Origin of the sequence: Apibacter mensalis (genome assembly GCF_001418685.1) — a bacterium.
In the GTDB taxonomy this organism is placed as follows: Bacteria; Bacteroidota; Bacteroidia; order Flavobacteriales; family Weeksellaceae; genus Apibacter; species Apibacter mensalis.
The window spans coordinates 1-57,671 of sequence record NZ_LIVM01000005.1 but is presented as its reverse complement, the minus strand read 5'-3'; the positions used below and the strand labels follow the sequence as shown (position 1 = coordinate 57,671).

The following is a 57,671-nucleotide window of genomic DNA, read 5'->3' as shown; positions in this document are numbered from 1 at the left end:
AATTCTATAATAACTAAAGCAGTAAATAATGGGGTTGCCAATTTAATACCATTTTTTATGGTAAAAAATTTACTTCCGTCCAATTCATCAGATACCTTAAAAAATCGTTTTACAAAACGTGCCCCGAAACTTTCATTAAGATTTTTTTTATTGGAGTTATCCTCATCTTGGGATGTCCATGAATGAATTCCTGCGTATATAAGAAAGAATCCGAAAATAGTTAAAATAATATTAGGTCTGAAAAACAGCATTTGAGTATAATTCGCATGTTCTGTGTTTTGCTGGTCTAATATAAAATGAAAATTACCGATTGAAAAAGGAGGGAGATAGGTCTTATTAATCATTTCTACGCCAAGGAAGATAAAAATAGCACGAAAAGCCAGTGCTCCTATAATACCCCAAAATAAAATTTTATGTTGATATTCTTTAGGAATTTTAAAAAAGCTGAATACCATGATAAATACAAAAAGATTGTCAACGGATAATGCTTTTTCTATCCAATAGGCAGATTGAAATTGAGAAAATTTTTCTAAGGCAAATTTCTGCCCGTCAGCCCCTTTAAAAACAAAATAAATTATACCACTAAAAATCATGGCTAATGATATCCATACCGCAGACCATATAGCAGCTTCTTTATTAGAAACAGCATGAGATTGTTTATTGAGAATTCCTAGATCAAGAAGTAGCATAATAATAATCGAAACCGCGAATATGGTAATTAATCCTGGATGATTAAGCATATTGTCCTGCATGTACAGCTATTTAAAATTATTAATCCCAAAGGTACTTATTTTTAAATACAAGGGCAAAAAGTAAAAAACAATTTATATCCACTTAAATCATATAATGTTCTTTATTGATATAAAGGATAAAATATTAAATTGTATAATATTAATTTAGTATTTGTAATTTTACAAAAAAATGAGAGTATCAGACATACATACAATAGAATTAGATGGCATTGATAAAATCATTTTAAAAGCTTTAATGGAGAACTCAAAAATTCCTGTTACAAATATAGCCAAACAGGTAGGAGTTTCCTCTACAGCGATCCATCAAAGAATTAAAAAACTGGAAAAGGCAAAACTCATAGAAGATCCGGTTACACCATTAAATTATAAATTATTGGGATACAAAACTACCGCCTATGTCGGAATTTTTCTTGAAAAATCTGCACAATACAAAGAAGCCATAAAAAGTATGATGAAAATTCCTGAAATTATTGAAGCACATTTTACAACGGGAAATTATGCTATTTTTATCAAAATATTGTGTAAAGATAATGATCATCTTATGTCAGTATTAAGAAATGAGATACAAAATATAAAGGGAATTGAAAGGACTGAAACGATTATTTCTTTAGAACAAAGCATTTCACGACAAATTATACCTTAAAAGTACACTTAAAATTATAAGATAAATGGACATTAGAGAATATTTAGATTCAACTTACCTTAAATTATCATCTCAAAGCGGATTGACTGAAGAGCAAACCTTGGAAGAAGTTAAGAAGCTAACTGAACAAGCAATTGAAAATCATTTTTATTTAGTTATGATTCGTCCTGAATACATCAAAAAAGTGAAAGAAATGATTCTAAAAGTTGATTCTGAAGTAAAAGTGGGGACCGTAATTGGATTTCATGAGGGGAGTTATACAATAAATGAAAAAGTAGCAGAGGCGCAAAAAGCTATTGAGAATGGGGTGGATGAGTTGGATTATGTAATTAATTATGAGGCTTTTAAAATGGGAGATATTGATTTAATTAAAAATGAGTTTATAACAGGAACCTCATTAGGATTAAAAGCATCCAAAGTGGTAAAATGGATTATAGAAGTTGCAGCATTAACCGATGAACAAATTAAATCTATTTGTTCATATTTTTCCACCTGGGCTCAAGAAAACTTTGAAAAGAACGATTTTGGTAAAATTTTTGTAAAATCTTCTACCGGTTTTTACAAGGCAGAAGAAGGTAAGCCCAATGGAGCAACTTTCCATGCGATGGAAATTATGCTTAAATATTCTCAACCCCTTCCGGTAAAAGCTGCAGGAGGAGTTAGAACTTATGATGAAGCGGTGAAAATGATTAAAATGGGAGTGAAAAGAATAGGAACTTCCTCAGCAAAAGCCTTATCTGAAAAAGGTAATACTAATGATTCATACTAATGAAAAATTTAATAAATATAGCACTAAAAGCCGCTATAGAAGCTTCTAAAGAAGTACATAAAATATATGAAGAAGGCTTTTCAGTTTCCATAAAAAAAGATCAATCACCTGTAACCACGGGTGATCTTACGTCGAATGAAATTATTACTACTTATTTAAAACAAACTTCTATTCCCATTTTAAGTGAAGAAACGGAACATGAATCTGAAAAGGTTATGGCAGGTTGGAAAAGATATTGGTGTGTAGATCCAATTGACGGAACTAAAGAATATGTGAATAAAACAGGAGAATATTGTATATCTATTGGTTTGCTGACGCAGGAAACTTCCTTACTTGGAGTTTTGGCTGCTCCCTCCATGGAGTTGTTTTATTTTGCAGCTGAAGGTTTGGGAAGCTATAAATGGAATGAAAAATATGAGAATTTATATGCTTTATTGGATGAAAAAAATCTTAGTGAAAAAATATTGAAAAATTCAATCCAATTACCAATAAAGTCAGACTTAAAAAAATATACTATTTTAACAAGTCGTTCCCACTATAGTCCTGTTGATGATGACTATATCAACAAAATAAAATTACAGCATTCTGATATGGTTGCTTTTCAGATGGGCAGTGCCATTAAAATTGGTCTAGTGGCAGAAGGAAAAGCAAATGAATATGCTCGATTAAGTCCTATTAATTTTTGGGACATTGCAGGCGGACATGCCATTGCGAAATACGCCGGATTGCAAATCATCGACTATAAAACTAAAGCACCAATTACTTATAAAAATTTTTCATCATTAAAAATTTCTGGATACATCGTTAAAAATATTTAATGTATTTTTACCTATGATAAACGTACTTTTATGAGAAATATATTTTTGATGGGGTTAACCTTTATTTTCTTATGTTATTCTTGTGAAAAAGAATACAAGGTAATTGATGGGACATCTAAGGAAACCTTTACTCAAAGTGTAAAATCGATATCATCCAAATTGACTATTCTTCAACAAGATAAAATCCAAGAAGCGGTTAAACTGATTTATAAGTTTAAAACAGAAGGCTCAGATGAAGATAAGAGATGGGAACAGTTATATACACTACTTAATGGAAAAAATGCTGAACAAATTTTCGATATGGCTGAAGAGATAGCTAAGAAAAATAAAATCCCTTGGACCAGCATTTCCATGAATTCTGTGGATCCATCTGTTTTCGATAAAGACTTAAAGCCTTTAACAGAAGCTGAGCAAAAACTCAAACAAATTGAAAAAGCAACTCGTATCAATCTTCGTTATGCACCTATTAACAAAGATGATAAAATAAACGATGGGTTTTATTTATATCCCGAATTAATAGATGATTCAGGAGCAGCAGTTTCTTATACTGATTTACCACTCAATTTATCTATATCATTTATAAATAATGGAAACATAGTATATGTAATTCAAAGAGAAGTTAATTCTTCGCAAGTGGGTAATCCTTCTTTGATGAAAGGTATTAAGATTTATTATTCTCTATTTGATAATAAAAAGTTATTTAATTCATCCCTTGATGTTGAAATTAAAATCAAAGCAGAAGATAAATACCTGTATGGTAAGCTCTCAGGTATTCCTATTGATTTATCTAAAACAAGAGATGCATCTACCCCTATAGAGGATGAAATTAATAAGCAGGTTGCATTGGATAATGTTAAAAAATTTATACGATTTATTGGTAATAAACAATATTCAGAAGCTTATAACTTAACACAGAATCCTAAATGGATTTCTTTAGATCAATTTTCTTCCACCACTAATGGATTTGGGACTATTGATGCCACTAATTTAATAAACGCTCAATCAGGAGAAAAAAATGAAAATAGGCAAATGGTTAATGTACAATATCAGATAAAAGATATTAATGGTAAAGTAAAAACTTTAACTCAAAATTTTATTTTAAAAAAAGTTAAAGATAATTGGTTGATAACAAATACAGTAACTAAAGAAATAAAAGAAGATACTTGGAAATAAAGTTTTCAGGTAAAATTAAAAATTAATTGCATGAAAGAATTAAGTTTAAGTCAAGAAATAGATTTACATATTGATAGAGTTCAAGATTTTCCTAAAGAAGGTATTCAGTATAAAGATATTTCTCCATTATTTTTAAATTCAGAATTATGTACTAAAATAGTAAGAACATTTGCTGATTTAAGTAGAGGAAAAATTGATGCCGTTTGTGGTATTGAGAGTAGAGGATATTTATTTGGTGTACAAATTGCCAGAGAGCTGGGTCTCCCATTTATATTGGTGCGTAAAGCAGGAAAATTGCCCCCACCGGTAATTTCCCAAGAATATAATTTGGAGTATGGTAATGCAATAATTGAAGTAAAGAAAGGATATATTAAGCAGGGACAAAGAATTCTTATCCATGATGATGTTTTAGCAACAGGAGGTACAGCTTCTGCATGTGCTAAATTAGTGCAAAATTGTGGTGCTGAAGTATCACAATTTAGTTTTATACTTGGACTTTCCTTTTTAGGAGGTATAGATGAATTAAAAAAGTATACACAAGATATACATTTGTTGTTAGAGTATTAATTAATTAAAATAACGCTCTGTTTAACAAAAAACAGAGCGTTATATATATGAAAATTTAACTAAGCATCAATTTACATCCCAAATTAATTTGGTTTTCATATTATCAGGTCCTCCTAAATTTTTAACAGCTTCATTATAATTTTTTGTATTTTGAGTTGAAAGATGAGAAGGATAAGGAATACGAGTTGGTAAATCGTACATATCATTAACTAATGGTTCAAAAGTATAAGTAGTTCCTGCAGGATTTTTATTATATGCAGGAAGAGTATGCGAGTGTTTAGGTAATAACAAAGTTTTAGGAAATCCGGTTCTTCTATATTCAGCCCAAGCTTCATGTGGTTGCATATAGAGTGCAATATATTTCTGGGTAAGTACGTTTTCTTCGTTTGCTGATGGCAATTTATTTAAAAAGTCTGCTTGATCTTGGGTTGATACCCCCCATTTATCAAGGGATGCTATTACACCATTTTGGTAATGAACATCATCCCAATTATTTAATTCTGATAATATAAATTCAACTTCCGCATATTCCATAAGTACTTCCCCTCTATCAACATGTAAGACATCGTAACTAGGAAAAGAAATAGTGCCGGAAGTAAACACCTCTGATGCCATTCCACTTGTAATACCGTAAGGCATTCCCTCATAGTCATTTAAATTAGTAGAAGATTTATAAGTATTATTTTTAACATCATCTATACTTGCTATTTTAGGAGAAGAGAATTTATAAAGTCTGGGATCTACGGGGAAATTGCCTATTTTACCTTTTAATAAGTCAATAAAGGTATTAGTAACTGCAAAGTCCGTTCTATTTTTAACGAAATAAGCTCTCCACATTGGGTTAGCATCTGATGTGGTCGATCCATAGGCGAATATAGCGTTATCATCATTGGATGTAAATACTCCCTTTGAAATCGCATCATTGGCATCGGTTAATGCTTCAGGTAAAACATTTTTTAAACGATTAGCTAATCTTAGACGTAAAGAATTGGCAAATTTTTTCCATTTTACTGCGTTTCCTTCATACATATGATCCCCTGTAGTAACTTTTTCTGAAGGATCAAGTTGCTCTGAAGCTTCTCTTAATTCTTTTAAAATATCTTTATATATATTTATTTGAGAGGCAAATTTAGGAGTTTTATACTTTTCAACCTGTAGTGCTTGAAAATCAGGATTAGATTGCCCACCATAAGACCAATAGGGAACATTTCCATAGGTATCTGTTAGTTGCATAAATAAATAGCTTAACATAATCCTTGCAATAGCAATCTGGTTGTTTATAGCTCCAAATTGTACGTTGGTTAACGGATCAGCTTCTACCAATTCTATGGAAGTTTTAAGATTTTCAGCAGCGCGATAATAATCTTTCCATAAGTTTTGATTGGCTCCGTCTCTATATTGATATCGATCTTCTTCCGTATAGTTTACCTGACACCAATACTGTATCCATGGAAGAACCATTCTTCCGGATCCCCATTCATCTCTGGTATTATCAATTAAATATCGGCTACCAAATCTAAAAGTGGTGTAACCTGGTACCTTTTCCGAATTATTGGGGTTTGTATTGATATTTTCAAAATCATTGTCGCAAGATATAGCGGCAGATAGAAAAAATAGAGAAGCTATATAGATGGTTATTTTTTTCATATTGAATATTTTAATTAGAATTTAACTTGCACATTAATTCCAAAAGATCTAGTTGTAGGCATGGATCCTCCTTCAATTCCTGAGGCATTTCCACTACCATAATTAGCTACTTCCGGATCCATGGATTTCCAGTCTAATCCCCATACAAATAAATTCCTGGCAAATGCTGAAAAGGTAATGGAATTAATATAATCACCTAAATATTGAGTAGGAAGAGAATAAGCTAGCGATAATTCACGCAATTTGATATAATCTGCGTCAAAAACATTTTGGGCAGTAGGACCACTAAAAAAATGCTTAGAATAATCCGATGCTGAGACCCTAATATCATTAGGATTTCCATCTTCTTTAACACCATCTACAATAATACCATTTTCTCTAATTCCATTGGCCGCAGTTTCAGGTAATATTCCGGAGCTCATTCCCCACATATGAGTAGTTGAAAAATACTTACCACCTTTTTGCCAATCAACTTGAAATCCTAAACTCCAATTCTGATAAGATAAAGTATTTCTAAAACTCATATTAAAATCGGGAAGTATCGATCCTAATGGTACGTTTTTATCTGTTTTTAAGTATAAACCATCACTCCCCACTACTTTTTTTCCATCCTTATAAACAAAATCTGTCCCGTAAATTTGTCCGTATCTGTATCCCGGAAGAGCAACCACAAAAGCATTAAAAGGTGCTTTTGCTATGGTGAGTGAACTTAAATCCTCACTCAAAGATTTGATTTCGTTATCAGATTTTGAAAAATTATAATTAAAATCCCATCTAAAACTTTCTTTTTTAATTGGAACTATGTTCAATGATACTTCAATACCTTTATTTACCAATTTTCCAGCGTTCATAATTGCATAGTTGAAACCTGCTGAACCGTCTAAAGGTACTTTGGTTATTAAATCTTTAGTCGTGGTCTGGTATAAGGAAATATCACCATTAAATCTGCTTTGGAACATTTGAAATTCTAATCCCAATTCATAAGATTCCAATTTTTCAGGTTTCAATTTGTCTGTTTTTGCTACAGTTGTCAACCAAAACCAAGGATCTTTTATAAATAAGCTACCGTAATCTGGATCCTGATCCTCATCTATATTGTAAAATGTATTGATGATTTGATAAGGATCTGTATCATTCCTTACTTCAGAATATCCACCTCTAATTTTTAAAAATTCCAACCAATTGCTGGTAAGATATCTTGTAACTACAAAACTGGTTGCAACAGAAGGATAGAAAAAGGAATTATTTTTAGAAGGTAAAGAAGAAGACCAGTCATTTCTACCAGTTGTTTCTAAGAATACAAAATTGTCATATCCTAAACTGAATGAATAAAACAAACTATTTACTCTTTTTTTCTCTTTCTTATTCATAACTAAAGAAGGTTCTAATGAATTATTAAGATTATACCAATCTCTTATAATTAATCCTCCTTTGGTTTTTCCATTCATAAGTCTATATCTATAATCTCTTCGGTTAGTTCCGGCAAAAGAATTAAGTGAGAAGTTACCGATATTTTTGTCATAATGCAAGGTTGCTTCATAATTTACATCCGTGTATTTTCTTTCCGAAATTTTAAATTCAGAAAGTGAATGAGATCCTACCGCTATCCTATTTTCTGTATGAGAATTGTAAGTATCAAGCATTACTTTTCCGTTTACATACATATTTTTTGTAATGTTATAAATTAATCCGGCAGTACCATATAAGCGGTCTCTATTGTCTTGGTTAGTATTTTTGTTTACAGTCCAGTAGGGGTTGTCTGAATATGCAGGTTTTGAATCATTCCATGCTTCCCTGTTCCATGTTCTTTGGGTGCCATCGATTAATTCATATTTTTGAAGGTCTTTGTAATCTAATGAAGTTTGTCCAAAATGAAACATTTTTTGTATAATACTATTATTTCCATATCCGACTGTAGGTCTATTAAATCCTTTTGTCGAAGTATAAGCTGCAGAAGCGTTTATTTTTAAATCTTCAGATAATTTGGAATTCAGATTCATGGATAATGAATTTTTGGTTAAGTCTGAATTTGGAGTTATTCCTGATGATTTGGTGTTATTATATCCTAATCTTATATTAGTATTTTCAACACTTCTGCTAAATGATATGCCGTTATTGTATGTTACGCCGGTCTTAAAATATTTTTTGTAATCATTTTTAGGATAAATCCACGGCTTTGCAACTAAGTAATCGTTTGAAAATTCAGGATCAAATGCATTCCAATGTAAAACTTTCACATTAGGATCGTACTTTGGACCCCAAGATTCATCGGTTCTATAATCAACTACCAGATAATCAATGCCATTTATATTTTTAGTTGCAAACGTATTGCTTCCACCTCCACCATATAATTTTTGTTGATGAGGCATTTTATACACTCTGTCAAATGTTACCCCTGAATTAAAAACAATCTCAGTTTTACCTCTCTTTGCTTTTTTGGTAGTAATCATAATTGCTCCATTCATAGCTCTAGATCCATATAGAGCTGCAGCTGTGGCTCCTTTAAGTACGGATATATTTGCTATATCGTCGGGATTTATGTCGCCAAAAGAATCTCCATAATCAATTCCACCGGCACCTCGTTCAGTATTTTTTGAATTAATGTTTTGATCGATTAAGGGTATACCGTCTACAACTATAAGAGGCTTATTAGATTGAGAAAGCGATCTCATCCCTCTCAGTCTTATTTGTGTTGAGCCCCCCATGGTCCCACTGTTGTTTATGATTTGTAGTCCCGAAACTTTTCCAGAAAGTGAGTTGATAGGATTACTTTCTCTGGTTAAGGAAAGATCATCACCATTCACTGACTGGGTCGCATAACCCAATGACTTTTTTTCTCTTGTTATTCCTAAAGCAGTCACAACAACTCCTTCAATTACTGTTTCTTTTTTTTCTGCAGCCTCTTTGTTTTCTGGATTTAAGGGCTGAAGAACAACATCATAGAAACTTTGATCTTCAACGACAAAACTCGCTGTTTCATCATCAAATGATAAAATTTCAATTGTTTGACCAGGCTCTGCATCAATTGAAAAATTTCCTGAGTTGTCAGTATAAGTTTTTTTGGTAGTTCCTTGTATTGTAACAGAAACATCAGCTTGCGGCTGACCGTCACTCCCAAGAACTTTCCCGCTAATCGTTTTCATCTGAGCCCAGGCAAAAGCAGAACCCAAGAAGATAAACGAAAATCCTAAGAAAATCCGTTTTACTCTCATATCTAATACATTAATTTATCATATCAAATATATAATTTATTTTTTAATTATCTCAAAATAATTGTTAAATAATTACATACTTGACAAATTAACTCATGTATTTAGTTTTCTATACTATAAAAGTATATCCCTTTTATGATGTTAATTATTAGTGTATAAGCAAAGAAGCCGAGGTTTACCTCGGCTTCTTTGCTTATATTAAATAATCTGTTGACTTAAGCAATTTAAGCTTGACCTTTAGGGCTAAAATTTAAATGGTAAGTATCATCTTTAACAGTACCAAACTGTTGTTCGAACTTTTGAATATTATCAGTTAAAGCTGTTAATAAGCGTTTAGCATGTTCGGGTGTTAATATGATTCTTGATTTAACTTTAGCTTTAGGTACACCCGGCATAATTTGTATAAAATCTACTACGAACTCAGTCGGAGAATGATTTATTAATGCCAAATTTGAAAAAACACCGGAAGCTACTTCATCCGTCAATTCAATATTTAAGTCTTGTTGATTCTGATTTTGATTTTCCATTTCAAATTAGTTTTGTTTAAATTTTTTCGGTTATGATCTCGTCAAATTCTTTATTAGAACCTACAACAACATTTTGATATTCTGTTAAACCTGTACCTGCAGGAATTCTATGTCCTACAATTACATTTTCTTTCAATCCATTAAGGTAATCAATTTTACCTGCAACAGCGGCTTCATTTAAAACTTTAGTTGTTTCTTGGAAGGAGGCTGCAGAGATAAATGATTTAGTTTGTAATGATGCTCTTGTAATACCTTGAAGTACAGGACTAGCAGTAGCCGGAAGAGCTTCTCGTGCTTCTACTAATTTCTTATCTTCACGTTTTAATTTAGAATTTTCATCGCGAAGTTCTCTTGAAGAAATAATTTGTCCCGCTTTTAATTCCAAACTGTCTCCAGGTTCTGTAATAACTTTCATTCCGAAAATACGATCATTTTCTTCAATAAAATCAATTTTATGTTCTAAATTTCCTTCCAAGAATTTGGTATCTCCGGCATCAACAATTTCTACTTTGGTCATCATTTGACGAACAATAATTTCAAAATGCTTATCATCAATTTTTACCCCTTGCAATCGGTATACCTCTTGAATTTCATTCACCAAATATTCCTGTACGGCAGTAGGTCCTTTGATATTGAGAATATCATTAGGAGTTATTGCACCGTCAGATAAGGCATCTCCTGCATGTACGAAGTCATTTTCCTGTACAAGAATCTGATTAGATAATTTAACCAAATATCTTTTAATTTCACCGCTTTTAGACTCTATAACTATTTCCCGATTACCTCTTTTTATTTTACCATAACTTACTACCCCATCAATTTCAGATACTACTGCCGGATTGGAAGGATTTCGCGCCTCAAACAACTCGGTCACACGAGGTAATCCACCGGTGATATCTCCGGCTTTAGCTGATCTTCTTGGAATCTTCACTAATATTCTACCTGCCTTAATTTTTTCACCGTCATTAACGATAAGATGCGCTCCTACCGGTAAATTTATTGATTTTAATTCGTTCCCTTTAGTATCTAAAATCTTTAAGGTAGGAATAAGTTTTTTATTTCTTGATTCTGAAATAACTTTTTCTTCAAACCCTGTTTGCTCATCTATTTCCAATTGATAGGTAGATCCTTGCTCAATCTGTTCGTATTCAATCTTACCTGCTGTTTCTGAAAGTATAATTGCATTATATGGATCCCATTTACAAATGGTGTCTCCTTTCTTAACCTGGTCACCGGATTCAACTAATAATGTGGAACCATAAGGTATATTGGTAAGCATTTGAATATTTCCTTCAGCATTTAATAATTTAAATTCTGTAGAACGGGAAACAACAATTAAAACTTTATTTCCGTTTTCGTCTTCACTTTCAACAGTTCTAATATCATCAAATTCAACTTTACCATCTCTTTTAGCAACAATGCTGCTTACTTCTGCTACGTTACCTGCGGTACCCCCCACATGGAAGGTTCTTAATGTGAGTTGAGTACCCGGTTCACCAATTGATTGAGCTGCAATTACTCCAACTGCTTCTCCTTTGTTTATTAGTTTATTAGTTGAAAGGTTTACACCATAACATTGGGCACAGATACCTTTTTTAGATTCACAAGTTAAAGGCGAACGAACTTCAACAGATTCAATTCCGGATTGTTGAATTAATTTTGCTATTTCAGAAGTTATCAATTGATCAGCTTCTATCAATAGCTCATCCGTATCAGGGTGATATATATCGTGAAGAGATACACGTCCTAATATTCTTTCGGATAGCGGTTCTACAATTTCATCATTCTTTTTTAATGGAGAAATTTCAATACCTCTTAATGTTCCACAATCTTGCTCATTTATAATAACATCTTGCGCAACATCCACTAGACGACGGGTTAAGTATCCGGCATCTGCAGTTTTTAATGCGGTGTCTGCCAATCCTTTACGAGCTCCGTGGGTTGATATAAAGTACTCTAGAATGGAAAGTCCTTCACGGAAATTAGAGATAATAGGGTTTTCAATAATTTCTCCTCCGGATGATCCTGCTTTTTGAGGTTTTGCCATTAATCCTCTCATTCCTGCCAGCTGTCGAATCTGTTCTTTCGATCCTCGTGCACCGGAATCAAGCATCATATATACAGAGTTAAAACCACCTTTGTCAGTTTTCATCCTTTGCATGATTAAATCTGTTAATCGAGCATTGGTATTAGTCCATACATCAATTACTTGGTTATATCTTTCATTATTGGTAATTAATCCCATATTATAGTTTGCCCTGATTCCATCTACTTGCTCATTAGCTTCCTGAATCATAATTTTCTTTTCTTCAGGAGTTTTAATATCACCTAAGCTAAATGATAGTCCACCTTTAAATGCAGTAGCATATCCTAAAGTTTTCATATCATCTAAAAACTTAGCCGTAGTAGGGAAATCGGTTCGTTGTAATATAGTACCAATAATGTTACGTAATGATTTTTTAGTTAATACTTCATTAATGAAACCTACTTTTTTCGGTACGATTTTATTAAACAACACACGTCCTACTGTGGTTTCAATCATTTTTTCAACTAATTCATCGCTTTCAACAACTGTTGCTTTTACTTTGATAATAGCATTTAAATCAATTGCTTTTTCATTATAAGCGATGTCTACCTCCTCAGATGAATAGAAAATAGAGCCATGACCTTTCACCTTAATTTCATCTGTAGGTGTTAGTGGTTTAGTCATATAATATAATCCTAGCACCATATCTTGTGAAGGTACCTGAATTGGGGAGCCGTTAGCCGGATTTAAGATATTTTGTGAAGCCAACATTAATAATTGTGCTTCCAGTATAGCTTCAGGACCTAAAGGTAAGTGTACTGCCATTTGGTCTCCGTCAAAGTCCGCATTAAATGCTGTACAAACCAAAGGGTGGAGGCGAATAGCTTTACCTTCAATCATTCTAGGTTGGAAAGCTTGAATACCTAAACGGTGTAGGGTAGGGGCGCGATTCAATAATACCGGATGTCCTTTCATGACATTCTCCAGAATATCGTAAACTACCGGTTCTTTTCTTTCAATAATTCTTTTTGCAGATTTTACAGTTTTTACAATACCTCTTTCAATGAGTTTTCGAATGATAAAAGGTTTATAAAGCTCTGCAGCCATATCTTTAGGAAGCCCGCATTCATGAAGTTGAAGGGAAGGTCCTACAACAATTACCGAACGAGCGGAATAATCTACCCGTTTACCTAATAAGTTTTGACGGAAACGTCCTTGTTTTCCTTTTAATGAATCTGACAGCGATTTTAGGGGTCTGTTAGATTCAGATTTAACCGCAGATGATTTTCTGGTATTATCAAATAAAGAATCTACGGCTTCTTGAAGCATACGTTTTTCATTACGTAAAATTACTTCAGGAGCTTTGATTTCAATTAATCTTTTTAAGCGATTGTTTCTAATAATAACCCTACGATATAAATCATTTAGATCAGAAGTAGCAAAACGTCCACCATCTAAGGGAACTAACGGACGTAAGTCCGGAGGTATTACAGGTATTACTCTCATGATCATCCATTCAGGTCTATTGATACGACCATTGGAATTTGCATCTCTGAAAGATTCAACTACTTGTAATCTTTTTAACGCTTCTGTTCTTCTTTGTTTGGAGGATTCAGTGTTAGCTTTATGTCTTAATTCATAAGACAAAGCATCCAAATCTATTCTTTTTAATAGCTCTTCCAAACATTCTGCTCCCATTTTGGCAACAAATTTATTCGGGTCTGAATCATCTAAATATTGATTTTCAATCGGAAGTGTTTCTAATATATCTAAATACTCCTCTTCCGTTAAAAACTCAAGATGTTCCAATTCTTCACCATTTAATTTTTTAGCTATTCCTGCTTGAATAACTACAAAACGTTCGTTATAGATAATCATATCCAATTTTTTGGATGGAATACCTAATAAATATCCTATTTTATTTGGTAAAGAACGGAAATACCAGATATGTGCCACAGGCACTACTAAATTAATATGTCCGATTCTTTCACGTCTAACTTTTTTTTCCGTTACTTCAACTCCACATCGATCACAAACAATTCCTTTGTAACGTATTCTTTTATATTTCCCGCAAGCACATTCATAATCCTTTACTGGGCCAAAAATTCTTTCACAAAACAAACCGTCACGTTCAGGTTTATGAGTCCGATAATTTATTGTTTCAGGTTTTAAAACCTCTCCTCTGGATTGTTGTAATATACTTTCCGGAGAAGCTAATCCGATTATAATTTTACTAAATTTGCTAGTTCTAAGTTTAACTGCCATTATTTTGTATTCAATTAAATTGAAAAAAATTTAAATTTATTAAGATTAAATAAAAAATTACTAATCTTCTAATCTCACATCTAACCCTAAACCTTGTAGTTCATGTAAGAATACATTGAATGATTCAGGTATACCCGGTTCAGGCATTGGTTCACCTTTAACAATAGATTCATAGGCTTTAGCTCTACCTATTACATCATCAGATTTAATTGTTATAATTTCTCTTAGAATGTTTGATGCTCCGAAAGCTTCTAAAGCCCAAACCTCCATTTCTCCGAATCTTTGACCTCCAAACTGTGCTTTACCTCCTAACGGTTGTTGAGTAATTAATGAATACGGTCCGATAGAACGCGCGTGCATTTTGTCATCAACCATATGTCCTAGTTTCAGCATATAGATAACTCCTACAGTAGCTTTTTGCTCAAAACGTTCACCAGTACCGCCATCATATAAATATGTAGTACCCCATTGAGGTACTCCGGCTTCTTTAGTAAGCTCATCTATTTGTTCGGAAGTGGCTCCATCGAAGATAGGAGTTGCAAATTTTTTACCTAATTTTTTACCGCACCAGCCTAAGATAGTTTCATAAATCTGACCTATATTCATACGAGATGGTACTCCTAATGGGTTAAGAACGATATCTACCGGTGTTCCATCTTCTAAAAATGGCATATCTTCATCACGTACTATTCTTGCAACGATACCTTTATTACCGTGACGACCTGCCATTTTATCTCCAACATTTAATTTACGTTTTTTAGCTATATAAACTTTTGCTAATTTTACAATACCGGCCGGTAATTCATCTCCAACAGAAATAGTATGTCTTTCTCTATTTAGTGAACCTAATAAATCGTTATGTTTTATTTTATAATTGTGAAGCAGTTCTTTAATAGAATTGTTTTTATTTTCATCTAAAGTCCAATTTTCTCCGGCTAAATTAAAATAGTCATCAATGCTAGATAAAAGTTTCTGAGTGAATTTTACTCCTTTTGGTATTACCTCCTCATTTAAGTCATTATAAATTCCTTGCGAAGTTTTACCATTTAGAAGAACATATAATTTTTCTAATAATTGACTTTTTAAATCATTAAGTTTTACTTTAAATTCAGCTTCTAATTGTTCAATTTTTAGTTTTTCATCACCTCTTTTACGTTTGTCCTTAATATTACGTGTAAATAATTTTTTATTAATTACAACACCTTTTAATGAAGGTTCTGCTTTTAAAGAGGCATCTTTTACATCACCGGCTTTATCTCCAAATATGGCACGAAGTAATTTTTCTTCTGAAGTAGGATCTGACTCTCCTTTAGGGGTAATTTTACCTACTAAAATATCTCCTGGTTTAACTTCTGCTCCAATTCGAATCATTCCGTTTTCATCAAGGTCTTTAGTAGCTTCTTCACTAACGTTAGGAATATCCGGTGTTAGTTCTTCCATTCCTAATTTGGTATCTCTAACTTCTAATGAATATTCGTCAACGTGAATAGAAGTAAACCAATCTTCACTAACTGCTCTTTGATTAATAACAATCGCATCTTCGAAGTTATATCCTTTCCAAGGCATGAAAGCTACTAATAGGTTTCTACCTAAAGCAAGTTCTCCGTCTTCAGTTGCGTAACCCTCTGTTAAAACTTGTCCTTTAGATACTCTGTCACCGACTTTAACGATGGGCTTAAGCGTGATAGAAGTACTTTGATTGGTTTTTCTAAATTTAGTTAATTTATATGTTTTACTTGCAGAATCAAAGCTTACTAATTCTTCTTCTTCGGTTCTGTCGTATTTAATAGTAATAATATTAGCATCAACATATTCTACTATACCTTCGCCTTCCGCATTAATTAAAATACGTGAATCTTTTGCTACTTGGAATTCTAAACCGGTTCCCACAATAGGGGCTTGAGGTTTTAATAAAGGTACAGCTTGACGCATCATGTTGGAGCCCATCAATGCACGATTTGCATCATCGTGTTCTAGGAAGGGTATTAATGAAGCGGAAATACCTGTAATTTGATTAGGCGCAACATCCATTAAATCCACCTTTTCAGGTTCTACAACCGGATAATCAGCTTCTTCTCTGGCTACAATTCTTTCATCAAGAATTTTCCCTTCACTATCCATGTGGATGTTCGCTTGAGCAATAATTTTCCCTTCTTCCTCTTCAGCTGTTAAATATTGAGGTTCGGACTCTAAATCAACTTTACCATTTACAACTTTTCTATATGGGGTTTCCATAAATCCTAAGTCATTAATTCGAGCATAACAGCCTAAAGAAGATATCAAACCGATATTGGGACCTTCTGGGGTTTCGATAGGACAAATTCTACCGTAATGGGTATAATGCACATCTCGAACTTCGAATCCGGCTCTTTCTCTTGATAGACCTCCTGGACCTAATGCAGACATACGTCTTTTATGCGTAACCTCAGATAATGGGTTAGTTTGATCCATAAATTGAGATAACTGATTAGTTCCAAAAAAAGAATTGATAACAGAAGTTAAGGTTTTGGCATTGATTAAATCAATAGGTGTGAATACTTCGTTATCACGAACGTTCATCCTTTCTTTAATAGTTCGTGCCATACGAGCTAAACCCACGCCAAATTGACCGGCTAACTGTTCACCAACTGTTTTAACACGCCTGTTAGAAAGGTGATCGATATCATCAACTTCAGCTTTTGAATTGATTAATTCTATCAAGTATTTAACTATTGCGATAATATCGTCTTTTGTCAAAACTTGAATCTCTTCAGAAATATTTAAACCTAATTTTTTATTAATTCTGTAGCGACCTACTTCACCTAAAGAGTATCGGGCATCTGAAAAGAATAATTTATCTATAATACCTCTTGCTGTTTCTTCATCAGGTGGTTCAGCATTACGTAATTGACGATAGATATATTCTACAGCTTCTTTTTCGGAATTGGTAGAATCTTTTTGTAAGGTATTATGAATAATAGAAAATTCATTACTGTTTTCTTTATGAACTAAAATAGTTTTAATTCCTGAATCAATAATTAAATCAAGATGTTCCTTTTCTAAAACAGTTTCACGGTCAAGGATAATTTCATTTCTTTCAATTGAAACTACCTCACCGGTGTCTTCGTCAACAAAGTCTTCAAACCAAGTATTTAAAACTCTTGCAGCCAACGTCCTACCTAACATTTTTTTAAGGTTGGATTTGTTAACTTTTACTTCTTCAGCAAGATCAAATATTTCTAATATATCTTTATCACTTTGATAACCGATTGCACGAAGCAAGGTTGTCATCGGAAGTTTTTTCTTTCTGTCAATGTAAGCATACATCACACCATTAATATCGGTAGCAAATTCCATCCAAGACCCTTTAAAAGGAATAATTCTGGAAGAATATAATTTAGCACCGTTGGCATGATAAGATTGTCCAAAAAATACACCAGGTGAACGATGTAATTGGGATACCATAACTCTCTCAGCACCATTTATAATAAACGAACCGCTTGGTGTCATATAAGGAATAGGCCCTAAATATACATCTTGAACTACTGTTTCAAAATCTTCATGTTCAGGGTCTGTACAATATAATTTAAGACGTGCTTTGAGTGGTACACTATAAGTTAATCCTCTTTCAATGCATTCTTCAATAGAGTATTTTGGGGGATCAACAAAATAATCTAAAAATTCTAAAACGAACTGATTCCTAGTATCAGAAATAGGAAAATTTTCAGTAAATGTTTTAAAAAGTCCTTCGTTTTTTCTTTGATCAGGACGGGTTTCTAATTGAAAAAAATCCTGGAATGATTTAACCTGTATATCCAGGAAATCAGGAAATTCAATTTGTCCTTTAGAGTGAGAGAAACTAAATCTCTTTGGGTTTTGAGTCTTTGACGCCAATGATTTACTCATATGATATATTAAAATCTTTAAAACACAAATAGGCTTAGACCTTACCAATGTTAAATTGGAGGCCTAAACCTTTATTTTTAGGTAGAATGAATTATTTCAATTCAACTTCAGCTCCAGCTTCTTCAAGCTGTTTTTTAAGACTTTCTGCTTCGTCTTTAGCTACTCCTTCTTTAATCGGAGTAGGAGCTCCATCTACAGCATCTTTAGCTTCTTTCAGACCTTTACCTGTAAGATCTTTAACTAATTTAACAACAGCTAATTTGTTAGCTCCTGCAGCTTTAAGAATAACATCGAATTCAGTTTTTTCTTCCGGAGCACCAGCATCAGCACCAGCAACAGGTGCAGCCATAGCTACAGCAGCAGCAGCAGGCTCAATACCGTATTCTTCTTTTAATATTTCAGCTAATTCATTAACTTCTTTTACTGTTAAATTTACTAGAGTTTCAGCTAATTGTTTTAAATCTGCCATTTTTAATTTTGTTTTAATTTTTGTTTAACAACTATTTAATATGAGTGTGAAATTATCCTTCTTTTTCAGATAAGGTTTTAACTAAACCAGCAATGGTATTTCCACCTGATTTAAGGGCAGAAACAACATTTTTAATTGGAGATTGAAGTAATCCAATAATTTCTCCAATAAGCTCTTCTCTAGATTTAAGATTTGCCAGTGTTTCTAATTGAGCATCTCCAACAAACACTGCAGAATCTATCCAAGCAGCTTTTAATAAAGGTTTTTCAGTTTTCTTTCTAAAATTTTGTATCAATTTAGCCGGAGCATTTCCTTTATCAGAAGTGAAAATAGTAGAGTTACCTTTTAGACTTTCAAAAACTCCTGAAAAATCTTTATCTTCTACATTTTCCATAGCTTTTCTAAGAAGGGTGTTTTTAACAACCTTCATTGAAATTTCACCTTTGAAGCAAGCTCTTCTTAGTTCTGAAGTCTGTTGTGCATTTAATCCATCAGTATCAGCTATATATAATACATTTGTACTTTCTAGTACTTCCTGTAATTCTTTAATTACCTCTGTTTTTTCTTGTTTTGTCATGATTTGGTAAAATTAAAATTAGTTAATACCTTTTGGATCAATAGCAATACCCGGACTCATAGTAGAGGATAGGTATATACTTTTCACATAAACTCCTTTTGCAGCTTGAGGTTTTAATTTTATTAAAGTAGAAATGATTTCTTGTGCATTTTCCTGAATATTTTTTGCATCAAAAGATACTTTACCTATTGCAGCATGTACAATTCCATATTTATCAACTTTAAAATCTATTTTACCCGCTTTCACTTCTGATATTGCTTTTCCTATTTCAGTAGTAACAGTTCCGGTTTTAGGATTAGGCATTAATCCGCGAGGGCCTAAAACTCTACCTAAAGGACCTAATTTACCCATTACTTGTGGTTGAGTAACGATTACATCAACGTCTGTCCAACCATCTTTAATTTTTTGAAGATAATCATCTAATCCTACGTAATCGGCACCGGCGTTTTTAGCTTCTTCTTCCTTATCTGGAGTAACTAGAGCTAAAACACGAGTTTCTTTACCAGTACCGTGAGGTAAAGATACCACTCCTCGCACCATTTGATTAGCTTTACGAGGGTCTACACCTAAACGTACCGCTATATCCACAGATGCATCAAATTTAGTATAGCTAACCTCTTTAACTAAATTGGAAGCTTCCTCTAATGTATAAAGTTTTGATTTATCTACTTTAGCAACTACTGCTTTTTGTTTTTTCGTTAAAACTGCCATGATTCCTACAATTAATTATTAAAGGGATTTTGCCCAGTTACTCTAATACCCATCGATCTTGCTGTACCTGCGACCATGCTAACTGCTGATTCTATAGTAAAGCAATTTAAATCTACCATTTTATCTTCAGCAATTTGTTGTACTTGATTCCAACTAACGGATGCTACCTTATCTCGGTTGGGTTCACCGGAACCTTTTTTCGCTTTAGATGCTGCTAAGAGCTGAACAGTTACAGGAGGAGTTTTAACTACAAAGTCAAATGATTTATCCTCATATACAGTAATGATAACCGGTAATACTTGTCCTTGCTTGTCTTGTGTTCGGGCATTAAATTGTTTACAAAACTCCATAATATTAACTCCGGCAGCACCTAAGGCAGGTCCTACAGGTGGTGAAGGATTAGCTTGACCTCCTTTCACCTGGAGTTTTACCATTTTAAAAATTTTTTTTGCCATTTTAATTTTTACTTAAAAATGTTTTATTTATATCTGTGGAAGCAGCCTATATTTTTTCAACTTGAGAGAAACTTAGTTCAATTGGTGTTTTTCTTCCAAAAATCAATACCATAACATCTAATTTTCTTTTCTCTTCATTTATTTTTTCGATGGTTCCATTAAATCCATTAAATGGTCCATCAATAACTTTTACAGTTTCACCAAATACAAAAGGAATGTTTACAGTATCTTCAGATTCTGATAATTCATCCATTTTACCAAACATTCTACTCACTTCACTTCGTCTCATTGGAAGTGGATCTCCTCCTTTAGTAGCACTTAAAAAACTAATTACACCGGGAATATTCTTTATAGTATGAGGTAATTCACCAATTAAATTAGCTTCAACCATAACATAACCGGGATAATAAACTTTTTCTTTACGAATTTTTTTTCCGTTTCTAATTTGTACTACTTTTTCCATAGGTACAACTACTTGGCCAAGATTTTTTTTAAGATGTTCATATCTTACAACCTCATTTTCAATGTACATTTTTACCTTAGATTCTTGTCCACTGATAGTTTTAAGTACATACCATTTCATTTCATCCATCACTTCCAAATTTATTAAGATTTTAATCCTATTAAAATAGAATAAATATTTTGAAGCGCTTTAGCAAAAATCCAATCTACGCCAAAGCAGAATACAGCTAAAATGATCGATGTAATTGCTACAACTGTTGTTGAGGATTGCAGATCGGACCATTTAGGCCACTCGACGTGATCTTTAAATTCTTCTATTGCGCCCTTTAAATACTTAATGAGTCCGTTCATTTATTTTTATTTTGCGCGGGCGGAAAGATTCGAACTCACGACCTTTGGTTTTGGAGACCACTGCTCTACCAGCTGAGCTACACCCGCTTAAAAAAGAAAGAACTTAAAGTTCTTTCTTTTATTATGATTAATCTAAAATCTCTGTTACCTGACCTGCTCCAACAGTTCTACCACCTTCACGGATAGCAAATCTTAAACCGTTATTAAGTGCGATTGGTTGATGCAATTCAACTGTAATAGTTAAGTTATCACCAGGCATTACCATTTCAGTTCCTTCAGGTAATGTAATTGTACCGGTTACGTCAGTAGTTCTAACGTAGAACTGAGGACGATAGTTATTATGGAATGGAGTATGACGTCCACCTTCTTCTTTAGTTAGGATATAAACTTCAGCTTTGAATTTTTTGTGAGGTGTGATTGAACCCGGTTTAGCGATAACCATACCACGACGAATATCAGTTTTTTCAATACCTCTTAATAATAATCCTACATTATCTCCAGCTTCACCTCTATCTAATATTTTTCTAAACATTTCAACTCCTGTTACAGTAGATGTTAATTTTTCATCTCCCATACCAACTATATCTACAGCTTCACCTGAGTTAATAACCCCAGCTTCAATACGTCCTGTAGCTACAGTTCCTCGACCTGTAATAGAGAAAACGTCTTCAATTGGCATTAAGAATGGCTTATCTTGATCACGAACTGGTAAATCAATCCAACTATCTACAGCTGCCATCAATTCGTCAACAGTAGCAACCCATTTAGGATCCCCATTAAGTGCACCTAAAGCAGAACCTTGAATAACAGGAGTGTTATCTCCATCATAGTCGTATGAAGATAATAATTCTCTTACTTCCATTTCAACTAGGTCTAATAATTCGGGATCATCAACCATATCCACTTTATTCATGAATACAACGATTTTAGGTACGTTTACCTGACGACATAACAAGATATGCTCTCTAGTTTGAGGCATAGGCCCATCTGTAGCAGCAACCACCAAAATAGCTCCGTCCATTTGAGCAGCACCGGTAACCATGTTTTTTACATAGTCAGCATGCCCTGGACAATCAACGTGTGCATAGTGACGATTTTCTGTTTGATATTCTACGTGTGCAGTATTGATTGTAATCCCTCTTTCTTTTTCTTCAGGAGCGGCATCAATTTGAGAGAAATCTCTTTTTTCTGCTAACCCTTTTTCTGCTAATACTTTTGTAATAGCAGCTGTTAAAGTCGTTTTTCCGTGGTCTACGTGACCGATTGTACCTATATTAAGATGTGGTTTGGTACGCTGAAAAGTTTCTTTTGCCATGATAAATATGTTTGTTTATATTTCCAAAAATGAGTGCAAATATACTCAATTTTTTTTAAATAACAATAGCTTATAAAAAATAAATACTTTTTTATAAACAACTATTGTGTAATAAAATATTTGATATGTCTTTAAGAAAGTTTAGGCTTATTTTTTTTGATCGTAAGCTTGGATAAATGAGAGCCAATGACGGGAATTGAACCCGTGACCTCGTCCTTACCAAGGAAGCGCTCTACCCCTGAGCTACATCGGCTGAAAAAAAATTGAGCGGAAGACGAGGGTCGAACTCGCGACATTCAGCTTGGAAGGCTGACGCTCTACCAACTGAGCTACTTCCGCTTATTTTTTTGATTACCTTTGTAATTCGATCCAAAGGTAGAATATTTTTTTTGAATTACAAAAAATTTTTTTTATTTTTTTTGTGGGGAGAGGAGGATTCGAACCTCCGAAGGTAAAAACCAACAGATTTACAGTCTGTCCTCGTTGGCCGCTTGAGTATCTCCCCTTCAAAACGAGCCGGTAGAGGGATTCGAACCCACGACCCCGAGATTACAAATCACGTGCTCTGGCCAACTGAGCTATACCGGCATTAATTTTTTTATTTCAAAGAAAATATTCTGTTATTTTCCTAAGATCATTATCTTTGTCTAACGGATTGCAAAGATAGATAATTTTTTAATATTTCCAAATTTTTAAATAAAAAAAAACTCTTTTTTTATCTATATTTTTTCTTTTCGTTTGATTATCATCTTTTTAACTGCTTCACAGGCCGAATCAATACTTTCTTCAAATGTAATGGATGTTTTTTTAGCTACTAACTCATCGCCGGGGACTTCCAAAACGATTTCCGTAGTTTTATTTTCTTTATTTCCAGAGTTTTCCAGTTTTAGGAATATATTCGCATTTATAATTTTGTCATAGTATTGTTCTAATTTAGACACTTTTTTGTTTAAAAAAGTCAACAGGGTGTCTTGTGCATTAAAATTTACTGCTTGTACGTTGATTTTCATTTTATTTATTTTTATGCCCAAAAGGATGGGAAAGGTTAAATACTTTTTTTAAATCTTCAATAGTGTTGTAAGTGTAAACCTGTGTTGCTGCTAAGCTGTTGTGACCCAGTAATTCTTTAATGGAATTAATTTCTGCTCCGTTGTGCAAAAGATGACTTGCAAAGGTGTGGCGAAGCATATGAGGGCTTCTTTTCTCTTTAGTTGTCACTATACTAAGATATTTATGTATCAAGTTATATATGTACTTTTCACTTAAGGTTTTACCTGTTTTATTAGTAAATAAATATTCATAAGGTATACCAAACTTGATTTTATAAGCTAGAAATTTACTTATTTGATTTGATAATTTTTGAGTAATAGGTATCAGTCTTTCCTTATTTCTCTTTCCTGTAACAATAATAGTATTTTTGTTTAAATCTATTTTAGAAGTTTTAAGTTGCAGAAGTTCCATTCTTCTAATACCTGTTTGGTAAAATATCTCAAAAATGAGATGATTCCTAATAGTTTCAAAAGAATCTGAATTTTCATTTTCTGCTTCACTGGTATGTATATAGTTTTCGATTGAATAAATTTCATCTTCTGTGTAAGGGACTAGAATTTTTTTCTTTTGTTTGAGATTTAGTAAGTATATCGTTGGATTTATTTCCAAATAACCAATTTTCAATAAAAATTTAAAAAAACTTCTTATAGATGAAATCTTCCTATTAATAGATTTTTCTGATAGTTTTTTATTGGATAGATATATGATAAAATTCCTTAGTTGTCTGGCAGTAGCTTGGTCTATATCAGAGATGCCTTCAGTTTCTAAAAGAAAGATTTGTAGATCAAGCAAATCTCTTTCATAGCTTTGTATAGTATTAGGAGAATAATGTTTTTCTAAGTTAAGGTATTCAAGAAATTTTTGTAACATATAAAAATAAAAAACCTATTTTTCAAAATTAAAAATAATTTTGAAAAATAGGCTAATATTTTATAGAAAAAGTTTCTTAAGCTTCTTCTTGACTTTGCAATCTTTGTTTATAAGCTGCTCTAATAACCTGTTGCCTCTTAGTAACAGAAGGTTTAATAAACTGTTGTCTTTTTCTTAATTCTTTTACAACACCAGTTTTATCATATTTTCTTTTATACTTTTTTAAAGCTTTATCGATAGACTCTCCATCTTTTACTGGAATAATTAACATAATAACATCTCTTTTTTGTTCTTCATTTATTTTCGAAGCGCAAATATATGAAGATAATTTGCAAACACAAATTTATTTTTAATAATTGACAGAAGATTGGCATAGGTTATTAAGAATTGTTTATTTTTCAAAATAGAGGTCTGCAGCGGTTATGTGGTAATATCTCATTTTTTATAGTAAATTTGAACGTTGAATATAAATATCTAACCAAGTATATATGAAATCTCAAGAAGATGTTTTAAAAAAGGTTGTTTCCCATGCAAAGGAATATGGGTTTGTTTTTCCTTCTAGTGAAGTTTATGATGGATTGTCAGCCATTTACGATTACGGTCAAAACGGTGTTGAATTAAAGAACAATATTAAACAATATTGGTGGAAAGCAATGGTGCAGTTGAATGAAAATATTTTGGGATTGGATTCTGCTATATTTATGCATCCTACTATTTGGAAGGCTTCCGGACATATTGATGCTTTTAACGATCCGTTAATTGATAATAAAGACAGTAAAAAGAGATTTCGTGCAGATGTACTAGTAGAAGAATTTGCAGAAAAATTTGAAGATAAAGCCAAAAAAGAAATTGAAAAGGCAAAAAAAAGATTCGGGGAGGCTTTCAATCTTGAACAATTTGAGGCTACCAATCCTAAAGTTTTAGAATGTAGAAAGCAAAAAGCGGATATTTTACAAAGACTGGCTAAATCCTTGGAAACTAATTTGGCAGATACAAAAGCTTTAATAGAAGAATTGGAAATTTCTGATCCTGAAACAGGCTCTAAAAATTGGACTGAAGTTCGCCAGTTTAATTTAATGTTTGGAACGAAATTAGGCTCAACTGCTGATTCTGCTACAGATTTATATTTAAGACCTGAAACTGCACAAGGTATCTTTGTTAACTATTTGAACGTTCAGAAAACAGGAAGAAAAAAATTACCTTTCGGAATTGCACAAATCGGAAAAGCGTTTAGAAATGAAATTGTTGCAAGACAATTCATTTTTAGGATGAGAGAATTTGAACAGATGGAAATGCAGTTTTTTGTACCTCCCGGCACAGAGCTATCTTATTTTAAAGAATGGAAGGAAAAACGATTGAATTGGCATTTGGCATTAGGATTAGGTAAAGATAATTATAGATTTCATGATCATGAAAAATTAGCCCATTATGCTAATGCTGCAACAGATATTGAATTTAAATTTCCATTTGGATTTAAAGAACTTGAAGGAATTCATTCCAGAACCAATTTTGATTTATCAGCACATGAAAAATATTCCGGTAAAAAGCTTCAATACTTTGATCCGGAGCAAAATAAAAGTTATGTGCCTTATGTAGTAGAAACTTCTATTGGATTAGATCGCATGTTTTTAGCCCTTTTATCTAAATGTTTGAAAGAGGAAACATTAGATGACGGTTCCTCAAGAGTTGTATTGAATTTACCACCGGCTTTAGCTCCTAATAAAGTAGCTATATTTCCACTGGTTAAAAAAGACGGATTGCCGGAATATGCTGAAAAGATTTTCAATGACTTAAAATTTGATTATAATATAATGTATGAAGATAAAGACGCAATAGGTAAACGATATCGCAGACAAGATGCTATTGGTACTCCTTACTGTATTACCATAGACCATGACACGCTCACCAATCATACAGTTACTATAAGAAACAGGGATACTATGAAGCAAGAAAGGATTTCGGTAGATTCCTTGCGTGAAATAATAGGAGAAAATATTGAATTAAAATCTCTTTTGAAAAAAATATAAAAGATACTCTACCTTTATAAACGGTATTTATACATATTCCTACCTTTACTATTCTCAGATATCAATTAATTTTATAAAATAGGGAGATAGGAATATTTATTTATAATTTTTAAATCTATAAATAAAAATTGGTCGACATAAATAATACGGATTTCATACATTTACAATTATGAAAGATTATACTTTTACCTATAAAATTTCAGCAGATGATTATCTCAAACATCAGCTTTTTGGTGCTTCGATGAATGATAAAGTTAAACAACAAAGGAAAAAAGGTTTGCTTTTATGGACTTCCGCTTTTTTTATTCTCGCCATAATTTTTGTTTTTTTTAGAAATTATGCATTGGCCATTTATTTTGGAGTATTCGGTATAGGGTTTATTTTTATATATCCGATTTATTCCCGTTGGATTTATAAGCGATATTATAAACGTTTCGTTTATCGAAACTTTAATAAAACCAAATTAGAAAATATTGGCCTTAGCTTTTCAACAAGTGATATAACTATTACCAACGGTGAAAATGAAGGGAAAATACCTGTTTCCAGTATTGAAATAATTTATGAAATTCCTTCCCATTTTTTTATAAAATTAGACAGGGGAAGAAATATTATTATTTCTAAATCTCAAATTGAAGCTAAAGATTTACTTTCTAAAACCTTAATTGATTTGGCAGAATCAAAATCAATTCCGTATGAAAAAATGATGAATTGGAAATGGAAATAAACCTTTTTAGACTTTTAAATAACCAAGTATTCTTATTAAAGTAAAAAGTAATATTCAAAATATAAAATGGTGTATAGGTGTGTAAGTTGAACGTATATTTTTTATTTTTGAATTCCAATCTATTAGTAAAATAAATCATGAGGAATTTCGATATCGTAATAATTGGATCCGGACCTGGAGGATATGTGGCAGCCATTCGTTGTGCACAATTAGGATTTAAAACCGCAATTGTGGAAAAATATTCCCATTTGGGAGGCACTTGTTTAAATGTGGGATGCATACCATCCAAATCTTTATTAGATGCTTCCGAACTTTATGATAAAGCGTTATACCAATTTAAAGAGTTAGGAATTGAAATTGCGGATCCAAAGGTTGATTTTAACAGAATGATTCAGAGAAAAAATGAAGTGGTAAAACAGACATGTAAAGGAATCAACTTTCTGATGGAAAAAAATAAAGTTACGGTTTTTCACGGTATGGGAACTTTTAAATCTTCTACTCAATTGGTGGTTAAAGACGGGGAAGGAGATGTGAAAACTCTTGAAGCTCAATATTTTATTATAGCTACTGGTTCCAAACCTGCAAATCTACCGTTTGCTCCTATAGATAAAGAACGTTTGATTTCATCCACAGAAGCTTTAAACCTTAAAGAAATACCTAAACATTTATTAGTTATAGGAGGAGGAGTTATTGGATTAGAATTAGGTTCTGTTTATAAAAGGTTAGGAGCAGAAGTAACGGTCATTGAATTTTCAGATAACTTAATTCCTACTATGGACGGGGGAATATCTAAAGAGTTACTGAAAGTGTTAAAAAAACAAGGTATGAAATTCTCTTTATCTACTCAAGTTACCCAGGTGGAACGAGAGGGAGATCAAGTACTTGTTCATGCAGTGGAAAATAACGGTAAGAAGATCATTTTTGAAGGAGATTATTGTCTAATCGCTGTAGGAAGAAAGTCCTATACCGAGAATCTTGGATTGGAACAGGCCGGTATTGAATTGGATGATAAAGGAAGAATACGAGTAAATGAGCACTTACAAACCAATGTTCCTAATATATATGCTATTGGGGATGTGATTCACGGACCTATGTTGGCACACAAAGCTGAAGAGGAAGGAGTTAGGGTAGCCGAACAGTTGGCTGGACAAAAAACGCATATAAATTATGACCTTATACCCGCCGTGGTTTATACTTGGCCTGAAGTGGCAGGAGTTGGAAAAACTGAAGAACAATTGATAGAGGAAAAGCACAAATATAAAACAGGACAATTTCCGATTCGTGCTTTAGGACGTGCCCGTGCCAGCGGCGATACGGATGGATTTGTGAAAATATTGGCTGATGAAGCTACCGATGAAATTTTAGGTATACATATAATAGGTGCCCGCGCAGCCGATTTAATTGCAGATGCTGTTACCCTATTGGAGTATAGAGCTTCTGCTGAAGATATAGCAAGAATGAGCCATGCACACCCTACTTATGCTGAAGCCATTAAAGAAGCCGCATTAGATGCTACCGGAAAAAGAGCAATCCATTTTTAAAAGTATATAAAAAAATATTTGGATTATATTTTTTAATGATGTATTCAATATAGAAAATTATCATACGATTGTATAATTAAAAAATCTAATTTATGTTTTTTAAAGTTGTAATTATCTGAAAAAATACCATCAACCCATTCAACAAGTTCCTGAATTTTTTCTTTCTCTCTAATTCGTATTGTTGTTTCAATATTTAAAATAAAACTATATTTTGCAAAGTTTAAGTAATCTAAGTAAGCTATTTTTCAGTCAATAACGTAAATTTTAGAATTTATATATAATTATCTTTAGAATACCTTAAATATCAAAAATTTATTTTCTTAAAGTATTCATAAGAATATATATTAATTTTTTGCTTTATCTTTTTTAGAAAAAGAATTTATAAAATTAATAGCTAATAATTAAATATATAAAACTAATATAAACATGAATCATTAAATTGATCAGATATAAGTTTAATGATTATATAATAAATATAGAAAAAATAAATAAATATTGAAATGCTAAGTACATATAAAATAATATATATATTTTTTTTATACGTCTATTTCATTTCTTTTTTATCTCTAAATTGATAATTTGTTTTTATTTATTCAATAATATTTTTCCAATAAAGCATCTTTTTCTTTCAGCATGCGTTCATATAAAGCTTCTTTTTCATTATAGAACTCAACAATTTTAGCAACAGGGTTGGATGCACAGTTGATTATATTTGTTAAAAATGAACTTTCTACTTGATCCTTAAAAGTATTGATGTAGTTATAAGTTGCCTCACCATCTATATTTTGAGTAGCTTCTACCGAAACTTTTAAGGTTATAGCAACCTTTTTTAGAACGGAGTCATCATAAAAAACTTTGGATGACGAAATGTGTATAGATATTTATAATTTGCTGAATATAGTTAAAAATCCCAGCCCACACTTAGAGATAGAATACTTAAATGAATAAGAAAAGAAATGCAATAAATGATATAGTTAGTCGTAATTAAATGAAAACCGAAATGATTTTTTAATTCATTCCGGTTGTAATCTAATTTAAGTATATGTCTATATTTTTATTTATTCTTATAAAATTTGTACACAATAGTAGATATATCGGCAATCATACGAGCATTGGTTGGATCGTCTTCCTTAGAATCTTTTATAAAAACTGCAATAGAGTATTGCTTTCCATTAGGTAAATAAACAAAACCTATATCATTATCAGCGGCTTTTAACCCTTCTGAGTTTCGAGAAGAGCTTCCCGATTTATGCCCTATTAAAACTTTTTTAGGTAAAAATGCTTTCAGCTTATCGGAGCCTGTTTCAGATTTAGCCATTGCTTGGATTAAAAAATCTTTATAATTTTTGCAAAAGATGTCTTTAGTTATAAAGATATTCAATAATTGCGCAGCCTCTAACGGAGTAGTCCAATTCAAGTATTGATTATTGAATTCTTGGCTCAGTTCCTGTTCCGTAGCCTCAATTGAAAATTTTTTACTTCCTAAGGTTCGTAAATACATATCTGTCATTTGAGTACCGTTCATATAATAATATAAAGCATCAGATGCATTGTTATCACTTTTGGATACCGTATAAGACAACAAATCGCCAATAGAAATATAAAAATTACCTTCCGGGTGCTCATTTGCTAATGGACTGTATGTATCATTTTTCATATCTGATTTTTTTAGATATAATTTGGATTCCAATGAAAGTAGATTTTTGTTCATATAGTCCAGTAAAGCGAGTGCTTGATGAAATTTAAAAACGCTTGCTGCCGGATATTCAATATCGTTATTTACAGTTAATGTATCTTTACTATCATAAATTACAGCCACTCCTACGGTGGCTTTTTTATTCTCGATTATAGAACGAATTTCTTTTTCCAACTTTTGTTTTTGTGCATGAAGTGAACAAAAAGGAATAGATAGGAAAAATAACATAAAATATTTCATCAGATAAAGTTAACTGCAAATGTAAAAATGTGTTATAAATAAAATTTATTTCTTAATTGCTTTCTTTTCCCTTTCTAATGCATTTTTTTTATATTTGTAGGTTCTTTCGAGTTCGTTTTTTTGAATTTTTATTTCATTTTTGCTTAATCGATTGTTGTTTTCGATTTTTTCTTTATCTCTTTTGTATCTTTCTTCCAACTGATCGATTTGATTATCTATATCCTTCTTCTTTTTGTCAGCAATTTCTGAATGGTGACCATAAGGGTGTTCGTGATGATTACCATAATTCATATTATCCTTCTTTTGTTGTAATGAAAGCTCTCGTTTTTTTTGTCCTTTTTCGTATTCAGACAAGTTAGGGTTTTTTCTTATCTCTTCATATTGTCTACCATATTCTTTATTCATTCCATTCCTTCCGGTTTGTGCAAAGGCAGAGGAAGATAGTATCAACACAAATGCTAGAGTTAAAAATTTGTTCATTATTATTGGTTTTATTATTAATTCACAAATAAGCATAATCTAAAAATATGCCAGATTTAACTGATTTTATTAGTTTATTTAATAGTGGTATAACTAAAATTTTATGAACAATTTAAGATAATATTACTTTATGTTTAAGATAAGAATTCTTCAATTTCTTCAATAGATAAGTTTTTTTGAGCACCTGTTTTAATATTTTTCAATGTTATTGTGTTCGTATTGATTTCATCTTCTCCATAAAAGGCTACAAAAGCTATTTCTTTTTTTTCAGCGTAGGTAAATTGTTTTTGCAATTTAGATTTTTCAGGATATAAATCACAAGCAATGTTTTTACTTCTTAATTCCTTAATGAGTTTCAATGCTTGAAGGCATTCCTTGTCTCCAAAATTGAAAAACAGAATTTGTTTTTGATGTAAAGTAGATTTGGGGAAGAGGTTGAGTTCTTCCATTACCAGATATATACGTTCTAAACCGAAAGAAATACCAACGCCCGGCATATTTTTAACACCAAATATTCCGGTGAGGTTATCATAACGTCCACCTCCTCCTATAGATCCCAAAGAAATATTTTTAGCTTTAACTTCATAAATAGTTCCGGTATAATAATCCAACCCTCTGGCTAAGGTAAGGTTGAAGATCAGTTCAGCAGATGTAAGACCTATTTCATTTACCTGGCTGTAAACAAATTCCATCTCAGAAATTCCTTCTTGTCCTATTTCAATATCTATGAGTATATCTTTTAGCTGTGAAATTTTTTCTTCGAAATTTCCTGAAAGCTCAATGAGTGGGATTAGCTTTTGAAGAGAATTCTGTCCAATGCCTTTATTAGACATCTCTTCCAGAACTTTATCTATTCCAATTTTATCCAGTTTGTCTAAAGCGACTGTAAAATCGATCAATTGATTTTCAATAGATGCATATTGAGCAATAGCAGCCAACAACTTTCTATTGTTTATGTGAATTTCAATAGGAATATTTAAATCTGCAAAAGTGGAATCATATAATAAGGTAAGACTTACTTCATGCCATAAACTGGTCGAGCCGACAATATCTGCGTCACATTGATAAAATTCACGATATCGTCCTTTTTGAGGACGATCTGCTCTCCATACGGGTTGTATTTGATAACGTTTAAAAGGTAAGGAAAGCTGCCCATGATTCATGGCTACATAACGGGCAAAAGGAACGGTAAGGTCATATCGTAAAGCCTTTTCAGAAATGGATCCGGTAATATTTTTAGATTTCCATTGAGACATATCAGGATTCTTTTTTTTAGCTTCGGCTAAAAAATCGCCACTGTTTAGTATTTTAAAAATCAGGCGGTCTCCTTCTTCTCCATATTTACCGGTTAGCGTATCTAAATTTTCAAAGGAGGGTGTTTCCAGCGGTAGAAAACAAGATTTCTCAAAGTTGGACTGTAGTTTACTGATTATGTATCTTCTCTTTTGTAATTCTTTGGAGGTAAAATCTCTCGTGCCTTTAGGAATTCCGGGTTTCATTTCTATATTTCTTATTAATTAAAACAAAGGTATAGAATTGTTTTCATTTTTAACAGGCTCATGTAGTAAGTTTTACTATCTTAACATCTGAAATTTGTAAGGAAAAAGTATAAAAAAAAGGAGCGTATTTTTATGCTCCTTTTTTTATACTTATGTATGAACTCTAAATTTTATCTGAAAGGGGCCGTAAGAGGAATTTCAGAGTCCGGTTCTTTTGTGATACGGTTTCTTAAATCTCTACGTGTAATTTCAATAATCCAGGTCCAAAAAGCATGTCCAAAGAATTCAGAGAAATGTTCTGCAAATGGTTGATCCCACGGAGCTGGTACAGTTCCCATTATAGGCATTATGATGATATGGAATAATACGTAAATAAATACACCAAAAACGGTTCCTTGCCATAGTTTTATTTTAGGATGATATTCTGCAACTACACAATATACTATTGCACAAACAATTGAAAATGTAAAATGAGTAATAAAGCTCATAATTGGACGCGGATTATCATTAAAATAGTACACGAGATGGGACAGATCGTGAGACATTCCTAGTTGTTCCAGGAGATGCTGTGGAGGATTAGTCATATCTCTTTCGGGCGTGCGGGGAGGGAATGGGACTTCCCAACCGAATTTAATAAATCCTGAAATGATCCCGGATAGTACTCCTACCAATATGGCAACATTTTTCTTAGGATGTAAAGTATTTTTCATAAACAAAATTATATAAATGATTAATTAAATGAAATAATAATACAATTTCTGATACTAATGTATGCTATTTTAAGTATATGTTTAAAAATATTTTCAAAAAAAATGCCTAAAAATTTTCATTTATTCAGTATAATGGTTGTTTTTATAATTCTATTTAAATATAGGAAAGAAGGTAAAATTGGTTTAGTCAGTTTTTTATTTGATAAGAAAAGTCAGTATCAGATAGTATTCCAATCTTAGCTTATCTATATACGGTTATTATAAATAAGCTTTACACGAGTATATTTTATAAAGAAATTGATAATATTAAATTTATTAAATTCGCAATCAAAATTTATTATATAATGCATATTCCTGATATTCCCAGTTATTTTGCCTTAAAAGCGATTCACATTATTTTTATGGTAAGCTATTTTGCGGGGATTTTTTATTTAATACGTTTATTCGTTTATTTTATTGATACCCAAGAAAAATCAGAGGTTGAAGGGCAGATTCTTAGAAAGCAATACATTTATATGATTTCACGTTTATGGGATATAATAACCGTTCCGGCAGGAATTATAATGCTTATTACCGGAATACTAATGATGATTAACACCCGAGGGGATGTTACGTTTTATATTTTAAGAGAACCATGGTTTCATATCAAACTGGGTTTTGTTGGAGCTCTAGCTCTATATCATTATTGGAGTTGGAGAAGCATTAGGAGAATAAAGGCAGGAAAATTTAACACTACATCCGTCAGACTCAGAATGATGAATGAAGTTGCTACCATTATTTTATTTGCCGTTATATTTATAGTTATTTATAAACAATATTTTATGGGAATGTGGCTAAGCTTATTGATAAGTTTTATTGTTTTAGTTATTGTGATTATGTTGGTTGTAAAATTGGTAAACAGAAAAAAGAAAAAATAAAAATAACATGTTTTCAATCTTTAAAAAAGAGCTTTGGGCATATTTTGGGACTTTAGGAGCTTACGTAGTATCGGCTTCTTTCCTATTGATCTCTTCATTATTTTTATGGTTTTTCGATAATGAATTTAATGTTTTCAATATAGGATTGGCTACTTTAAATAACTTCTTTATACTTGCCCCATGGATATTAATGTTTTTGTTACCGGCATTGACTATGAAAAGCATAGCGGAAGAACAGCAGAATGGAACCTTGATATGGCTATTTTCTCAACCATTATCTGTATCATCCATTGTCTTAGGAAAATATTGGGCAATTCTGATATTAGTTTTATTTTCTTTACTACCTACCTTTACGTATGTATATACTATTTATAGATTAAGTATACCGGAGGGAAATATAGATTTAGGAATAATTGTTAGCGGATATATCGGATTACTTTTTTTGTCCATGACTTTTGCTTCCATCGGAATTTTTTCTTCATCATTAGTAAAGAATCAAATATTAGCGTTTGTTACCGGTGTCGTTTTTTGTTTTTTTTGCTTTTATGGATTTGAAAATTTGGCGTCGTATAATCTTTTAGGAAATTGGGATTATACCTTACAAAAAATAGGATTTTTTCAACACTATACCAGCTTTACTAAAGGGATAGTAGATACAAGAGACATAGGATATTTTATCATTGTAATGGTTGTATTTATTTTATTATCAATACGGTTAATTAACAGCAAAAAGTCATGAAATTCTTTAAAAAGATAAATATAAGTTTAGTAACCCTACTTATAGGAGGGCTTTTTTTAGCTATTGGATCTATTTATAAAAGGTTAGATTTAACTTCGGATAAAAGATATACGTTAACTGAAAATACCCGTCAATTATTACAAAAAATTGATGCACCAATGGACATTGATGTTTATTTGGAAGGAGATTTTCCGGCAGATTTTAAACAACTTCAGTCCGAAACACTAAGCTTGTTGGACGAATTTAAAAGGATAAATTCAAATATTAATTATCAGTTAGTTGATCCAATTAAGGAAAAATTATCTCAAGATACTCTACAAGCTATGGGAATGTCTCCATCAGCATTGCGAGTTGAAAAAGATGGGGTATCATCTCAAATAATTTTATTCCCTTATGCTACCATAAAATATAAAGGCTTTGGACATACAGTTCCATTAATAATTTCTCAGACAGGTGTAACGGGAGATGAACAAATGGCCAAATCAATTGAAAATCTGGAATACGGTTTCATAAGTGCCGTGGATAAGTTATCTAATGAACGTTTGAAAAATGTAGGTATTTTAGTAAATCAAAAAGAATTGAATAGACTGGAAATGTTTAGCTTGGCTAACAGAATCATTCAGAATTATAATTTCGGTCCTATTTTTCCTAAAGATAGTCAAACGTTAACTTTGCAGGATTTACCCACTCTGAAAAAATACGAGGCCATACTTATTGCCAAACCAAGAAAAGCATTTACAGATGAGGAAAAAATAACTATTGACCAATATATTATGAATGGAGGGAAAACTCTATGGGCAATAGATCAAGTAAATGCCGAAATGGATACTTTACTTAAGTCAAGTAAAATATTGGCCTACCCGTACGAGCTTAATTTGACTGATTTATTATTTTCTTACGGTATAAGGATTAATTCCGGAATTATTAAAGATATTAAAAATCCGACGTATATAAATTTACAGGTAGGGGAGGTTCAAGGAAATGCTCAAAATGCAAGAGTGCCTTGGGTGTATTTTCCCATGGGATTTTCTTTAAATAATCACCCGATAACCAAAAATATTAATCCAGTTTCCTTTCAGTTCCCTACCTCCATTGATACCTTGGATACCCCCGGAATAAAAAAAACAATTCTCTATCAAAGTTCACCCTATACCGGCCTACAAGGAGTACCCTCATATATATCACTTGAAGAAGCAAAAATATCAGTAAGAGATAGCATTTACAGAAATGTATTTAACAAAGGATCTAAGATAATAGCGGTTTTGTTGGAAGGTAAATTTACCTCGGCGTATAAAGACAGAATAGAGTCTAAGGGGATTAAAAATTTTGTAAATCAATCAAAAAATAATAAAATGATTGTTATATCCGATGGGGATATAGCAAGAAATCAAGTAATTAAAGGGCAACCGTTACCTTTAGGTTTTGATTATTCTACAGGTATTACTTATGGCAATGAGGAGTTTTTGATTAATGCCTTGGATTATTTATTAGATGACCATGGTTTAATGCTTTTAAGAAACAGAACAGTTCAAATGAGAATGCTGAATAAACCCCTCATAGCTCAGGATAAATCTTATTGGCAATGGTTGAATTTGTGTGTTCCTATAATTTTGGTTAGTATAGTAGGAGGTTTATTTATATTTGTAAGAAGAAAAAAATTTAGTAGTTAAAAAGGATGGCTGTTTTATATTTACTTCCTGCCTATCTTGGTGAAACATCACCTAAAGATATATTTTCCCCGAAAGAAATCGAATTATTGAGAACAATAAAATTTTTTGTGGCTGAAAATCAAAAATCGGCAAGAAAATTTGTCAAATATTTATGTCCGGAAATACCTCAAAGCGGTTTAAGTTTTTCTATTTTAGATAAAAGAACAACGGAAGAAGAGTTGGATTATCTTTCGCAGCCGTTGAAAAAAGGGGAGGATGTTGGTTTAATTTCTGAAGCAGGATTGCCTTGCATAGCAGATCCGGGTAACATTTTAGTTTCTTGGTGTCATAGAAATGATATACGAGTGGTGCCGATAAATGGGCCTTCCTCTATCATATTGGCCTTGATTGCTAGTGGATTGAATGGCCAAAAATTTGCATTTAATGGATATTTACCCATAGATTCATCTGAGAGAAAGAAAATTATATTAAATCTTGAAAAAATAAGCAGAAATCAGGGTTCTTCGCAAATATTTATGGAAACGCCATACCGAAATCAAGCTTTATTTGATGATTTAATTAAATACCTAAATCCAAAAACATCTTTATGTATTGCTACTAACGTAACTCTTCCCAATGAATCTATAATAACTCTGTATTGTAAAGAATGGAAATCTAAAAAAACGAATTTTCATAAAGAACCCACCATTTTCATAATACAAGCCTAAATTTTATTTTACACTTTAGAGCGTTTATCTACTTAAAATTGAGGGTCAATTAAAAACGTACTATTTACACTATAAAATAATTTTATTGACAAAAGCCTTTATAGATCTATATTTCGATTACTTTTGCAACAAGAAAGTAAGAGATATCTTTAAAAAGATTTTTAATGATCTTTCAAGACATGATTACTTAAATGTAATCGCTTTCTCATTTTTTTGTGGTTTTAGTTTGAGGTCGCTTATGCGACCTTTTTTCTTTTTATAATTATATTAGTTATATAGGGTTTTGCTCTAAGGAATAGCCAATAAATTTTTTTGTCAATAAACTTGTTTTATCTTTCTTAAAAGATTTTTTTCTAAATTGGTTAATGGGCATTATTCCATTTTCATCACTAAGGATAAAAAATTCGTCAGCAAATTGAGTTTCGAAAGGAGATATGGGCTCTTCTTTATAAATGTAATTTGTTTTTTCTCGTAAAAAAACAATATAATTTTTCTTTAAAACGGATAGGGTTGCACCCTCTGTTGTTGGAGGGGTAACTATCATATTGTCTCGTATTAAAAATATATTACCTAAAACAGATCTTGCGATTCTTTTTTCATTATTTAGCAACATAACGTCTTGTAAACCATTTTCTTTCGAGTATTGTTTAGCTATACTATTAATAGGATGAAAAATTAATAATTCGGACAATAAATTAGGATAAATAAAAATTTCCTTATAAATATCAATCTCATTTTCAGTATTGACAAAGAAATTTTTATGGGATAAAAATTTTATTATAAATGAAGGGTGGTGATCTTGTAAATTTCTATATACCGTAATTTTAACTCTACCTTCTGAAATCCCCCATTCTTCGGAGAGTATTCTAATTTGGCTTTCAAATAATTCCGGAGTAAAAGATAATGGTATATCCATTCTCATTTTTCTCATGGAAGCCATCAATTGAAAATAAGCACATTCCCAATAAAGAATCTTATTTTGAAACAGCCAACAGAAACCATTTACATAATCACCGGAAAAGTAATCGTTTTCAGTGTAACTTATTAATAATTGATTTTCTTCAATGCATTTTTGATTGAAAATAACTTTCATACAAAAATAATAGTATTTCTTGTGTTACTAGCTTTTTATAAGCTTAATACCGGATATTAAACTATAATTTAAGAACCTATAATTTTTTTTAGGTCGTCAATTAAGTTCTCCCAATATAATTTTGAATGCTCCAAATCACTTTCTTCGGCAAAATCTGTAATTACAAGAGCTACGTCACTGGTTACATCATCTACATGTATGGCTAATTCCCAAAAATATTTAGTACCTTCGTCTTCTTCCCATCTGAAACGTACAAAGGTTTCCTCTTTATACCTAATTAAATTGGCTGATTCTTCTTGATCACCCCAAACAAAAGTAAATTTATCTCCTCTTTCTATAACGTCGTCTGCTAACCATTCGCTCATACCTGAAGAAGTTCCAATGTATTCAAACAAAAGAGTAGTGGAACATTTCATAGCAAACTCTAGCTGGTATTTTATTTTATTCATATTTATATTTGATTTCAAGTTGCAATATATAAATTTGTTCTATATTTTGAAAATATATTACTTTATACGAAATGTTTGATTTTACAGACTTAAAATTAAATTTTCATATTAATAATATATATTCCTTTTATAAATAAAAAAAAAACAAATTAATTTATGTCATATAAATGTAGTATTATATTTTTTTTAACATTTTTTAGGTTTTTTTAAAATTTTATATATACATTTGTCATTAAAGAAAGTTGTCTTAGTAGAAAATTAAAATTATTAGATGTATTGAATATAATTTTACTCTATTAACTAACAAATATCATAAGTAATGATAAAAAGAACTGACTGTGAATTAGTTCATTCTTATATTAATGGAAATGAAAGTGCTCTTAAAACATTGTTGGATAGACATAAGTTAAAGATATTTAATTATATTAATCGAAAGGTTAATAATCCTGAATTAGCTGAAGATTTATTTCAAGATGTTTTTATAAAAGTTATATTAACTCTTAAGGATAAAAAATATAATGAAGAAGGGAAGTTTCTACCATGGGTTTTGAGAATTTCACATAATTTAATAATCGATCATTTCAGAGTTTCGAATAAAACTAAAATAATTAATGAATCTAGTGGGCAACATGAGGATTATAATATATTTGATTTTGTGAAAGTATCTGAGCTTTCCATAGAAGATTTAATGATAAATGAACAAATTAATCTAGATCTTAAAAAGCTTATAAATGAACTTTCAGAAGACCAAAAAGAAGTTTTGGAATTACGGTTTTATAAAGGTTTAAGTTTTAAAGAAATTGCTGAAGAAACTAACGTAGGAATTAATACGGCATTAGGTAGAATGAGGTATGCAATTTTAAATTTAAGGAAATTGATTGAGACTAAAAATTTAACATTCATTTATAATAATAAAATTTAATGTAATATCGTTATCTATACTATAATAACTAGTAAAGAACAATATTCAATGTATAAAAAATCTATTAATTTGTCAAATGAAAGGAAAGGTCCTTCAGATTATACTATAAATTTAATTTTAAATTTCTCTAAAAGTATAAAAAATATTGAATTAAGAAAATATAAGCAATCAATAATTTATTGTAACTAGATTATCAAATAGAATAATAATTACATATACTACTATACATGTGAATTATATAACTATTAATCTTGAGACTTATCTTTGTTTTTTTGAAAAAGTAATTTAGCCACTACAGGTGTTGTAGTTACGATAACCATTATTAATACAATAGTTTCGATATGTCGCTTTAAATCAAAATTAAATTCATTAAGGAATATATTATAAAGGTAATGCCCGGCAAATACTAAAGAAAATGACCAAGCCGTTGATCCTAATACATTATACAATAAATATTTTCCTTTATTCATTTGTACTATTCCAGCAATTATCGGTGCAAATGTTCTAAGCATTGGTAAAAAACGAGCTAAAATGATAGCTCTTCCTCCATGTTTTTCATAAAATTCTTTTGCTTGGAATAGATATTTTTTTTTGAATAAAAATGTATCTTTTTTGTTATAAAGATAAGTTCCGCTTTTTTTTCCAAACCAATAACCTATTTCATTACCAATTATACCGGCAATTGAAATTAAGCATGATAATAAAAAAACACTTAAAAAGTCAGATTTAATATATATTATTTCTCGAATTAATTCTTTACTATATATTCCTGAAAGAAATAATAAACTATCACCAGGAAGGAAAAATCCGGCAAAGAGACCAGTTTCAGCAAAAACTATAAATAATACTAAATAAATACCGCCTAACTTTATGTAAAACTCCGGATTAACTAATTGGCCCCAACTAAAGTCATTCATATGAAAATGATAAAATTAAATATAGACATGTGCAAAGATATTAATATTTAATTAAGAAAAATACTGTAATAAAAGTTCTATACTATAATCCCTATCCGAAGAAATAATAGGTTATAAAAATTGCTGCAATTATCCCCAATAAATCTGTAAGCAGACCTGCTGATAATGAATATCTAATTCTTTTAACACCTACGCTTCCAAAATAAAGGGCGACTATGTAGAAAGTAGTATCGGCACTTCCCTGAAATATACATGTAAGTCTTCCTATAAAAGAGTCAGCACCATAGTTTTGCATAGCTTCGATCATAAGAGCCCGACTACCACTTCCACTAAGTGGCTTCATTAATGCTGTTGGTAATGCCGGTATAAAATCGGTATTGACATGTATACAAGACAAACAATAGGAAATAGAATTAATTATATAATCCATTATACCACTTGTTCTCAACAAACTTATAGCGGCTAACATAGCTACTAAATAAGGGATTATCTTTATAGATACTCCAAAACCTTCTTTTGCACCTTCGATAAAACTGTCAAATACATTAATTTTTTTTATAAATGCGCCTGTGATAAATACAACAGGAATAAGTAGTAAGAGCACATTACTGATTACGCGTGAGGCTGTGCCTCGCTCAAAATTAACATATTCTTGATTTGTTTTATTGATTAACTCAGAAGTTAATTTATTATCTTTTATGTTAATCTGCTTCTGAAAGGAGACCGGATATAATTTAATGAATTCTTTGGTTGATACATTTTCCACATTTACTGTATTAGGAGTTATATGTGATACATATTCAACTGCATATTCGGTGCGAGAATCTGTAGAATATTTAATAAAATAGGAAAGGCCAAATATAATTAGTATTGCCAATAATAACCCCAATACTATTTCATGGCTGTATAAGTTAATACGTTGTTTTATTCCTACTATTAGTATTCCAAATAAGGTAGTGCAAAATGTTCCAACAATACAAGGTATAAATATATCGGTAGGATCTTGAGCTCCATTCAGATAACGGAAAAGCATAATTGAAGTAGGGATTAAGGTTAATCCCGATGTGTGCAAAACCAAAAACATGATTTGAGCATCAGTTGCAGTATCTTTTTTAGTATTCAATGTTTGTAAACTATCCATTGCTTTTAAACCCAGTGGAGTCGCTGCATTATCCAAACCAAGAAGATTAGCACTAAAATTCATCATCATATTTCCTATTGCAGGATGACCTTTGGGAATGCAAGGAAATAATTTGGAGAAAAATGGAGAAACTATTTTAGAGAGAAAACGTATAGCACCGGCATTTTCCCCAATTTTCATTATTCCTAACCAAAATGTCATCATTCCGGCTAACGGCAATGCTATATCCATTACAGCAATCCTAGTAGTGTTAAATAACCCGTCGACCATGTGTTTAAAGACTATGGTGTCTCCTAAAAATATGAGCTTTAGTATACCCACTGAAAAAGATAATATGACAAAGGCAATCCAAATATAGTTAAGAGTCATTTAGGTCAGAAAGTTAATATAGATTTAGGTGATGAATTTAAAAAAAAAGAAAAGCTAATATTTATTAGCTTTTTCTATGATAAGTATTTTATTTAACTTCTTTATTCATTAACATATCAACACAATGTGAAATAGTATTCTTTAAATCTTTTCTGTGTGAAATAATGTCTATAAAACCTTTTTCTAAAAGGAATTCTGAAGATTGGAACCCGGGCGGTAAATCTTTTCCGATAGTTTCTTTAATTACTCTTGGCCCTGCGAATCCAATCAATGCTCCGGGTTCAGCAATTATAATATCACCGGTTGAACCATAGGAAGCTGTTATCCCTCCAAATGTAGGATCGGTTAAAACAGATATATAAGGGAGTCTGGCTTGACTTAATTGAGCTAATTTAGCTTCAACTTTTGCTAATTGCATTAAAGAAAGTCCTGCTTCTTGCATTCTTGCTCCTCCGGATTGACTTATAATTACATATGGTAATTTATGTTTAATACAATAATCTATGGCCCTTCTAATTTTTTCTCCAACGGCTGATCCTACAGATCCTCCGATAAAACTAAAATCCATACAAGAAATATAAATTTCTTTGCCATTAACTTTACCTACGGCATTTCTTATTGCTTCAGTTAAATTTGTTTTAGATTGTGCTTCTTTTAATCGATCTTTATAAGGTTTGGAATCAATAAAATTTAATGAATCTTTACTGTGGACTTTTCCATCTAATTCTTTAAATTGCCCCTTATCGAATAAGATTTCAAAATATTGGGTACTCCCAATTCTAACATGAAAATCATCTTCCGGACTTACATAATAATTTGCTCTTAGTTGATCTGTTTCTATAATTTTTCCGGATGGAGTTTTGTACCACAAGCCCTTGGGAACGTCCATTTTTTCACTAATGTCAGTATTGATGTTTTTTTTTTGTCTAGTAAACCATCTCATATATTTATATTCTGTTTTACATTTTGTGTGTAAATATAGGAAAAAATTGTACAAACTTAATTTTATGTTAAAAAATCCTTAATAAAATTAATTAATTGAGTTTATTACTACGGTGTCCTTGCATTTGGTAAATTTAACTTCTATGTCTTCGTAATGAAGTACATAATAAGGACAAGGTATCGCCTGAGCATTGCTTTTTTTGAAATTTATATTACCTTTACTAAGAACTGTATTTTTAATAAAATTGGGAGATAATTTTCTGAATTTTAAACTATGTATACTTTGATCTGAAAATTTTAATGGTTTAGTTTTTATTTCAGCTAAAACTCTATCGTTGGGTAGATATGACCAGGTAAATACCTTATTTCCAAATATAAACAATATAAATAGGAGACCAATAAAAAAACCAATAAGATAAAGCCTTAACCTTTTAGAAAATGTCATAATTAAATGATTAATAAATGAATGTCTTGATAAGTAAGGTTGTACCAAGAGGCAATTTGTCTATTGGTTATTCTACCTTTATACATATAAATCCCTTGACAAATTCCACGGTTTTTTCTAAACATAGCTTCAAACCCTCCTTGATTATTTAAATTAAGAAAATAGCTTAAAAAGAAATTACTTAAAGCCTTGGAAGCGGTTCTTGCAAATTTAGAAGTTATATTGGTAACACAATAATGAAGAACTTCATGTTTAATAAAGGCCTCATTTTTAGCATTTATTTCTGATGTTTCAAAAACACCTCCATTATCTATACTTATATCGATAATTACCGAACCTGGCTTCATTCTTTTAACAATATTTTCAGGTACAATAATTGGAGCTCTAAGTTCCCCCTTTAAGCAACCTATTGCTACATCACATCGAATTAAAGCTTTACTAAGTTCTTTCGGATCTATAGTTGAGGTGTAAAGTCGTCTTCCCAATAATTCCTGAAATCTTCTTAGTCGAGTTAATGAATTATCAAAAACTTTAACAGTAGCTCCTAAACCTAAGGCCGATCTTGCAGCGCTTTCTCCGACATTTCCTGCTCCTATAATTACTACATTAGAAGGCCTAACACCGGTAACGCCTCCTAATAAAAGTCCATTGCCACCATGAGACGATGATAGTAAATCAGCGGCTATAAGTATGCTCGAAACTCCAGCTATTTCACCTATAAGTCGAACAATGGATAATTCATTATGGCTGTCTCTAATATATTCAAAACCTAAAGCAGTGATCTTTTTTTTAGAAAGTTCTTCGAAATATTCTTTACATTGAGTTTTAATTTGAATAGCAGAAATCACATAAGAATAAGGTAGTAATTGTTTTATCTGATTTAGATGTAAAGGTTCAACTTTTAAAATAATGGGTTGTGATAGAACTTCTTTGGGATCGTATGAAATTTTTGCACCTGCTTCTGAATATAATGTGTCGGGATAATGTGCTCCCAAACCTGCTCCGCTTTCCATTATTATTTCAATACCATTAGAAGTAAGAACCGATACGGCATCCGGTGTGAGAGGAATCCTGCTTTCAATCAAATGATCTTCTTTAGGAATACCAATACTAGATTTTCCTCCTTTTTTTATCACTTCAATTCTTTCCTCCAGGGGAATAAGCTCTTCTTCAGAAAAAGGTGTGTAAATACCCATTTTATTTAAATGTTATGTGCCTATTTTGATTTATCAAATTTAATAAAATTTTATGATGTTCGGGTAATTCATTTATACATATATCCGGCCATTCTATAAAACAATAATTTCCTGAATCTATATATTCATAAAAGCCAATATTTATTAATTCCTCAATACACTTAATTCGGTATAAGTCAAAATGAAAAATTCTTCCTGATGGTGAAAGATACTCATTTACCAGTGAAAATGTTGGGCTTGTAACAGTATCTGTACAATCCAGTGTTTTACATAAATATTTTACCAATGTTGTTTTTCCGGAACCTAGATTTCCATTAAGTATAAAAATTTTATATTTTGAATTTGAAATTATTTTTTTTGCAACATAATCTAAGTCAAAAAATGTATTAATAACAAAATCCATAAAATTTATTTTAAAAAAGATTATAAAAATAGTGACTGCAAAAATAAGTAAATAAATATTTTTATATTTGTTATTTAGAATTCTTCAAAAAAAGAAGTATGAAGCTAAGTTATAAATCACTTTCCCTATTTATTGGAATAGGGTATTTTATAATAGGAATTTTAATTATTGTATATAAAAAGTTTTTTATTGAATTAGAACTCGAATACTCCTGGATTTTAGGAACATTATTTATTTTATACGGATCATTTAGAGCGTATAGGTCGGCAATATATATTAGAAATAATGAATAATAGATTATTATTTAGCCCCATATTATTTTTAGCTTTTCTATTTATATGTATTTCGTGCCAAGAAGATATAATAAAGAAAAAAGCCTATAGACAAGGAACCATAACTTTAGCTATAGATCCTTCACTGATGAATTTAGGCTCTGCCTTAGTTGATGTTTTTCAATCTTCGTACCCGGAATCAAAAATTTTATTTAAACCGGAAGTAGAAGATTTAGTAATAGCGGATCTTTTGAATGGAAAGGTGCCAATTGCCATGACTACTAGAGATTTAACTTTAGAGGAAGCTAAGATTTTATATAATCATTCCAATGTGAATTGTATATCAACTCAAATAGCTTGTGATGCAACCATTTTTGTCGTGTCCAAAGAAAGTTCCATTAATGAAATAGACCTAACTTCATTAAAATCAAAAATTATTTCGGATGAAAGCAAATTTGTATTTGATGGAGGAAATTCAAGCAATTTTAATAATCTAAAAAAAAAAATAGGATTTAAACTTGTAAAAAATCAAAAGATAAAATCATTTTCAAATGGGAAAGAAGTGATCAATTTTGTCAGTAAAAATATTTCTTATATTGGAATTATCGGTTTAGATGTATTGAGCGAAGCAGATAACAAAGAAGTTAAACAATTTCTTTCAAAAGTAAAAGTATTACCGATTAAAAAAAAGGATGCTGAATTAATTTATCCGACTATACCTAACTTACGTGAAGGAATATATCCTTTTACAAGGAGAGTTTTTCTGTTAAATGCCGAAGACAGTTTTAAAGTAGGTAGTAGCTTTTCAAGATTCTGCGGTTCTCAAAGAGGACAGCTTATTGTTAAAAGAGCAGGTCTTCAACCTTACTATTTATATGAGAGAAGAATTGAACTCCATTAAGGTTAAATTTGGAAATAATATTCCTAAAAAATAACCAACATTAATACAATTAAAATAATAATTACCATAAAGATAAAATAAAGTTAAAAAATTATAATAAATAAAGATTTAGAATGAATTACATAAAAAAAGAAATAGGTGCAACATTTGTAATCTCTGCTATGATGTTACCAGGATTTTTGAATGCACAAAGTATTCAGGAGGGTATAAAGTATTTAGGGAGTGATCAATATAGTAAAGCTAAGAATACTTTCGAAAAATTAGTAGTTCAGTCACCCTCAGCAAACAATTATTATTATTTGGGAGCATATTATTTAACAATTTCTAAGCCGGATATAGAACTTGCTTCACAAAATTTTAATAAGGGGTTAGCATTAGATTCTAAATCTGATTTTAATAGAATCGGACTTGCAACGATAAAATTGTATCAGGGAAATAAATCCGAAGCGAATGCAGATTTTGAATCCATAGCTAAAGGTTCAAAATACAGAAATGCAGATATTCTATACCAAATAGCAAAAGCATATCAATTATTTAATAATAAACCGGAAAGTACCGATTATGATAAAAGTATTGAATATGCCCAAAGATTATTAGATTTGGTTAAGAATAAAGATAAGTCCGAATATTATATACTGTTAGGTAATGCTTATTTTGAAAAAAAAGATCCGGGTAAGGCGGTCTCCAATTACACCAAAGCATTGGGAATTGCTGAAGATAAATCTATCCCATATGCATTAATAGGTAATATATGGGGAAGGACTAATGGCCAAGCTAAGTTGGCTGCTGAAAATTTTAATAAGGCTATTGAAACTAATCCTAATTATCCGTTAACATACAAATATTTATATAATTTTAATGTAAAAATCGGAAATTATAATGACGCATTTAACAACTTGCAAAAATATATTTCTTTATCAGAAAATAATGATTCCGGAACACAGTTTGAAATGGCTAAAGTGTCTTATTTTGTTAAAGATTATGCTAAATCTTTAGATATATTAGCTAAAAATTGGGATGATATATCCGACCCGTTAAAATATAAATTAAAAGCTTTGGATTTAATTGAGAATTCTGATTTTTCTGAAGCTTACAAAAATTTAAATCAATATTTGCAAATTATACCAGAGACAAAAAGAGAAGGGTCAGATTATGGTGTTTTAGGGAAAATACAATCCTCGTTAGTTAACAAAGCAATCGGGCAAGAAAAAGAGAATTTAAGAAAAGCTGCGATATTTAATTTAACAAAAGCTATCAGCAATGGAGATAAGACCTATGATTATCAATCCATCCTTTTATTATTGCAGCCAGGGATAAAGACTGAAGCTTCCATTACTAATTCCAAAATTGAAGCTTTGAAAAAATCAGTAGCGGCTGATGCTAATGATACTACTTCATGGTATAAATTAGCATCGGAGCAATATGAAGCTAAAGATTATTTAGGTTCCGTTGCTTCATGGGACCAATTGATTTCATTAATTCCTACTTGGGAAGTAGCATATGCAGGAAAAGGTATGGCTTTATATGCGTATGATTATAATGATAAAAATGGTCTTGCGGCCCAATCCTTTCAAAAATATATAGAAATGGTTGAACCCAAAAAAGAACATTCAGCAAATGAAAAAGCTTATTTAGCTATTGCCTATACTTTTTTTGCTTACCAAGCATATCATGAAGGAAATAAAGAAAAGGCAGAAAGTTATTTGACCAAAACTTTATCAGTAGATCCTCAAAATTCAGATGCTTTAAACCTTCAAAAACTTTTACAATAGTTTACATTAATTATAAAGAAACGCTATTTCATTAAAGTGAAATAGCTTTTTTATTTCGTAATTCTAAAATGATAATGATCCATATTTTATTAAAAAGATTGTTTAAAGGCAAAATAAGACTAATATAAATTTGTTAAAAGATATAAATTAATTCCTTAGATAGATACATAAAAAATGACGGATGTCGATAGATAATAATTGAAAAATTCTAACTCTGATAGAGTTAGAATTTAAATATTTTACAGCATTATACTTAATTTTATAATTGAGTTATTTTTGCATAATTATCTTCAGGTAAATTCCAAGAACATGAGGTAGCCTTATCATTTAAAACAGCCACTTTCTTATTTTCAATGTCAAAAATTCTAACTCCCTTTAAAGAGGTTTGAGGGGTATGATAAATATGTAAACTGACAGAAATTTCCGAAGAATTATTAACAACAGAATGAATACCTCCTAAATCTTCGGGGAAAATAGCACCTTCCGATGCTATTCCTTCTCCTTCATATTTTATGAAATTTTCATCTTCAATATAACTTATCTCTGTTAGATTTCCTTTTAAAACTTTTATTAATCCGTCATAATTCAAATGATCATGAATGGCAGTTTTATTATTTATTCCCCATAGCATTAATATCGCACAGCATTTATCTGCATATATAGGCAATCGAACATAACTTCCTTCTGGAACATTCACTTGGTTAATAGTAAAAGCGGCATTGTAATCATTGAAATCATATTTAAATAATTCTGATGCAACGTGTTTATAATCAGAATTATTTATTTTTAGATTTTCAATACAGCTAACTAATTCATGACTTTTATTTTTAAAAATTGTTTTCATAATCATTTATTTATTTTTATTTTAAACAAAGATAATAAATATGAAATTAATATCATCTAATTCCTATAGATTAAGTAGATAATAAAAAATTTTATTTATTTTTAATAAAGTGAAAGCCATCAAACATGATAGCCTTTTACAATTTATTGTATCAAAAATTAATTTCTTGAAATTAATTCAACGGTTTTATTCTCATTATTAACAGTTACTTTAATAAGTGAATGTTTAGAAAGAGATTTCATGGCTCTGTCCCATTTTTTTCCACTTAATCCGGTTTGGGATTTTAATTCATTTAATTCCATAGAGGAATTATTATCTTGTAATAATTTGATGATCATCTTTTCTTCCTCAGAATGTTCAATAGAAGATGTTTTTTGTTCCGGTTTCATTTGTGGAAAGAATAATACTTCTTGTATGGAAGGATTATTAGTAAGGAACATAATTAATCTATCCATGCCTATACCTAAACCTGCTGTTGGAGGCATTCCAAATTCTAAGGCACGTAAAAAATCTTGATCAATAAACATAGCCTCGTCATCTCCCTTTTCTGAAAGTTTTAATTGTTCTTCAAAACGTTCCCTTTGATCTATTGGATCATTTAATTCAGAATAAGAATTAGCAATTTCTTTTCCGCATACCATTAATTCAAAACGCTCGGTTAAATCCGGATTATTGCGATGTTGTTTGGTTAAAGGAGACATTTCTTTGGGATAATCTATAATAAATGTTGGCTGTATAAAATTACTTTCACATTTTTCACCGAATATTTCATCAATAATTTTTCCTTTCCCCATAGTTTCATCTACTTCAACCCCCATCTCTTTAGCAGCATTTCTTAATTCTTCTTCAGATTTACCGGTTATATCATATCCGGTGAATTTTTTAATTGCTTCGGTCATGGATATTCTGGCGTAAGGCGCCTTGAAATCTATTTCATACTCTCCAAATGTTGCTTTAGTTGTTCCATTTACAGCTTGGGCACAATATTCCAACAATTGTTCGGTAAAATTCATCATCCAATTATAATCTTTATAGGCAATATAAATTTCCATTGCTGTAAATTCTGGATTATGAGTTCTATCCATCCCTTCGTTTCTGAAATTTTTAGAGAACTCATAAACCCCTTCAAAACCGGCAACGATCAACCGTTTTAAATATAGCTCATTTGCGATTCGTAAATACAAAGGAATATTTAAAGCATTATGATGGGTTATAAAAGGTCGTGCAGCAGCTCCACCGGGAATAGATTGAAGAATAGGCGTTTCAACCTCAAAATATCCTTTATCATTAAAAAAGGTTCTCATAGCATGGAAGAGACGAGTCCTTTTAATAAAAATTTCTTTTATATGAGGATTAACAACCAAGTCTATGTACCTCATTCTATATCGTAATTCAGGATCATTAAATGCATCATGAACTTTTCCTTCTTCATCAATTTTGGGAAGAGGCAGCGGACGTAATACTTTAGAAAGAAGTTGAAAGTCGTTAACCATTACGGTTTTTTCTCCCATTTTAGTAACAAATAATTCTCCTTCAATACCTATAAAATCACCTAAATCGAGCAATTTTTTATAAAAATCGTTATATTTAAATTTATCATCGCCGGGACAAATTACGTCTCTGTTAAAATAAAGCTGAATGCGCCCTGTAGTATCCTGTAATTCAGAAAAACCGGCTTTACCCTGTATACGATTAGACATTAGTCTACCGGCAATTACAACCTTCTCTCCTTCCTTAAATTGATCTTTTATTTTTTTTGCAGTATGCGTTACTTTATATTCGGCTGCGGGATAAGGATTTATTCCAGCTTCTTTAAGTTTTTGTAATTTTTCTCTTCGAATTAGTTCTTGTTCTGAAAGTTGCATAATAACAATTTTATCGTGCAAATTTAATAATAATCTGTAACTCCTTTAAGGGGTTTATCATAATAATTTTGTTTTCTTCTTAAAATAAACATTTTGGAGTTTATTGACTAGGCATCAAATATGAATATTTATATTAAAGATGAAAGTAGATCTTTTCGGTAAAATTTAATTTTTTTACATTCAATGTTTTTTTGATTGAAAATTTGAAGAAAGAAAAAAGACAGGCAATTACAATTGCCTGTCTTTTTTTTGTATTATTTAGAAGGATTATCTTATAAATTTTACTTCGGAAACAGTATTGCCGGAAATAGGATCTAATATTCCATTTGCAGAATAACCGTTTTCATCTCTAATAGTAATATTTTTCAGGTAACTTACTCTGGAAATATTGAAAAAATTGATTCTACGGAAAGGAATACACATGTAAAACTTAAAACTATCCGCTGTTACATCACTTGGAGATATGGTTATTTTTTTGTTATACTCAAGAAGTGCTCCATTATCTGCATAAACATCATAAGTCATTTCTAAATTTCCTGGAAGTACTTTTCCCATTATAGGATATTTATAATTTAATAATATGTTGTAACCGAATGAAGTTAGTCCGCTACACGGGAATGCAGAAGCGCTTCCGGTAGTAAAATTTGAAAAAGTAATGTTTCTACTAAATTCTCCTTTTTTCCAAAGTTCTTCGTTTTTATTATAAAGGTCAGTTGTATAAACAGGGATTCCTAGACCTCCAAAAGTAAATAAAGCTGAAGAATAGAAGTTACCTTGTGTATAGAAATTGGATGATTGATTAATATTACCATTTCCTATATTGAATGTTTTAACTCCCAAAATTACTTTTCCATTAACATCAATTAAGCTAGTATTAAATACTTTAACATTAGGAATTATTGTCATTTTCATATCGGTAATAACTTCTCCTAAAAGATCACCGTCAACATTATGTATTTTTTTTATTGAATTATCATATATAAAATTAGTATTTAATCCATTGGCTCCATTAGATAATTTAAATCCAATTTTTGTATTGCTTTCAGTAGCAAATTTAAGATAAGAATTTCTTTGAACATTTGCTATTACTTCTGTTGGTAAATTTATTTGATTTACGCTTATTTTAACAGGAATGTCTCCTAGATATGTACCGCTTGGAATTTTTACATCTTTTTCAATTTTTTTTATTGAATCTATAATAAATTGAGGAACTTCATTAATGAAATCGTGATTGAACTTTTTGTTTAAGGCTTTATCAAAACTAATAGTTGGATTGATAAAAGAATTAGTTTGCAAATACATTTCTACTTCGCTAGGTATTTTTTGAGACTTTGCGAAACCTAATTTAATTGATAAAGCATTATCAATTGTTGCCCCTGGATTAAAAGTTATTCCTCCATAACTAAAATCCTTATTAATAATTAGGGGGTTAAAAAAGAAATCTTTTTCGACAGAATTTGAAAGAGCTATTAATGAACTTTTTTTGTTTATTCCTAAATTGTTAGCACTTAAGGAAATATTTAAAGAACCACTTTCGAAAATATCACCTATACTAGGTTCTGTAGTCTCTATTTTATAAATATCATTATTTTTAGAAACGGAAGTTATATTTCTTATGAATGTATCTTCATCCGTAATTAAGTAAATAGTTTTTCCGGGAATAATCTCTTTTCCAATTTCGTCTGATAAAATTTTTAAATTGAAATATCCATTAGACAGTTCATCTTGTGAACTAAGAATGGTAACATTTTCAGAATTCAAAATAACTAAGTTAGGATTTAATCCCACATTGTTGAAAGAATAATTTACTCCTTCTACTGAACCGGATTTGTTAATTGTTCTGGTATTTAATGAAGATACAGGAGAAGAAGATCCATCATGTAAATCGTCATTATTACATGAATACAACGCTAAAATACTGCAAATTGTTAAAAATGTTTTTTTCATAAAAATTGTTGTTAAAAAATTAGTAACTCATTTAAAATCATAGGATTTTAAATTTTATTAATATAATTTTAATTCACGATAAATATATAAATATTTTTTAGTTTTAAGAAATAAATTTACAAATATTTATGTAAATATATCAAATGTATTATTTTGTAATTATTTAAATGTAATAATAATAATTTATTTTATATTTATTTATCAAATATATAAAATAGTTTTAATTTTTAGCGGGTAGTGTTAGTTAAGCATTAATGGACTGGTCTATTCTTAAATTATAAGTTTTTTTAAATTAATTACAAATATTGTAATAAATATTTATAAATTTTATATTAAATAAATTTCATATAAATATTTTAATTTAATTATTGGTGTATTTTTGTTATTAATATGAATGTGATAAGTAATAATTGGATGTTATAAATAATTTATTAATAATATATAATACATATCTTTAAGAATAAGGAAATAAAAAATATTCCAACATAACTTAGATGAACTATAGTCTAGATTATCCGAATTTTATCTTTACTAAATATGCCACTTGATTTAAAATAAAAAAAATATTAATGGGGGTTTATCTTATAATTTTTAAAAAAAATAAAATATATCCATCAAAAAATATAACTTTATTTTATTTTTAAATAAAAAAAATTAATTTTGCTATATAAAAATTTGGGTATGCGTAAATATATTTTAATTTTAACCTTAATAATTGTAGGTTTAGTAAGCCTTTCTTCTAATTATTTGTTTTCAGTGGGATCTTCTAAGGCAGTAGCAGCAGGAATAACTTTTAATGCTGCTGATGTAGCTTGGATGCTGATAGCATCAGTGCTTGTTTTTTTAATGACACCAGGCGTTGGTTTTTTTTATGGAGGAATGGTGAATAGTAAAAATATTATAAGTACTATATTTCAAAGCTTTATAGCAATGGTAACAATTACCGTTTTATGGTTTATATTCGAATTCGGATTAGCATTCGGACCGGATATAGGGGGCGTAATTGGAAATCCTTTACCTCATATGTTTATGCAAGGGATTGGTACTACTTCAGTATGGGTAGGAGCTCCTACTATACCTATACTTTTATTTGCCTTATTTCAATTAAAATTTGCAATTATTACCCCTGCATTAATTTCCGGGGGTGTTGCAGAACGTATAAATTTCTGGGGTTATTTATTATTTATAACCATGTTTTCAATTTTTATCTATTCACCTCTGGCACATGCTACCTGGCACCCTGAAGGCATATTAGCAAAGGCAGGAATATTGGATTTTGCGGGAGGGACAGTAGTCCATATGAGTTCCGGTTGGGCAGCTTTGGCAGGAGCTGTTTTTTTAAAAAAAAGAAGGGATACAACATTGGCAGCCGCTCAAGTTCCTTATGTGATTTTGGGCGCCAGTTTACTTTGGATTGGTTGGTTTGGATTTAATGCAGGTTCGTCGTTTGCAGCTAATGAATTAGGGGTATTAGCTTTCGCAAATACAACCGCAGCCTCAGCTATAAGTGCATTAACTTGGGGATTTCTTGAAAAAATTAATGGTAAAAAATTATCATCAGTAGGGGTTTGTGTTGGTGCTGTAGTAGGTTTAGTGGCTATAACTCCGGGAGCAGGGTATATTTCCTTGGGACATTCCTTATTTATTGGTTTAATAACAAGTGTAATAAGCTTTTACATGGTTAAATTTTTTCATAATAACGGTGTAGATGATACATTAGATGTTTTTCCTTGTCATGGAGTAGGAGGTATGGTTGGAATGCTCATGACCGGAGTTTTTGCGGACAAATCTATAAACGAGGATATTCCTACAAACGGATTATTTTTTGGAGAGACATCATTATTTATTAATCACTTTATAGCAATGATTGCTGTCTCATTATTTGTTTTTTTTGGAACATTATTATTATTATTTATAGTAAATAAATGTATCCCACTAAGGGTTGATCCGGATAAAGAAGAGTTGGGTTTAGATATTTCACAACATGGTGAAAAAGTTTTCTAATAGGCGTTGGGATATTTATCTATATAAATTATAAAAGGTATTAAATGTTAAGAGGATTTCGCAAGGAATCCTTTTTCTTTTTATAATTTTGTATGATTAATATTATGAAGCAAAACAAAATAATAATAGATTATTTATTAGCATTTTCATGCTTAATTATATTTTTTATCCCCATGATAGTTATTTTTATTGTGGCTACTTTCGATACGGGTATGATAGGAATTTTTACCCAAAAAAGAGTTGGTAAAAATGGTAAATCATTTAATTTAATTAAATTTAGAACAATGAAAGGAGAATATGATTCATCGGTTACCACTCACAAAATGCAGATTACTAAACTTGGTAAATTATTAAGAAAATATAAGTTAGATGAAATACCACAAATAGTAAATATTCTTACTGGGGATATGTCCTGGGTTGGCCCAAGACCGGATGTATTAGGTTATGCGGATAAATTAGAAGGAGAAGATAAAATTATTCTTTCAGTAAAACCTGGGATTACAGGTCCGGCCCAACTTAAATACAGAAATGAAGAGGAAATTCTATCAAAAGTAGAGGATCCACAATGGTATAATGATACTATAATTTGGAAGGATAAAATTAGGATAAATAAAAATTATGTAAAAAATTGGTCTTTATCAGGTGATTTAAACTATTTGTTAAAAACTATATTTGTAAAATAAAAAAATTGAATTATGATTAAGTTGGCTATTTTTGATTTAGATGGAACTTTACTTAATACGCTAAATGATTTAGCTGATTCATGTAATTACATATTAGAAAAAAATCATTTTCCTGTACATACTTTAGATTCATATAAATATTTTGTTGGTACTGGAGTGACTAAACTTATTGAAAGAGCATTACCATCCGAATTAAAAAATAATTCTGGTGAAGTAGAAAGAGTTAAAAAAGAATTTATAGAATATTACAGTACACATTCTGCATCTAAAACAGCCCCATATAACGGAGTTATTGAAATGTTGAAAACATTGAATTCTATGAACATAAAGTTGGCAGTAGCATCAAATAAATTTATTGAAGGAACCCAATCATTAGTGAAAAAATATTTTTACGAAATTAATTTTTCATCCGTATTAGGACAAAGAGCTCATGTACCCATGAAGCCTAATCCACAAATTGTTTACGATATTATGAATGAAATAGGCATAAATAATAAGGAAGAAATTCTTTATATTGGGGATACGGGAACAGATATGCAAACAGCTGTAAATTCGGGTATAAAAAGTGTGGGGGTTTTATGGGGATTTAGATCAGAAGAAGAACTAAAAGAATTTGGAGCTGAATATATAGTTAGTAAACCAGATGAAATTATAAAACTGATAAAAAATATATAAAAATCTATAGCAATAAGTAAATTAAAATATATGAAAAATTCAAGAGTGCCTATTTTAGATGGATTAAGAGTATTAGCTATAGGAATGGTAGTTTTAGGACATTATTATAATTTTTCAAAAAATGAAATTATTAGATTTTTAGCTATTCATGGATATTTAGGAGTACAAATTTTCTTCATTATATCAGGGTTTGTTATTTCCATTTCATTAGAAAACTCAAAAAATTATCTTCAATTCTTAAAAAAAAGATATATTAGATTAGCACCGGGTATGTTTATATGCTCAACTTTAACATACTTATTTTTTAGTTATATATATACAGGTGAAGGATATTATAATTCTAAAAATATAATTAATTATTTAATAGCCAATACATTTATAGATCCTAATGTTATAAATATATTTATAGGCTATACTAAATATTATTATATTGATAACGCTTATTGGAGCTTATGGGTTGAGGTAAATTTTTATTTTATAATTGGTTTTTTATATTTTTTATCGCCTAGAAAAATGATAAGAAATTATATACTAATTTGCATAATTGGTATACCGATCTTTCTATTATTTTCGAGTGAAATGGGGCATCGTATTTTGCAGAATTTTGTATCTCCCGAAAAAATTAAGTACTATAAACTAGTCAGCAGATCTTTCATATTTTTCCATGAATGTTTATGGTTTCTTATAGGTCTATTTTTATATAAACTATATACTAATAAAAAAGAATTTAAGAACTTAAGCATAATGATTGTTTTGATGATTATTTTAGCCATCTGGGGAAAAGATATCAAGCTAGTATTTATTTACCTATCTATTTTATTATTGTTTTTAATTTTCATTTATTTTCCAAAATACCTTTCTTTTCTAAATACTAAATGGCTTTGTAAATTAGGTGTTGCCTCATATTCATTATATTTGATTCATTATCATATTGGAGTGGCTACCATAAACAGCATATATGATTATTTTGGAAAAGAAATACTTATTATACCACTAATCATTGCTTCTTTAGCTTGTATTTTTTCTTTATTCAGCTATAAATACTTAGAAACTCCTCTGTCAAAAGTTTTAAAAAAAACATTATTAAATAAGAAGATTTGAAGGATGATGAAAAATCATTGAAAAAATTAAAAAGATTTTAATAGAAAAAAAAAAATTAGTAGTTTTGCACACAAATAAAATGGCCGCGTAGCTCAATTGGATAGAGCGTCAGATTACGGCTCTGAAGGTTGAGGGTTCGACTCCTTCCGCGGTCACTTAAAAACTCGCTTATATAGCGGGTTTTTCTTTTATACAAAGGTTTTTATTGAATTTTAGCAATTTTTGAATATGACAAA

Annotated in this window: 50 protein-coding genes and 6 tRNA genes (1 of these 56 running past the window's edge); 20 read left to right on the top strand and 36 right to left on the bottom strand. The window is 30.8% G+C overall.

From position 1 onward, the window contains the following. Positions 1-752, bottom strand: the 5' portion of a protein-coding gene (locus ASC36_RS04565; RefSeq protein WP_055425311.1) for a TerC family protein. The gene continues 313 nt to the left of window position 1, outside the view; only the first 752 of its 1,065 coding nucleotides appear in the window; it begins with the start codon at positions 750-752; the stop codon falls past the left edge of the window. A gap of 169 nt (positions 753-921) precedes the next feature. Here ASC36_RS04565 and ASC36_RS04560 point away from each other — a divergent pair, with 169 nt between their 5' ends. Genes ASC36_RS04560 through ASC36_RS04540 form a run of 5 tightly spaced genes read left to right on the top strand, consistent with a single transcriptional unit; the run spans position 922 to position 4,722 of the window. Beyond that, the gene (locus ASC36_RS04560) at positions 922-1,395 is read left to right on the top strand and encodes an Lrp/AsnC ligand binding domain-containing protein (protein WP_176696535.1); all 474 of its coding nucleotides are present in this window, start codon (positions 922-924) and stop codon (positions 1,393-1,395) included. A gap of 25 nt (positions 1,396-1,420) precedes the next feature. After that, positions 1,421-2,164 carry a deoxyribose-phosphate aldolase gene (gene deoC, locus ASC36_RS04555; protein ID WP_055425310.1) on the top strand — a complete coding sequence of 248 codons (744 nt, stop codon included), beginning with the start codon at positions 1,421-1,423 and terminating at the stop codon, positions 2,162-2,164. Beyond that, on the top strand, positions 2,164-2,982 hold the full coding sequence (locus tag ASC36_RS04550) for a 3'(2'),5'-bisphosphate nucleotidase CysQ family protein (protein WP_055425309.1): 819 nt from the start codon (positions 2,164-2,166) through the stop codon (positions 2,980-2,982). Before deoC ends, ASC36_RS04550 begins: the two co-directional genes overlap by 1 nt. Before the next feature lie 30 nt (positions 2,983-3,012). After that, entirely contained in the window at positions 3,013-4,155 is a 1,143-nt protein-coding gene (locus tag ASC36_RS04545) for a hypothetical protein (protein WP_055425308.1), read from the top strand. Between the two features lie 30 nt (positions 4,156-4,185). After that, the gene (locus ASC36_RS04540; RefSeq protein ID WP_055425307.1) at positions 4,186-4,722 is read left to right on the top strand and encodes an adenine phosphoribosyltransferase; all 537 of its coding nucleotides are present in this window, start codon (positions 4,186-4,188) and stop codon (positions 4,720-4,722) included. A 66-nt stretch (positions 4,723-4,788) separates the two neighbouring features. Here the strand turns inward: ASC36_RS04540 and ASC36_RS04535 are convergent, their stop codons facing one another. From ASC36_RS04535 to rpsU, 20 genes are all read right to left on the bottom strand, one after another. Beyond that, the gene (locus ASC36_RS04535) at positions 4,789-6,369 is read right to left on the bottom strand and encodes a SusD/RagB family nutrient-binding outer membrane lipoprotein (protein WP_055425306.1); all 1,581 of its coding nucleotides are present in this window, start codon (positions 6,367-6,369) and stop codon (positions 4,789-4,791) included. 14 nt (positions 6,370-6,383) lie between these two features. Next, entirely contained in the window at positions 6,384-9,581 is a 3,198-nt protein-coding gene (locus ASC36_RS04530; protein WP_055425305.1) for a SusC/RagA family TonB-linked outer membrane protein, read from the bottom strand. A 224-nt stretch (positions 9,582-9,805) separates the two neighbouring features. Further along, positions 9,806-10,108, bottom strand: coding sequence for a DUF3467 domain-containing protein (locus ASC36_RS04525; protein WP_055425304.1), 303 nt, complete (start codon positions 10,106-10,108; stop codon positions 9,806-9,808). Positions 10,109-10,124: 16 nt separating this feature from the next. Then, entirely contained in the window at positions 10,125-14,399 is a 4,275-nt protein-coding gene (rpoC, locus tag ASC36_RS04520; RefSeq protein WP_055425303.1) for a DNA-directed RNA polymerase subunit beta', read from the bottom strand. 60 nt (positions 14,400-14,459) lie between these two features. Then, positions 14,460-18,284, bottom strand: coding sequence for a DNA-directed RNA polymerase subunit beta (rpoB, locus tag ASC36_RS04515; RefSeq protein WP_055425302.1), 3,825 nt, complete (start codon positions 18,282-18,284; stop codon positions 14,460-14,462). 91 nt (positions 18,285-18,375) lie between these two features. Then, entirely contained in the window at positions 18,376-18,753 is a 378-nt protein-coding gene (gene rplL, locus ASC36_RS04510; RefSeq protein WP_055425301.1) for a 50S ribosomal protein L7/L12, read from the bottom strand. Positions 18,754-18,805: 52 nt separating this feature from the next. Then, positions 18,806-19,330 carry a 50S ribosomal protein L10 gene (rplJ, locus tag ASC36_RS04505; RefSeq protein WP_055425300.1) on the bottom strand — a complete coding sequence of 175 codons (525 nt, stop codon included), beginning with the start codon at positions 19,328-19,330 and terminating at the stop codon, positions 18,806-18,808. 18 nt (positions 19,331-19,348) lie between these two features. After that, the gene (gene rplA / locus ASC36_RS04500; RefSeq protein WP_055425299.1) at positions 19,349-20,041 is read right to left on the bottom strand and encodes a 50S ribosomal protein L1; all 693 of its coding nucleotides are present in this window, start codon (positions 20,039-20,041) and stop codon (positions 19,349-19,351) included. A gap of 11 nt (positions 20,042-20,052) precedes the next feature. Then, complete coding sequence (rplK, locus tag ASC36_RS04495) at positions 20,053-20,496, bottom strand: 50S ribosomal protein L11 (protein WP_055425298.1); 444 nt, start codon at positions 20,494-20,496, stop codon at positions 20,053-20,055. A gap of 46 nt (positions 20,497-20,542) precedes the next feature. Continuing rightward, positions 20,543-21,088 carry a transcription termination/antitermination protein NusG gene (nusG, locus tag ASC36_RS04490; RefSeq protein ID WP_055425297.1) on the bottom strand — a complete coding sequence of 182 codons (546 nt, stop codon included), beginning with the start codon at positions 21,086-21,088 and terminating at the stop codon, positions 20,543-20,545. A gap of 14 nt (positions 21,089-21,102) precedes the next feature. After that, entirely contained in the window at positions 21,103-21,309 is a 207-nt protein-coding gene (gene secE / locus ASC36_RS04485) for a preprotein translocase subunit SecE (protein WP_055425296.1), read from the bottom strand. Between the two features lie 14 nt (positions 21,310-21,323). Then, positions 21,324-21,396 (bottom strand) — tRNA-Trp (locus ASC36_RS04480). 40 nt (positions 21,397-21,436) lie between these two features. Further along, positions 21,437-22,624 carry an elongation factor Tu gene (gene tuf, locus ASC36_RS04475; RefSeq protein ID WP_055425295.1) on the bottom strand — a complete coding sequence of 396 codons (1,188 nt, stop codon included), beginning with the start codon at positions 22,622-22,624 and terminating at the stop codon, positions 21,437-21,439. 181 nt (positions 22,625-22,805) lie between these two features. Then, positions 22,806-22,877, bottom strand: a tRNA-Thr gene (locus tag ASC36_RS04470). Positions 22,878-22,890: 13 nt separating this feature from the next. Further along, positions 22,891-22,963, bottom strand: a tRNA-Gly gene (locus ASC36_RS04465). An 83-nt stretch (positions 22,964-23,046) separates the two neighbouring features. After that, positions 23,047-23,129 (bottom strand) — tRNA-Tyr (locus ASC36_RS04460). A 9-nt stretch (positions 23,130-23,138) separates the two neighbouring features. Further along, a tRNA-Thr gene (locus ASC36_RS04455) sits at positions 23,139-23,212 on the bottom strand. 131 nt (positions 23,213-23,343) lie between these two features. After that, the gene (gene hpf / locus ASC36_RS04450; RefSeq protein WP_055425294.1) at positions 23,344-23,634 is read right to left on the bottom strand and encodes a ribosome hibernation-promoting factor, HPF/YfiA family; all 291 of its coding nucleotides are present in this window, start codon (positions 23,632-23,634) and stop codon (positions 23,344-23,346) included. Between the two features lies 1 nt (position 23,635). After that, entirely contained in the window at positions 23,636-24,544 is a 909-nt protein-coding gene (locus ASC36_RS04445) for a tyrosine-type recombinase/integrase (RefSeq protein WP_055425293.1), read from the bottom strand. 76 nt (positions 24,545-24,620) lie between these two features. Next, entirely contained in the window at positions 24,621-24,815 is a 195-nt protein-coding gene (gene rpsU, locus ASC36_RS04440; protein ID WP_055425292.1) for a 30S ribosomal protein S21, read from the bottom strand. A 217-nt stretch (positions 24,816-25,032) separates the two neighbouring features. On the opposite strand from rpsU, the gene ASC36_RS04435 reads away from it, so the two are divergent. The 3 genes from ASC36_RS04435 (at position 25,033) to lpdA (ending at position 28,836) form a co-directional block, all read left to right on the top strand. Next, the gene (locus ASC36_RS04435) at positions 25,033-26,571 is read left to right on the top strand and encodes a glycine--tRNA ligase (protein ID WP_055425291.1); all 1,539 of its coding nucleotides are present in this window, start codon (positions 25,033-25,035) and stop codon (positions 26,569-26,571) included. Between the two features lie 169 nt (positions 26,572-26,740). Beyond that, positions 26,741-27,295 carry a YcxB family protein gene (locus ASC36_RS04430; protein WP_055425290.1) on the top strand — a complete coding sequence of 185 codons (555 nt, stop codon included), beginning with the start codon at positions 26,741-26,743 and terminating at the stop codon, positions 27,293-27,295. Positions 27,296-27,432: 137 nt separating this feature from the next. Beyond that, complete coding sequence (lpdA, locus tag ASC36_RS04425) at positions 27,433-28,836, top strand: dihydrolipoyl dehydrogenase (protein ID WP_055425289.1); 1,404 nt, start codon at positions 27,433-27,435, stop codon at positions 28,834-28,836. Between the two features lie 1,054 nt (positions 28,837-29,890). Here the strand turns inward: lpdA and bla are convergent. The 4 genes from bla to ASC36_RS04405 form a co-directional block, all read right to left on the bottom strand. Beyond that, positions 29,891-30,772 (bottom strand): class A beta-lactamase, subclass A2, encoded by an 882-nt coding sequence (bla, locus tag ASC36_RS04420; protein WP_055425288.1) that lies wholly within the window; start codon positions 30,770-30,772, stop codon positions 29,891-29,893. A gap of 45 nt (positions 30,773-30,817) precedes the next feature. Further along, on the bottom strand, positions 30,818-31,252 hold the full coding sequence (locus ASC36_RS04415) for a hypothetical protein (protein WP_055425287.1): 435 nt from the start codon (positions 31,250-31,252) through the stop codon (positions 30,818-30,820). Between the two features lie 134 nt (positions 31,253-31,386). Further along, on the bottom strand, positions 31,387-32,751 hold the full coding sequence (hisS, locus tag ASC36_RS04410) for a histidine--tRNA ligase (protein WP_055425286.1): 1,365 nt from the start codon (positions 32,749-32,751) through the stop codon (positions 31,387-31,389). A gap of 170 nt (positions 32,752-32,921) precedes the next feature. Then, positions 32,922-33,461: a YagU family protein gene (locus ASC36_RS04405; protein ID WP_055425285.1), complete on the bottom strand. Its 540-nt coding sequence runs from the start codon at positions 33,459-33,461 to the stop codon at positions 32,922-32,924. A gap of 344 nt (positions 33,462-33,805) precedes the next feature. Between ASC36_RS04405 and ASC36_RS04400 the strand changes: the two genes are divergently transcribed. Genes ASC36_RS04400 through ASC36_RS04385 form a run of 4 tightly spaced genes read left to right on the top strand, consistent with a single transcriptional unit; the run spans position 33,806 to position 37,494 of the window. Next, positions 33,806-34,378 (top strand): CopD family protein, encoded by a 573-nt coding sequence (locus ASC36_RS04400; RefSeq protein ID WP_073961213.1) that lies wholly within the window; start codon positions 33,806-33,808, stop codon positions 34,376-34,378. Positions 34,379-34,385: 7 nt separating this feature from the next. Then, positions 34,386-35,117: an ABC transporter permease subunit gene (locus ASC36_RS04395; RefSeq protein WP_055425284.1), complete on the top strand. Its 732-nt coding sequence runs from the start codon at positions 34,386-34,388 to the stop codon at positions 35,115-35,117. Continuing rightward, positions 35,114-36,787: a gliding motility-associated ABC transporter substrate-binding protein GldG gene (gene gldG / locus ASC36_RS04390; protein WP_055425283.1), complete on the top strand. Its 1,674-nt coding sequence runs from the start codon at positions 35,114-35,116 to the stop codon at positions 36,785-36,787. The genes ASC36_RS04395 and gldG overlap by 4 nt, the downstream gene beginning before the upstream one ends. A 5-nt stretch (positions 36,788-36,792) precedes the next feature. Beyond that, entirely contained in the window at positions 36,793-37,494 is a 702-nt protein-coding gene (locus tag ASC36_RS04385; RefSeq protein ID WP_055425282.1) for an SAM-dependent methyltransferase, read from the top strand. A gap of 271 nt (positions 37,495-37,765) precedes the next feature. Here the strand turns inward: ASC36_RS04385 and ASC36_RS04380 are convergent, their stop codons facing one another. Together ASC36_RS04380 and ASC36_RS04375 are read right to left on the bottom strand one after the other, a co-directional pair. Continuing rightward, complete coding sequence (locus ASC36_RS04380; RefSeq protein ID WP_055425281.1) at positions 37,766-38,587, bottom strand: aminotransferase class IV; 822 nt, start codon at positions 38,585-38,587, stop codon at positions 37,766-37,768. Positions 38,588-38,655: 68 nt separating this feature from the next. Continuing rightward, positions 38,656-39,036 carry an START-like domain-containing protein gene (locus ASC36_RS04375; RefSeq protein ID WP_055425280.1) on the bottom strand — a complete coding sequence of 127 codons (381 nt, stop codon included), beginning with the start codon at positions 39,034-39,036 and terminating at the stop codon, positions 38,656-38,658. Between the two features lie 319 nt (positions 39,037-39,355). Here ASC36_RS04375 and ASC36_RS04370 point away from each other — a divergent pair, with 319 nt between their 5' ends. Then, a complete protein-coding gene (locus ASC36_RS04370) occupies positions 39,356-39,958 on the top strand; it encodes an RNA polymerase sigma factor (RefSeq protein ID WP_055425279.1) in 603 nt (200 codons plus the stop codon). A gap of 245 nt (positions 39,959-40,203) precedes the next feature. Here the strand turns inward: ASC36_RS04370 and ASC36_RS04365 are convergent, their stop codons facing one another. The 6 genes from ASC36_RS04365 to tsaE all read right to left on the bottom strand — a co-directional run bounded on the left by ASC36_RS04365 (position 40,204) and on the right by tsaE (position 45,371). Continuing rightward, positions 40,204-40,875, bottom strand: coding sequence for a DedA family protein (locus ASC36_RS04365; RefSeq protein ID WP_055425278.1), 672 nt, complete (start codon positions 40,873-40,875; stop codon positions 40,204-40,206). Between the two features lie 91 nt (positions 40,876-40,966). After that, positions 40,967-42,385: a nucleoside recognition domain-containing protein gene (locus ASC36_RS10945; protein ID WP_055425277.1), complete on the bottom strand. Its 1,419-nt coding sequence runs from the start codon at positions 42,383-42,385 to the stop codon at positions 40,967-40,969. An 88-nt stretch (positions 42,386-42,473) separates the two neighbouring features. After that, positions 42,474-43,328, bottom strand: a complete 855-nt coding sequence (gene accD, locus ASC36_RS04355; protein WP_055425276.1) for an acetyl-CoA carboxylase, carboxyltransferase subunit beta — start codon at positions 43,326-43,328, stop codon at positions 42,474-42,476. An 87-nt stretch (positions 43,329-43,415) separates the two neighbouring features. Continuing rightward, a complete protein-coding gene (locus ASC36_RS04350) occupies positions 43,416-43,772 on the bottom strand; it encodes a hypothetical protein (protein ID WP_055425275.1) in 357 nt (118 codons plus the stop codon). Positions 43,773-43,774: 2 nt separating this feature from the next. Then, complete coding sequence (locus ASC36_RS04345) at positions 43,775-44,968, bottom strand: alanine dehydrogenase (protein WP_055425274.1); 1,194 nt, start codon at positions 44,966-44,968, stop codon at positions 43,775-43,777. Position 44,969: 1 nt separating this feature from the next. Then, positions 44,970-45,371 (bottom strand): tRNA (adenosine(37)-N6)-threonylcarbamoyltransferase complex ATPase subunit type 1 TsaE, encoded by a 402-nt coding sequence (tsaE, locus tag ASC36_RS04340; RefSeq protein ID WP_055425273.1) that lies wholly within the window; start codon positions 45,369-45,371, stop codon positions 44,970-44,972. Between the two features lie 285 nt (positions 45,372-45,656). On the opposite strand from tsaE, the gene ASC36_RS04330 reads away from it, so the two are divergent. Then, on the top strand, positions 45,657-46,544 hold the full coding sequence (locus ASC36_RS04330) for a PstS family phosphate ABC transporter substrate-binding protein (protein ID WP_055425271.1): 888 nt from the start codon (positions 45,657-45,659) through the stop codon (positions 46,542-46,544). A gap of 113 nt (positions 46,545-46,657) precedes the next feature. Continuing rightward, positions 46,658-48,316, top strand: coding sequence for a tetratricopeptide repeat protein (locus ASC36_RS04325; protein WP_055425270.1), 1,659 nt, complete (start codon positions 46,658-46,660; stop codon positions 48,314-48,316). A 259-nt stretch (positions 48,317-48,575) separates the two neighbouring features. On the opposite strand, the gene ASC36_RS04320 is transcribed toward ASC36_RS04325, so the two are convergent. From ASC36_RS04320 to ASC36_RS04310, 3 genes are all read right to left on the bottom strand, one after another. After that, the gene (locus tag ASC36_RS04320; protein WP_055425269.1) at positions 48,576-49,160 is read right to left on the bottom strand and encodes a cysteine dioxygenase; all 585 of its coding nucleotides are present in this window, start codon (positions 49,158-49,160) and stop codon (positions 48,576-48,578) included. A 158-nt stretch (positions 49,161-49,318) separates the two neighbouring features. Next, positions 49,319-51,025, bottom strand: a complete 1,707-nt coding sequence (lysS, locus tag ASC36_RS04315; RefSeq protein ID WP_055425268.1) for a lysine--tRNA ligase — start codon at positions 51,023-51,025, stop codon at positions 49,319-49,321. A 267-nt stretch (positions 51,026-51,292) separates the two neighbouring features. Then, a complete protein-coding gene (locus ASC36_RS04310) occupies positions 51,293-52,972 on the bottom strand; it encodes a hypothetical protein (RefSeq protein ID WP_055425267.1) in 1,680 nt (559 codons plus the stop codon). Positions 52,973-53,653: 681 nt separating this feature from the next. Between ASC36_RS04310 and ASC36_RS04305 the strand changes: the two genes are divergently transcribed. From ASC36_RS04305 to ASC36_RS04285, 5 genes are all read left to right on the top strand, one after another. Then, positions 53,654-54,976, top strand: coding sequence for an ammonium transporter (locus ASC36_RS04305; RefSeq protein WP_055425266.1), 1,323 nt, complete (start codon positions 53,654-53,656; stop codon positions 54,974-54,976). 92 nt (positions 54,977-55,068) lie between these two features. Continuing rightward, on the top strand, positions 55,069-55,659 hold the full coding sequence (locus tag ASC36_RS04300) for a sugar transferase (RefSeq protein WP_260182342.1): 591 nt from the start codon (positions 55,069-55,071) through the stop codon (positions 55,657-55,659). 12 nt (positions 55,660-55,671) lie between these two features. Then, positions 55,672-56,334, top strand: a complete 663-nt coding sequence (locus tag ASC36_RS04295) for an HAD family hydrolase (RefSeq protein WP_055425264.1) — start codon at positions 55,672-55,674, stop codon at positions 56,332-56,334. Between the two features lie 30 nt (positions 56,335-56,364). Next, entirely contained in the window at positions 56,365-57,435 is a 1,071-nt protein-coding gene (locus tag ASC36_RS04290; RefSeq protein ID WP_055425263.1) for an acyltransferase family protein, read from the top strand. An 81-nt stretch (positions 57,436-57,516) separates the two neighbouring features. Beyond that, positions 57,517-57,590, top strand: a tRNA-Arg gene (locus tag ASC36_RS04285). Positions 57,591-57,671 lie beyond the last annotated feature (81 nt).

What these genes read in the sequence shown, in the direction of transcription:
- hpf (WP_055425294.1), bottom strand. Translation starts at nt 23,634, where the DNA reads ATGAAAATCAACGTACAAGCAGTAAATTTTAATGCACAAGACACCCTG.
- secE (WP_055425296.1), bottom strand. Translation starts at nt 21,309, where the DNA reads ATGAACGGACTCATTAAGTATTTAAAGGGCGCAATAGAAGAATTTAAA.
- bla (WP_055425288.1), bottom strand. Translation starts at nt 30,772, where the DNA reads ATGAAATATTTTATGTTATTTTTCCTATCTATTCCTTTTTGTTCACTT.
- ASC36_RS04320 (WP_055425269.1), bottom strand. Translation starts at nt 49,160, where the DNA reads ATGAAAACAATTTTTAAAAATAAAAGTCATGAATTAGTTAGCTGTATT.
- rpoB (WP_055425302.1), bottom strand. Translation starts at nt 18,284, where the DNA reads ATGAGTAAATCATTGGCGTCAAAGACTCAAAACCCAAAGAGATTTAGT.
- ASC36_RS04415 (WP_055425287.1), bottom strand. Translation starts at nt 31,252, where the DNA reads ATGAACAAATTTTTAACTCTAGCATTTGTGTTGATACTATCTTCCTCT.
- ASC36_RS04305 (WP_055425266.1), top strand. Translation starts at nt 53,654, where the DNA reads ATGCGTAAATATATTTTAATTTTAACCTTAATAATTGTAGGTTTAGTA.
- rplJ (WP_055425300.1), bottom strand. Translation starts at nt 19,330, where the DNA reads ATGACAAAACAAGAAAAAACAGAGGTAATTAAAGAATTACAGGAAGTA.
- ASC36_RS04400 (WP_073961213.1), top strand. Translation starts at nt 33,806, where the DNA reads ATGCATATTCCTGATATTCCCAGTTATTTTGCCTTAAAAGCGATTCAC.
- rplL (WP_055425301.1), bottom strand. Translation starts at nt 18,753, where the DNA reads ATGGCAGATTTAAAACAATTAGCTGAAACTCTAGTAAATTTAACAGTA.
- ASC36_RS04550 (WP_055425309.1), top strand. Translation starts at nt 2,164, where the DNA reads ATGAAAAATTTAATAAATATAGCACTAAAAGCCGCTATAGAAGCTTCT.
- hisS (WP_055425286.1), bottom strand. Translation starts at nt 32,751, where the DNA reads ATGAAACCCGGAATTCCTAAAGGCACGAGAGATTTTACCTCCAAAGAA.
- ASC36_RS04375 (WP_055425280.1), bottom strand. Translation starts at nt 39,036, where the DNA reads ATGAATAAAATAAAATACCAGCTAGAGTTTGCTATGAAATGTTCCACT.
- ASC36_RS04435 (WP_055425291.1), top strand. Translation starts at nt 25,033, where the DNA reads ATGAAATCTCAAGAAGATGTTTTAAAAAAGGTTGTTTCCCATGCAAAG.
- ASC36_RS04445 (WP_055425293.1), bottom strand. Translation starts at nt 24,544, where the DNA reads ATGTTACAAAAATTTCTTGAATACCTTAACTTAGAAAAACATTATTCT.
- tsaE (WP_055425273.1), bottom strand. Translation starts at nt 45,371, where the DNA reads ATGGATTTTGTTATTAATACATTTTTTGACTTAGATTATGTTGCAAAA.
- rpoC (WP_055425303.1), bottom strand. Translation starts at nt 14,399, where the DNA reads ATGGCAGTTAAACTTAGAACTAGCAAATTTAGTAAAATTATAATCGGA.
- ASC36_RS04345 (WP_055425274.1), bottom strand. Translation starts at nt 44,968, where the DNA reads ATGGGTATTTACACACCTTTTTCTGAAGAAGAGCTTATTCCCCTGGAG.
- ASC36_RS04330 (WP_055425271.1), top strand. Translation starts at nt 45,657, where the DNA reads ATGAATAATAGATTATTATTTAGCCCCATATTATTTTTAGCTTTTCTA.
- ASC36_RS04370 (WP_055425279.1), top strand. Translation starts at nt 39,356, where the DNA reads ATGATAAAAAGAACTGACTGTGAATTAGTTCATTCTTATATTAATGGA.
- ASC36_RS04535 (WP_055425306.1), bottom strand. Translation starts at nt 6,369, where the DNA reads ATGAAAAAAATAACCATCTATATAGCTTCTCTATTTTTTCTATCTGCC.
- ASC36_RS04430 (WP_055425290.1), top strand. Translation starts at nt 26,741, where the DNA reads ATGAAAGATTATACTTTTACCTATAAAATTTCAGCAGATGATTATCTC.
- ASC36_RS04350 (WP_055425275.1), bottom strand. Translation starts at nt 43,772, where the DNA reads ATGACATTTTCTAAAAGGTTAAGGCTTTATCTTATTGGTTTTTTTATT.
- nusG (WP_055425297.1), bottom strand. Translation starts at nt 21,088, where the DNA reads ATGGATGAAATGAAATGGTATGTACTTAAAACTATCAGTGGACAAGAA.
- ASC36_RS04290 (WP_055425263.1), top strand. Translation starts at nt 56,365, where the DNA reads ATGAAAAATTCAAGAGTGCCTATTTTAGATGGATTAAGAGTATTAGCT.
- ASC36_RS04300 (WP_260182342.1), top strand. Translation starts at nt 55,069, where the DNA reads ATGATTAATATTATGAAGCAAAACAAAATAATAATAGATTATTTATTA.
- ASC36_RS04325 (WP_055425270.1), top strand. Translation starts at nt 46,658, where the DNA reads ATGAATTACATAAAAAAAGAAATAGGTGCAACATTTGTAATCTCTGCT.
- lysS (WP_055425268.1), bottom strand. Translation starts at nt 51,025, where the DNA reads ATGCAACTTTCAGAACAAGAACTAATTCGAAGAGAAAAATTACAAAAA.
- ASC36_RS04395 (WP_055425284.1), top strand. Translation starts at nt 34,386, where the DNA reads ATGTTTTCAATCTTTAAAAAAGAGCTTTGGGCATATTTTGGGACTTTA.
- ASC36_RS04405 (WP_055425285.1), bottom strand. Translation starts at nt 33,461, where the DNA reads ATGAAAAATACTTTACATCCTAAGAAAAATGTTGCCATATTGGTAGGA.
- lpdA (WP_055425289.1), top strand. Translation starts at nt 27,433, where the DNA reads ATGAGGAATTTCGATATCGTAATAATTGGATCCGGACCTGGAGGATAT.
- gldG (WP_055425283.1), top strand. Translation starts at nt 35,114, where the DNA reads ATGAAATTCTTTAAAAAGATAAATATAAGTTTAGTAACCCTACTTATA.
- ASC36_RS04365 (WP_055425278.1), bottom strand. Translation starts at nt 40,875, where the DNA reads ATGAATGACTTTAGTTGGGGCCAATTAGTTAATCCGGAGTTTTACATA.
- ASC36_RS04310 (WP_055425267.1), bottom strand. Translation starts at nt 52,972, where the DNA reads ATGAAAAAAACATTTTTAACAATTTGCAGTATTTTAGCGTTGTATTCA.
- ASC36_RS04530 (WP_055425305.1), bottom strand. Translation starts at nt 9,581, where the DNA reads ATGAGAGTAAAACGGATTTTCTTAGGATTTTCGTTTATCTTCTTGGGT.
- accD (WP_055425276.1), bottom strand. Translation starts at nt 43,328, where the DNA reads ATGAGATGGTTTACTAGACAAAAAAAAAACATCAATACTGACATTAGT.
- ASC36_RS04525 (WP_055425304.1), bottom strand. Translation starts at nt 10,108, where the DNA reads ATGGAAAATCAAAATCAGAATCAACAAGACTTAAATATTGAATTGACG.
- deoC (WP_055425310.1), top strand. Translation starts at nt 1,421, where the DNA reads ATGGACATTAGAGAATATTTAGATTCAACTTACCTTAAATTATCATCT.
- rplK (WP_055425298.1), bottom strand. Translation starts at nt 20,496, where the DNA reads ATGGCAAAAAAAATTTTTAAAATGGTAAAACTCCAGGTGAAAGGAGGT.
- ASC36_RS04560 (WP_176696535.1), top strand. Translation starts at nt 922, where the DNA reads ATGAGAGTATCAGACATACATACAATAGAATTAGATGGCATTGATAAA.
- rplA (WP_055425299.1), bottom strand. Translation starts at nt 20,041, where the DNA reads ATGGCAGTTTTAACGAAAAAACAAAAAGCAGTAGTTGCTAAAGTAGAT.
- ASC36_RS04295 (WP_055425264.1), top strand. Translation starts at nt 55,672, where the DNA reads ATGATTAAGTTGGCTATTTTTGATTTAGATGGAACTTTACTTAATACG.
- ASC36_RS04540 (WP_055425307.1), top strand. Translation starts at nt 4,186, where the DNA reads ATGAAAGAATTAAGTTTAAGTCAAGAAATAGATTTACATATTGATAGA.
- ASC36_RS04380 (WP_055425281.1), bottom strand. Translation starts at nt 38,587, where the DNA reads ATGAAAGTTATTTTCAATCAAAAATGCATTGAAGAAAATCAATTATTA.
- ASC36_RS10945 (WP_055425277.1), bottom strand. Translation starts at nt 42,385, where the DNA reads ATGACTCTTAACTATATTTGGATTGCCTTTGTCATATTATCTTTTTCA.
- tuf (WP_055425295.1), bottom strand. Translation starts at nt 22,624, where the DNA reads ATGGCAAAAGAAACTTTTCAGCGTACCAAACCACATCTTAATATAGGT.
- ASC36_RS04385 (WP_055425282.1), top strand. Translation starts at nt 36,793, where the DNA reads ATGGCTGTTTTATATTTACTTCCTGCCTATCTTGGTGAAACATCACCT.
- ASC36_RS04545 (WP_055425308.1), top strand. Translation starts at nt 3,013, where the DNA reads ATGAGAAATATATTTTTGATGGGGTTAACCTTTATTTTCTTATGTTAT.
- rpsU (WP_055425292.1), bottom strand. Translation starts at nt 24,815, where the DNA reads ATGTTAATTATTCCAGTAAAAGATGGAGAGTCTATCGATAAAGCTTTA.